The following is a 57671-nucleotide window of genomic DNA, read 5'->3' on the forward strand; positions in this document are numbered from 1 at the left end:
AGCCATTGGCACGGCCATTCATCATATCGAGTTTATGGACAAACTCATGAATGACAACGTTGTGTCCATCACGCTCACCTGAATGTTTGGCATCTTTCCATGAGAGAATGACAGGTCCTCGCAGCCATGCTTCCCCGCTACGGTGCTGAGTGCCTTCGTGGACGATACCAAACTCATCTACCGTGGTGCTATCGCTCTTGTACGAGCCAGGATAAATGATGATGGATGACCAGCCAGCATACCAATCGAGACTTAGGTTTAATATTGGCAGGCACGCTTGCAACGCAATAGACTGTCTGACAGCATTGGTAATCTCGAATCCTTGCGCACCAGTAAATGATTTATCAGCCAAAAACAATGTCGCGAGCTCAAATAAATGTGTCATCTCGTCAACACTTAATCTGTCGAGTATCACAATACGTTTAGCAGCCTGCATCCAATCAGCATGGCTAAACTCGCTATTATCTAGTATGCGCTGCTCGCGCCAGTCTCTTATGATGCCAAACATACATGCCACCCCTATTCTTTTAATATTTCGCACACATTGGTATTACTGAATCTGAGTATTATATCGGTAATCAGCAATATGCCTTTATAAGTAATATATTGACATGTATGAGTAAAAAACGCTGCTCATAAATGAATTATTGAGCAGCGCAGACTTACATTCACACATCAAGATTTAAAATTGATATTGCAAGCCTAGTTGTACTGAGCTGTCTTTATCGTCACGTGCAAAGGTGGTATCACCATTCAGATACGCATAAACGTTTTTATGAACCTTGTTACTCACACTCAACTCAAAACGTCCATAATCGTCATCTTTATCTGTTTGGGTGATGCTAACCTCTCTTGTTTGACCATCAGCTAAAGACGTTGTCGATAAACCATCTATTAAACCATCTTCGAAAACATGCACGTAAACGATTTTTCCTTGAAGTTTGGCAGGCGTACCCATCAAGTCAAAACCATACTGCAACTGATAACCAAGCTCTGAATCCCATGCCTCGCTAGAAGTGCTATCAACCTTTAGCGCAGTGCGAGAATCAGCATTGCCACTGGTATAACCATCTATGTCTGTATCACTGTAGTTCAGACCCAAAAATGCACCATGCGCGACGTTTTTCTTGATAAGAAAATTATAGCCAAGCTCATTGTATGCGCTCAACACATCAGCATCCGCATCACTGCGTTCGCTATTGTTGATGATGTTTATGCCGTCATTACCATCCAGTTTTACAGTTCTGTTAACGTCTAAGTCATGTTTAGATAAGCTCAGGGATGTGGTGTTCCACCAAGCCGTGTCTTTTCCGCCCAATAAAGAATATGCCTGAACACCGTAACTCGTATCTTTTTTAATACCGTTTTCGACGGTGTTATTGTTTTGATTGGCCGCTTGCACACCTGCGCCAACACGCCAGCTTGGCTGTACCATATATTCGCCATATAGACCAATATTGGCGCGAGTGCCCTCTTGTACCTCATCAGCATCCACGTAGCTTTGGGAGCCATCTGCCCAAACCTGAGTACGCGACTCAGAATCCAAAGGCTCCGCATCATCGAGAGTATGCAATGCCAAAGAATTGGCGCGTTCTAGCACCGCTGAGTGTGAGTCGGTAGCATTAATTTTTAACGCAGCGCCCACCCGGTTTTGCAGATTGATGGCGCTCTTGGTTGAGGCGATGATATCAGCATTGGTTTGCTCCACAATCAATCTACTGATAATACGAGAGTAGTCTCGCATTCTTTGCAATATGCGTTCTGCGCCAAATGCAGCAGTAAGCACTTCCTCGTTGTCTAATGCAGGGTTATGCCACGTATAGCCGCCTGGAATATCTGGGTTTTCAGTTTGTGTGTAACCATCATAATCAGGCCCAAGGCTCCAGTTAGTAGCCTCAAATCCGACGACCTGCATGACACTATCAAAAGATTCCTGATCGCTGCAGCACCCAACACCATAAGGCTCGTAGGGTTCGGTCTCACCTGGTGCAATAATGGCTGTATTGACCTCTAGTGTAATACCAAGCTCTTTAGCAATACGCAGTGCGTTTTCACGCAAACTTACATTGGCAGCTACTTCGTTGCCATCATTGTCATAAGCATTTCGCCCTGCGTTGGCGTACATTTTGTCGCCTGTAATCAGACTGTCTAGGTTAATCATGCCCAGTGCTGTTGATTTTTCCGCGTCCGTTAGCTGATCAACAAATGCCTTTGAACCATTGAGACCGCCCTCCTCTGCACCAAATGCCACAAACTGAATGTCGTGCTCTGTCTCAATGCCAGTCAGGTTTTTTGTCAACTCGGTTAATACACCAGACCCAGAAGCATTATCGTCCAGTGCCTCTAGGTTTTCGTAATTTGGATAGGCGACGGCAGAATCATAATGTGCACCGACAAATAGCGTTCTGTTGCTGTCAGCACTGCCTTTTTGAGTCACGACAACGTTATTACTCATTAACGTTTGACCTCTGAATAAACCACGAGGCGCTACGAAATCAAAAGTTTGACGATTGACTTGGTTGTTACTGCCATCGATTGTCATACGCTGCTGCATATAATCAGCAGCTTGGACTTCTTTATCTGAACCTGTATAACGACCAGCATAGTCACGGGCAAGTGTCAGCGCCGTTTCTGTACCATAGTCACCGTACTTGGCCTCTGCAAATACTTGCGAGCCTGTAAGCAGTGTCAGCGCCGCAACCACTGAAATCTTAAGCGGTGATAAGTTAGTATCCAAACTGCTTCTCCTTGGTTAAAGAACTGCAATCAATACTAAAAAATAACCTAAAGCAATGCAGTTTACAAGATAAAAGACATATGTTTGTTAATTAACTTTTTAAGCAAAATGGTGGCCCATCAAAAAGCTATCTGCATAGCTATAATCAATACTTACGGATCGCTGTTTAATATTAATTTCACCCTCCATACTGCTGATTTATCGGTTCATTTCGGAATGCTTTACTGATGCTTAGCTTTAGTTATGTCAATGGCATCTAATTGTACTTCTACCACTCGTAGCGCCATTGATTTCCAGTCCAAATTTATATCATCAGTAAACACCATGTGATGACTGATACTCACGTACCCATGTACGATGGCCCAAATATCTAGCGCTATTTGTCTGCGCTCCTCAATAGTAGCACCATCTGGTAGATACGAACCCGCCACCCGTACCAGTTTCGAAAATGCACTGTCTCTGGCTGCAATGGCTTCTTCAGAGGGCTGATATCCTGCATCAGACTCCCCAAAAATCAGCCGATAGTGTGCTTCGTGTTGCTCGCCCACATTGAGATACCCTAGGCACGCCTCTAGCACTTGCTCTTTGTTTGCTCTACCCTCTGGAATCACATCCATGGCTTCACGGACTAAGTTAAATCCTTCTATGTACAGCGCGTCTAGTATGCCCTGCTTGCCTTGAAAGTGGCTATATATACCGATAGTGGATAGACCTGCGCGTTTAGAGATACCACGCACGCTTAAGGCATCCCCGCCTCCTTCTAAGAAAAGCTCTGATGCTGCGTTTAGTATTTTGGTTCTGGCATCCATTAGATTCTCACTAGGTCTTGACAATTATAACAGTGTTATTTTAGTATATAACACTGTTATGCACAAACAGTTATATAAGATTTATATGGATAAATTCAACTTGAGAGTAAGGACGCTATGAGTATTCAACAGCTAGAAACAGATTATCTAATCATTGGTAGTGGCGCGGTGGGCATGGCTTTTGCCGACGTACTACTTACAGAAACAGATGCTAATATTATTATCGTCGATAAACATCATAAGCCAGGTGGTCATTGGAATGATGCCTATTCGTTTGTCACACTGCATCAGCCATCGTCTTTTTATGGTGTTAGCTCACGTGAGCTTTGCGGCGGTATGGTAGACGAGATTGGCTTAAACAAAGGCTTGTCTGAGCTGGCATCAGGGGCAGAAATCATGGCCTACTTTGATAGAGTCATGAAGCACACGTTTTTACCAAGCGGCCGTGTGAAGTACTTCCCGATGTGTGAGTATAAAGGCGACGGTAAGTTTTCATCGTTACTGTCTGATACCAGCTATGAGGTCAAGGTCAATAAAAAAATCATTGACGGTACTTATTTCAAAACCTCAGTGCCAGCTACCCATACTCCAAATTTTGAGATTGCTGAAGGCGTTAAGTTTGAACCATTAAATAACCTACCAAGTCTAACCAAACCTCGTGATGGTTACGTCATCATTGGTGGCGGTAAAACAAGTATCGATGCGATATTATGGCTACTAGAGAACCATATTGATCCAGACGATATAACTTGGATTATGCCCAGAGATGCTTGGTTTATCGATCGTAAAAATACCCAGCCTTCTCGTGATTTTTTCGTTCATACCATGGGTGCACAAGCCACTCAGGCAGAAGCGATTGCTGATGCTGAAAACATCGAAGACCTGTTTGATCGTTTAGAAAAAGGTGGCGTATTAATGCGTCTTGATCCAAATGTGCGCCCTCAAATGTTCCATGGCGCCACCATTAGTAGTGATGAGCTGACACAGTTACGCCGTGTTAAAAACATTGTACGTAAAGGCCGTGTAACCCGTCTAGATACTGATAGAATCTATTTTGGTGATGACAGTGTTGCTACTACCACCAATACCATGCATATCGATTGCTCTGCACGGGCAGTACCAGTGACCGAGACGTACGATGTGTTCAAAGGCAATACGGTGGTCATTCAAACGGTGCGTACCTATCAGCCCATATTTAGTGCCGCGTTTACCGCTCATGTCGAGGCCAACTATGATGACGAAACGATAAAAAACGAGTTATGCCGCGTGGTACCTATACCAAACCATGATACAGACTGGCTGGTGGGTGTGGTGGCACAAATGCAAAACCAAATGCGCTGGTCAAAAGAGCCTGAGCTACGTGAATGGATGATTGGCAATCGCTTAGATGGTTTTACTAAACTGGTACAAGCCAGCGAAGACACAACACCTGAAGAAATGGCCATCCTTAAGCGTCTAAAAGCAGCAGGACCAAAAGCTGCTGCTAATATGCCTAAACTGATGGGTGAAGTTATGCAAATAACGGCAGCACGTCAAGCCACCACCGCTAATACCTAAAAAGTAACTATTTAATAATAACTATCAAGAACAACTGTCAAGGAAGCGACTATGCAAGAATTTCAGACCAACAAAACAAACCTAACCCAAGCTCGCCTGCAAGAAACGCCTGTACATACCCTCGGTGATGGCGAAGTACGCGTCAAAGTTGATCGCTTTGCCTTTACCGCCAACAATATTACTTACGCGGTCATGGGTGACCAATTACGATACTGGCAGTTTTTCCCGCCAAATGGCGATGAACCCGAAAAATGGGGCATTATTCCAGTCTGGGGCTTTGCCGATGTTGTGGAGTCCAATAGTGAAGCGCTGCCCGTCGGGGAACGACTATTTGGTTACTTTCCGCCTGCCAGCGAATTGGTGATTACCCCCAAGCGAGTCACACAAACCAGCTTGCTCGATGGTAGTGACCATCGTGCCGAGCTGCCGCCTGGCTACAATATATATCAGCGCGTCAATCATGAACCTGGTTATGACCGTGCCAATGACAATCAGCGCATGCTACTGTTCGTATTGCACTTAACCTCATTTTGCTTACATGATTTATTAAAGCGCAATGACTGGTTTGGCGCAGAGCAAGTGGTGATTATCAGTGCCTCTAGTAAAACCAGTATTGGCCTAGCCTATGGCCTCACTGATGATAAGGACGCACCGCACGTTATCGGCCTCACCTCAAACCGTCATATAGATTTTGTTAATTCCATCGATGCTTATGACAGTGTGCTTAGCTATGACACGCTTGAGCAGATTGATGCAACCAAACCGACAGTCATCGTAGATATGTCAGCCAATACCGATGTGCTTAGCCGTCTACATAGACACTTAGGCGATAATATGCGTTATACCAGTAATGTCGGTATCACACATTGGGACGAACCTCGTCATGTAGACGGTATCATTCAAGAACGTAGCCAGCAGTTTTTTGCGCCCAGCCATGTACAGCAATGCATGAAAGAATGGGGCCCTGAAGAATTTAATAAACGCTCTATACGCTACGTCATGAAAAGCACCGCAAAAACCAATGCATGGCTAAAAATTCAGGAGCTCGACGGGGTTCATGGCTTGCTGGAGGTTTATAAAGATATCTGCGAAGGTAAAATAGCCGCTGATGAAGGTTTAGTAGTCGTCATGGGCGACAATGAATAAAATGACTGGACTATAAAGGCCTGACTATAAAAATTGTTTATTCGTCATTAATAAAAAGTAGAGCGCCTATTAACTAGGCACTCTGCTTTTTCCGTATTGTATTCTAGATTCTAGATGCATACGCCCTACTTACAGTTTTCAAGGTTAATATTCGCGGCTTAATGTACCCAACCTTCCTCTTTTAAATAACTATGTAATCCTTCGGCGAACTGTCTATAACCTGCAGCATTGGCATGAATTCTATCAGATTTTAATGCGTCATCTGACAGAATAGTCGACCAGCCATCAGAGTATAGCGGTATGTCTTCAGCTTCCGCAATATCTTCATACAGTGGGTTATCACTGGCTTTTCCAAACAAGGCGCTGGTACTGAGATGCGGTTCAGCAATCAGGACAACATTAATATTTTTAGATTGCAAAGTATCAGGTGCAATGCGCTGCAATACGTCATTGCCGCCCACACCCAATAATACCAAATCAGGACTTTGCTCAGTGATCTCATTCACTCGAGTCAGTACATCTGCAGAAGTGTCACCATTGACACCCGCATTGATAACCCTCCATTTGCTTAGCTCTGCCAGTACCGTAGGGTATGCTGTTTCAATATTTGCTCCATAGCCATAGGTCAGCGAATCACCAAGTGCAATCACCGTACTGCCTGCAGGTAAAGCCGTTTGCATTGGTTCACTATCACAGCCTGTCATGCCAATAGCTGCAGCAAGTCCTATGCTTGCCAGCGCTAAAAATCTACCACCTAGACTCATATCTGTTCCACTCCTATATTGTCAATAATTGAGCTAAATTTGTTTGAATAAATATGTCAAACTTGCTTAAAATCTATTATTTAACTTTTGTTGTATATCAATCAGTATACGTTGTATAGTTAATAAAGGAGATAGATTACCTGTTCAGCGCAATACCATTGCTACGCGGCTTAGCATAGACAGTGTATTCATCATAAAGTATAACTTTACCAAGAATACGTGAGGTTTTTATGAATAAAACAGCATCTCAAAGTCAGTCTACCGATAACACCCAAAACAAAGAAAGCTCTGAAAATCAAACCCAGAGTCAATCCATAAAAGCATCCGACTCCAATACCAATACCAATACCAATACCAATACCAAAAACTCTACTTCAAAAACAGTAAAAGACACTTTAGAAAAATCTGAGAAAAAAGCACAAAATAAAGCACAAAGTTTCGATGAACTACAGATAAGTAAGGGTCAATATCGCCCAGTGGCAAAGGCCGTTGGCAATTGGCTTGATAATATCAACATGGATGCCCTCAACTACCTCAACGAACAAGCCGAAAATATCTTTTATCGTAAAGGCGTCACCTTTACCGTCTATAGCGATGCCAAAAATATCGAGCGAATGATACCGTTTGACATTATCCCCCGCATTATCGCTGCCAGTGAGTGGCGACAGATAGAAGCTGGTTGTAAGCAGCGCATCACCGCTCTCAATGCATTTTTGCACGATATTTATCATGACCAAGCGATTATGAAGGCCGACATTGTGCCTGCCAGTTATGTCTATGCTAGCGGCTGCTATGAGCCTTGGATGATGGGTATTGAACTGGACAAACCCATCTACTCACACATCAGTGGTATCGATCTGATCCGTGATGAGTCTGGTAAGTTCTGTGTATTAGAGGATAATTTGCGTACCCCGTCTGGTGTCTCATATATGCTTGAGAGCCGTAAAATATCAGAGACGCTCTTGTCTGATATGTTTTCTGACACCCCTATTATGGGCATCAGCGATTACCCGAATCGTCTCAAAGCCTGTCTTGCCAGCTCGACGTCCAAATACGATCCACAAATCGTCATCTTGACGCCTGGTCGCTTCAATAGCGCCTACTATGAACATGCATTTCTAGCACACGAGATGAATGTACCCTTAGTACATGGTTATGATTTGGTGGTTGAGGATAGTAAGGTCTATATGCAAGGTATTCGTGGCAAGGTGCAAGTCGATGTTATCTACCGACGCATTGACGATCCCTATATCGATCCGCTAGCCTTTCAATCTGACTCGATATTGGGTGTCTCAGGGCTGATGAGCGCCTATCGTGCTGGTAATGTCGTTATCGTGAATGCGCCAGGCACAGGTGTGGCTGATGATAAGAGCTTATATCCCTTTGTACCAGATATGATCAAATTCTATTTAAATGAAGAGCCTATTTTACCCAATATAGAAACCTATCAATGCCGTAAGCCTGATGAGCTCAAATACGTGCTTGATAATTTAGACAAGCTGGTCGTAAAAGAAACCCAAGGTTCAGGTGGTTACGGCATGCTCATCGGTCCAACCTCTACCAAAAAGGAGATTGAAGAGTATCGCCTGCGCCTACTTGAAAACCCAGCTGGGTTCATTGCCCAGCCGACTATCTCACTATCTACCAATCCTACTGCTGTCAGCGATGGCATCGCACCGCGCCACATTGATTTGCGTCCTTTTATCCTCAGTCACGGCGATGGCTCGGTAGATATTGTGCCAGGTGGTTTGACTCGTGTGGCCATGGTTGAGGGCTCCTTAGTCGTCAATTCATCTCAAGGGGGCGGTATCAAGGACACGTGGGTCGTTGATGACAGTCACTTGCAGTCTTCGACCAAAAAACCAAACTGCAATGGTCAAGCTGGCAAATGCTCGCCTTTATCATCAGAGACCAATACCTCAGATCATGCCAACTATTATGATCGTCTACAGCCTCTAGAAGCGGGCTATGAGATGCTAGATGACGCACCCATGATTCTGCTACTCTCCACTGCCAGTTATCTAATATGGCTAGGCCGATACAGCGAGCGCCTGTATTACTATGATGATGTCATGAAAAAACTGGTCAAAGACGATCTCAAAAAATCACAGCTGAAGCACTTAATCGGCCATTTAGGTTTTGACGCGGATGCGGATGAATCGTTTAAGACCATGAAAGCGCAGATGCTGTCTGATTTGGAACGAAATATCATACCGAACATCGTTCAATCGATAGATGACAATGTGCAGGAGGCCAAAGGCGTCATTGGTAAAGATACTGCTGAGTTATATAACTTGATTAAGCGGCTCTCAAGTGCTGGTACTTATCGTGCTGCGACCTTGCAGCTACATGCATGTAACGCCGCTATGAAACAAGAGCACCCGACAGTGACTTGTTTCTGGCAATTAGGGCGTCATTTTGAGCAGCTTGAGCGGGCTGTGCTACTGGAAGAGGACTCAATAGAAGTCAGTCTTGAATTTAAGTACTGGATCAATGAGCTGCCAGAGAACACGCGCTGGCGTGAGCTGACACGTCTGGCCAATCAGATGATTAGATCGAAGAAATTTAGTGATTTTGAGCTGATTAGCAAAGAGTTTAATATCATTTTGCGTCAAGGTGTCTAGCCGAAAAATGATGACAAGCGCTAATGATACAGTCAATTCGATAGGGTTTGAAAGCAAGGAAGGCACGTAAAGGCACGAACAATAGCAAACTAAGCGAGCCTGACACTGTATTCGATTTATATGGGATTGACTATACATATGGAATAAACAGAAACATAGGAAGCTATCATGAAACTTCAAATCAGCCATCAAACCAATTACTACTACGGCGAGCTTGCACAGCGCAGTGTACAGTATATACGTATGACCCCAATGCAGATGCCGCATCAAATTATTCATGAATGGGAGGTAATGCTCCCTAAAGTGGCGACCAATCAAAAGGATGGCTTTGGTAATGACTGGCTCACGCTAAGCCGTAATGAGGCGCATAATAATTTGCAAATGCAAGCGTCAGGTATCGTGGAGATTGATACAGAGACCCAACGTTTAGAGGATATGGCTCATGTCCCCTATCTGCTGTTTACCGTACAAACGCCATTGACCAAATGTTCACAAGAGATGCGTGAGTTTGCAGCGCCTTATCTAAAGAAACCCACCCATGACAGCCTAAAGGCGATGGCTAATGCCCTCATCATGAAAATGCCTTTCGTAAAGGATGTGACCCATGTAGGTACGACAGCTGCTGAGTCTTTTGCGACGAGCGCTGGCGTGTGCCAAGATCATACTCATGTATTTTTAGGCTGCTTACGTGATCAGCATATTCCAGCCCGCTATGTATCAGGCTATCTGTATGACGATACCGAAAACCACATGGCAAGCCATGCGTGGGCAGAAGTGTGGTTAGATGGCTACTGGTATACCTTTGATATATCAAATCAGCTGTTTCAACCAAGCTCTCACGTCTACGTCGCTATTGGTAGAGACTACTTAGATACAGCCCCTGTACGCGGTGTACGTATGGGCGGCGGCTATGAGAATCTTTACAGTCAAGTATTGGTCACGCGACTATCATAGCCTGATACCTTTTATGTTCACTATCAAGGATGTTTTATGACTTATTGTGCTGCCATTCGCCTAAAAGATGGTATGGTTTTCGCTAGTGATACTCGCACCAATGCAGGTGTCGATCATATCTCAACGTTTAGAAAGCTGTATCAGTATGGTATTGAAGGTGAACGCGTGATGGTGCTACAAACTGCTGGTAGTCTGGCCACATCACAAGCGGTATTTACCAAGTTGCAGCATGATATTGACCAACGCTATGAAAGCAATCTCAATACTGTACTCACGCTGTTTGATGCCGCGCAAATGGTAGGCGAATGCATGCGTAACGTCATGAACCATGCTAAAACGGTGGCTAACGATGATAACGGCAGTCAATTTACCAGCTCATTTATGTTGGGTGGACAAATAAAAGGTCAGCCGCCCGAGTTATATATGATTTATCCCGAGGGCAATTGTATTAGGGCCACCAAAGACACGCCTTTTTTTCAACTGGGTGAAAGTAAATATGGCAAGCCAATTCTGGATCGGTCTGTCACATACGACACCGATATTCAGCATGCTGCGCGTGCATTAATGCTGTCATTTGATTCCACCATTCACTCCAACCTATCAGTAGGCATGCCGATAGATTTTGTCATTTATAAAAGTGACAGTTTAGAAACACCTGAAGGTCGTCGTATTGATGAGAATGATGAGTATTTCAATACCATTCGTCGGCAGTGGTCAAAGGCGCTACGCAATATATTGGTTGAGCTGCCTGAGTATCCTGATAATTATTGGAATAAATAGCTCAGTATAAGAACACGCCATTTATATATCTTTTGCACTAAAAAAGCCCTTTGTCTAATGCAAAGGGCTTTTTTATTATCAACTAATAATCAGGCAATAAAAAACCGGAGTAACGCTGAATAAACAGCCCTACTCCGGTTTTGCTTTAAAGGCCTTGAATGCCATCATAATGATGTCGCACTCAATTGTTGTGTAATCTACCTCATGACCTGGTACATGGAAGACTCACTGGACTGCACCTAGATAAAGGCCCTAGTGCATTAGCTCAATCACGATTGCGTGATTGAGCCAGCGAGCTAATGACACTAGGGCCTTTATCTAGGTATTAGCAGGACTGAAACAGTCTTCCTTGGGTAAAATGTAATGGCTTGACTCGTGGACGACGCAACGTCGCCCCTCACCGTAAACGGTGAAACGCTAAATATCACAACCCGTTAAGTGTGCCTCATAACAGTTAGTACTGTCAATACATAATTGACCCCTCTTTTTGCTTGCGACATCTGTTGTCGCCACCTATTTATTTTGTGACAAAAGTCCTTGATGTTTTTTGTAAAACGCGGTTACATAGTAATCAAAACTTTACCGAAACATTCATTGTAAGCTGACAAAATAAAAATTAAGGCAAATTTCTATGAGTCTGTCCTTCGCACAAATCCAGCAAGCTTGGCACGCTCAAGACCCTAGCTTGGTTGATAAGTTATGTTTATTAGCAACACAAGTTGATGATGTTCCTGAGTCGCCCATCCCCGAGCACGAACTGACATTTGAGCGATTTTTGGACAAAATTCTAAGTCATCAGTTTCGGGAGCAAAACCCCGAAGTACAGTTTGCAGAGCGTGTGGCAATGATTGCCAAGCTTGAGGCAGACGAAGGCATTTACCCTCTTCCTGATCGTTACAAAATCCATTTAATATTGACCGCACTGTGGGAAGATGGCAGCGCGTATTCTAGAACCATATTAAAACAAGCCATTACAGCTTTACCAGTCAGCTATGGTGTGTGGAAAGGTTTAAAGCGCATTTACAAGCAAGCAGAATTTTCTCAAGATTATGAGATATTTGGACAAATTGCCGCCAAGATTGATTTACAACGCTTCAATCAAACCGCTGATTCTACGGTCAGCCTCGCCACCAAAACCTATATGAGCCTCAGAGCATGGCGTTATCTGCGGCAGTTGGGTCAGCAAATGCCAATTGGCTATATTGATGCTGCTGTCTCTGTACTCGCCAGCTATGACGAAACCATGACAGCTGGCAGCCCTGAACAAACAAACAGCTGGGTGCTCAATCACATCTGCTTCCACAACAGCCTTGATTATGGCGTCAATCGATTCATCAGTCGCTCACCTCGCAAGCTCTTTGATGCAAAAGGTCGCGCGTTTGCTGAGGCATGGCAACGAGACCCTGAACCACTTATTGAGTTGCTAGCCATCGCCAAAAATGAGGCTGTCAGACAGTTCGCAACCGATAGCCTAAAGTATGATTTTAAGACCCAATTACGTGATGTGAGTGGTGCGACGCTACAATATTTATCTGCCGGACAAGCGCACAGCAAAGCGCGTGATGAGATGATTGTTTGGCTATTAGAAAATTCACCGCATTTTGAAAAGTCTAAATTTCAAACATTAGGCTTGCATCAAGTCGTACTGCAACTACTTCATTCACACTATCCTGCCGCCTATCAATATGCGATTGGCTATGCCAAAAGCTATGCCCAAGACTTATCGCTTACTGAGCTGATGCTACTGGCCATGTCAGATTATGAGCCTGTTAGAGAATTTGCCATCAACAATATCTTAAGTCGTAATCCTGTTGCTGATATCGGTGTCAACGGTTGGGGTCAGCTGTTAGACACAGAGCATCACTATCAAACCGCGAGCAAACAACTTAGCAAACACTTTACGCGACGTGACTTGAACCCTGAGTGGTTTTTCGAACGACTGACTAGCGGTAGAACACACAGCGTAAAGTTTGCGATAAAAAAACTGCCTGAGCTTTATAGCGCCAAAGAGCTAGGGACTGAATACTTTATTCGCGTTGCCCAGCAGCTAGACATACCAGAGCAACACGACTTCTCTGCTCATAATGGCAGTTACTGTAATGACAGCGACTGCATGGACTTTGCGTTGGATCAGCTCAGACGTTTGGATTTGAGCCAAGTAAACGCTGCCGTGTGGCAAATGCTGTTATTAAATCCACTATCGCAATCCACTATTACCGATTGGTTTGATGAAGATGTACTGTCAGCAGCAACGCTTGATATGAGCTATTGGCATGCACTTGCCTATGAGCCTGATTGGCAAGTGAGTGAATATATTGAACAATTAAAATCTGCTGACACTTCTATTAAAAACTGGCAAAAGCACTTGGCCTTTGATGAGTACTTAGCAGAAAACGTGCGGGACTGGCTATCTGATGTGCGTCGGTTTGCGCCGATAGATTTAGGTTTCGACTGGCTTATGAATCTTGCGCATAGCGATCAGGCACTCTATCGTGAATTTGCGATTGAACGCATTAACAAAGGGTTCTTGCCTGCCGACTTTGTCGCTTATCTTGACAGCAATGCAGGCGACTCTACTGACAATGCTTCCAGTAATAGCACTGACAATAAAGACTCAAATAGCGATGCTGCTACTGAAGTAGATTTAACCGGCCAACGCTATCTATTCACAGGCAAGATGCAAAGCATGACTCGTGGCGAGGCCGAAAAAGTTGTGAAAGCGGCTAATGGTGCCATCAGTGGTGCTGTCAACGGCAAGTTAGATTACTTAGTCATCGGTGATGATGGTTCACCGTTATACGGTAATGGCCGTAAAGGTAGCAAGCAAGTTAAAGCCGAAAGCTTAATCGCTGATGGTGCGCCGCTAAAGATTATTTCCGAAACCGCTTTTTTACAGATGCTGAGTGGTCAATCGAGAGAGGTATCTGAAGACGATACTTTTGCAGGTGCCAATGCACTTTGGCATATGGCAACAGATGATGCTACTGCACCTATCAGTGAGCTTGCGATCAGCTACCTCAGTCATCATCATGAACAGATTTGCATGGCATTGACAGACAGACCAGTCGATCCCGATGCGATTATCCCTTCTTCATTCTTTGATGCGGAACGTGTCATTCCTTTATTGCAACACCGTAATAGCCAGCTGCGAGAATTTGGCTTATTACTGAGTGAGTATGAAATGGCGACGTGGCAACCAACGCCAGCCCTATGGCTGATGATGGCAGAATCCCCCTATACACATATTACTCAACTGTTAAAGCGTGCGCTATTGGATAAGCCATCCGTTGCCAATCGACGTTATCACATCCAGTCATCACAATTGAACGCTGGCATGCTGAACGCTTTGATTGAAAGCAAAGCGCGAGTCGCTCGCCAAATCGGCATCACCTTGCTGCAGCGTCATGCCAATTTCCAAGATGTGCAGTCTTTATATCGATTGACCCAAAGCACAGACCGTGAAGTACGTTATGCCGCCGTGACCATGCTATGGAAACACTACAAGGCGCGTCACGTATCCCCAAACTGGCAGCCAACCAGTAGCGATAGTAAAGATAAAGATGCTGTACGAGACAAAGACAGCCGCGCACAACCAGTCATAACAGAGCAGTCAGATAAACGTTTGGCAAGCTTGCCTGCAGAGGTCGATCAGCTACTAATGCTACTACGTCGTGGTCTATTCGAGTTACCACCTGGTCGTCTAGGCGGTTCGCAAGAGCCCAATGTTAGTGACAGCAGTAAGCATAAACAACAACGCTACTCAGATAAAAACTCAGCATCACCACAGTCATCAGAGACAGCTGAGTCAGATAGCAACATCACGCTAAAACCTATATCTGCGAGTCGTGCCAAACTGGCATTGATTGAGACCTTTCGTGATGTGGCATTGGCTGACAGCACCTTTGCGGCGCTCATTATGCCCACACTGTTCACCTTTACGCACTCGGCAGGCAAGATGGAGCGTCATGCGTGTTTGGTTGCTGTCACACGGTTATTGCATCGCTATCCTGAGCTATCTAAAAATCTGCAGCCAGTGGCATCTGCTTGATGGCTTTTGCAAACAGATATAGATAAAAGATACTTAAAAAATATGACGTCACCTCAACTGAGATAACACCATGAAAACAATAACACTCCCCTATTGGGGTCAAATTATTGGCTTAGTCAGTAAGGCCAACAGTACTCAAGCGGCAACTCAAAAGACAACCAAGCAAGATGGGCGCAGTCTTTTTATTACTCGCCAGCAGCAAGCAGCTGCCACGGTCTTATACGTCCTCGATCAACAAGGTGAGCAATTTAGCTTATCGACAACTGCGCTGCCTTGTGCGATGCAAGCCATCACCGAGATAGATGACAGTACTATTGTTATGATTGGTGATGATGGTCATCTTTACCAAACGGATTGGCAAGCAAAGAAAGTTAAGAAGACCAGTGCCAAATCCTTGCTCGATGCACCTGAAAATAATAACAATGATATAGGCCGTGCCGTAGCAATGGCACCACTACAAGATGCATTGGCTATCTTATATCCAAAACACATCGTGGTATGGCCTTATCAGGACAGTCAAGCCAGCAGTACTGTCATCATTGAGTCTTATTCGTCTTCTATAGCAGCATCAAGTAAGGAGTCTGCATTAACAGCGCTAGCAACCTCAAATGATGGCTCGTGGTTAGTCGTGGCAGATAAAACAGGAGCTGTTAGTAGCTATCAATGGACCTCAGAGGAAGCCCAGCTCAATCTAAGCTGTCGCAAACAGCTCCACCAAGGTAAAGTAAACGCGCTTTGTTTTGAGCCAGTCGGTCAGTACTTCTTCTCAGCAGGCGCAGATAAGTGCTTATACCGTACACATGTCCAAGGCGATCTACACCCTGTTGATAGAGCCAAGTCTAGCCAACACAGCGAAATGATCACAGCGCTTTGTATCTCAGACACACGGTTATTCACTGCCGCCGATGACAAAAGCGTTAAGTCATGGGCATTTGATAAGGGTCAACCAAATAGCTGTAAGGAGGATCTAACCAAGGCTCGACAGATCGTCTTATCTTCTTATGCTGAACAACCAACGCTCATCGTAATCAGTGCCGATCAGAGCTTACGTTTCATACCTATTGACCATACTCAAAGTACGTCACAGAATAGCACCTCACAAAATAGCAAGCTATTACCAGTCACTTATATCATCAAAGACGGCTATCAAAGAATCGGCCAATTACTGACAGACACGTCAAATAATAATGATGTGTCGTTTAAAGAAGGCTTGGCGCTGCTACAGGTACAAGCAGATAACCAAACGTTAGAGCTGGTTAAAAAATTACTTGCTGATAGCGACACACTCACGGCCAACCAAGTATTACAATTGGTACAGTGGATTGCTACTACTAATCTTGATAAAACTGCACAGGTTTTAGAGCAGCAACTAAGCTCGGCGCACAGTGTAAACGTACGCCTTGCTGCTTTTCATGCCTTGGCCGACCGCGCAAGTACTTCGAAGCGCCCGCTGCATTATTTAGAAGAAGCCTTTAAAAACCGTTACTACGAAGAGGTGGTGGCTTCTGCGTTACAAGGTTACCTAAAGGTCGCGATGAAGGATGCCACAAGCCAGCGCCGCATCTTGCCTATTTTAAGAGAAGCGTTGTCACACAGTTTTGCGAATATTCGCAAGCAAGCATTGGCCTCACTCGAGACGCTGTTGCCAGAGAACAGTCCTCAAGCAGATTTGATGGCATTAGACTGCAATCAGTCAGACATTGTCCAATCAGGGCTGATTCGTCTGTATCAGCGCGGCATGCTAAATCACCTTGAAGTCTCGCGTCAATTGATGCTGCTACAGAATCATCGTAATACAGAGATTAGGCAAACAGCGTTTTACGTCTCATTGCTGTCTCAGCCTAAGTTGATAGAGGCGTTGAAACAGCAAGGTGACACACAAACATTGCGTACCCTGTCTGATTTTGATGACTTTCGCTTACTACGTGGCACGCTACTAGATAATGCTAGTAGCACAGCGGCGAATGATAATAATGTTAAACAATCCAATGAGGAGATCCGTTTAACCTTATCCACGCAAGACTTTATCTCGCAAGCAGATAATACCCAAGCATCTAAGTCTAAAAGTAAGGCTAAAACGACCAAATCCAAGAAACCTACTGATGAATCTATAAATCTAGGCAATGATACGTTAGAGCCCTTATTACAAAGCTTAAGCAATAGTCATGAAGATATCAGTTTCCGAGCGGCTTATGCGCTGGCTTGCCTACAAGACAAACGTGCGTTTGGCACCCTGATTAGTCTGATGAGCACGGATGACAGCGCCATCATCCGTGCTGGTGTGGCTACCGCGCTTGGTCATTTAAATATAGAAGACGCCAAAGCAGTCCTACCGACATTACTAGACGATAAGGACGCTGGCGTGCGCCAAGTCGCCATGCAAGCCTATGGCAAATTGGCAGACAATATATTGTCTTGGGCAGCGACGGGTTTTGCTTCTAAGCATCAAGATATTCACGAGCAGTCTTTAGCACTGTTTTTAAAGCATGTTGCACCAGATAGCTCAAATAGTGGTAATAGCAGTGACAAAAGCACTCAGATGTCGTCAGAGATGACAGACATACTGCTACAGGCATTGAACAACCCTTTTACCAGTATTCGGTTAGAAGTGGTTAAAGTTCTATTAAACCGCCAATTTAAACACTCATCTGACACTATTTCTAAAAATGTTTCTGACAGTGCTATCGTTGATATTATCAAGCTATTGCAGCAAAGCCTCTTTGAAGATGTGCATCAAGTTGCGATAGAAGAATGGCAACGACTGTTGCTAGCGATGAATTCGAAGCATAAAACAAATAAAGTTGAAGAAACTGATAGTCAAAAGACCAATCAAGCCGTCTTAACCCTGTTTTTTGCAGATACGTTTGCCGCTATCCGTAAGCAAGCCTTTGACATCGCACTTAAGCAAAGCAAGCATTTAGGGTTTGCTGACGTCATGTTAAACGCGATTGCCAGCCCTTATACTGATACCAAGCAACTGGCCCTTACGACAGTGCAAGCCAGAGCGAATACGACTCAGCTGACACAGTTGATGCCAGCTCTCGTGGCTATGTTCGCTGATGACAGTATTGAGCTACGTAAACAAGCTTTGACGGTCGCTTTGGCGCTGACAGACTTACAGCCTACTATTTTAGCCGATTACAATAACACCAATGATCAACCGAATCATCATGAAGCATTGATTACCGCAGCCTTAAACAGCCCTTATCCTGATATTCAGCTAACAGTCGCTAAACTACTGGCCAGTCAATCGCGCTTATATGCTGACGAAGAACAGGCACAGCGGAGTGATGAACAAGCGTATCAAGTCTTTAAACACTATCTAGAACTGCCTATGCCTTCTCAAGGCAAGAAAAGTGACATCTATACCCAGTGGCACAGTCATGTTAGCCAAGCACTGTCTGGCTTGTCTAAACTGGCATATCCATCAAAGCATGATGCACTAGGTTGGTATGCTAAATATCTACACCACCCTGATGCTGATTTTAAACCTCTTGCACCAAAGATTACGCAGATAGCTTCTTTTGCAGACATTGATCTACTGGTGAAATGGCAAAAAGATGAGCGCGCCATTATCAGTCAATCAGCCAGTTTGTGTTTGGCTATTTTGGGTGATGCTCGCGGGCAATACTTCCTTACTCATAACATAAGAGACGAAACAGACAATCTGAGTACGCTTGTTGCACCGATGACGCCTACGCATTGGCTACAAGCGCAGCACGGCTTGACCATCACTCATGCCCGTCAACTACAGCCTTTGTTTGAGTCAGAGTCCTATGCAGTAGCAGCCAGACTGTTATTGATATTTAATGACTTACAAGATGACTGGCAAGATAGCCTGCAAGCTACTAAAACAGACACTACTAGCACTGGTCGACCTAACCAGCTGATAGAAGCGTTAAGCTTTGCAGATAATGACACGGCAGTAGTCTACGCCAACATACTCGCTCGTTACCCAAATGACGTACAACACACTAATAATCAGCCAGCACTATCGTCAACGTGGCAGTACCTAAGTGATTACTTGTCACGTCAATTAGGCAGTGTTTTATCTTCTCACTCTGAAGTCATCACGATGATGATGGATGCCATGCCAAACACGGCAGATAAAGGTGGTGTTAAAGGACAGTCGAATAATACGGCCTCTATCCGAGCAAGTATCCTGACAACCGTCAGTACCGAAAACTTACAACAGCTCGCCAACCTCAGTCGACATCAGCAGCCATTGGTACGCGTCCAAACTATCGATGTTATCTGCCGCTTATCTGAATTACTGGCTCATGACTATTATGACGATGAGGACGATGTTTTTGAGACATTACAAAAATGGCAACGCAGTTTGCAGGCATTGTTAAGTGCTCACCCAGTTACGGCCACCGTTAATATGGCAGGCGATAGCTCTTCTACTGATAAACAAGACAGTTCTGAGGTGCATTATCCATACCAGTCTCTTGCCTTTGGTGCTTGGATTGGCGTCATACGCGCAGGCGATGATTATTATGCTAATAGCAGCACCACAGACCAAGCCATTCGAGGGCTAATGTGGCTTGCTACTCAATCATCGCAGCTTAACACCAATAACAACACTAATAACGATGAGGACTGGCGAGATAGTACCAGTCGCGTGTTGTTGCCACTACTCAACCACAGTAGTTTTGACACTCGTGAGTTGGCTTGGGCATGCTTGTATAAGCTGGATATGCCTGCCAAAAAGCTGGCTGACTATGCCATGAGCACGCCCTACCGTGACATGGTAAAACGCGGCTTGGATTTATTGTTAGATACCTCAAATAACAATGCCGTACAGCAGCAAAGCAAACCATCGGATACAGCTACTGTCAGTAGTAGCGCTGATCAACAACTCATTGATTTGTTAAAAACCAATAATCACACCTTAGCAGAAGAGACCTATCAGCTGCTAAAAGGCCGACTAGGCCATCTGCCAGCCAGCTTGCTTGGGCTACAGACTTATTGTCAGTCGTTACTGCCTCAGATCGTTGCTGAATGGAAACAAGTCATCGTCACGCCCTTTGCAGACAGTCAATCGCCGTCAGTGCAGCGTCAAGACAAACTGACGTTTTTGCTGCATGCCATCAAGAGTGATGATTGGAATGCAAAATATCAAGCACTGAGTCAACTGGTCGAGTTTTATGACGTACTCTTTGCGGACAGCACGCTATTTGATGACTTGTTTGATTTTGCTGAAGATGCTCAGTCCAGTAATGAGAGATATCGTAGCTGGAAATTACTTACTGAGGCACTCACCTCGTACCAATTCATCAATAAAAACACTTTAGAGGGTCGTTTAAATAGCAGCTTTGATAGTGGTTTAGAGAGTAGCTTTGATACTGCGACTGCTGAACAGGTCACCAATGAAGCGCACTTACGATTATTAGCCTTACTGGACGATACCCATATCAACAAACCTAAGCAGTTTATTTATTGGGATATCGCAGACCTACGTAACACGAATCTCGTGGCGCCATTACTACAGCGTTTAGAAAGTCTGTTTGAGCACACGCCGCAAAAAAATAAAGAAGAGCGTAAATACTTATTTGATACCTTAGTAAAAATCAGTGGTTACGATCAAAAAATTGAGGATTATTTGGACGAGCGTGAAGACACCCGCTGGTTACAACGTCAGCACCCTAGAGACTCGCAAGTCTTGCTGTCACTGTTTACTACGCTTATGAATCATAGTGATTATGCGCTTGCCGCACAGCTATTACCGTCACTGGCATGGGTACAATCGGGCGATAGCGATTTATCCTCGCGCATTGATACTGCTTTGGCGCTCGCCTACGAGCAGATGCCAGCTAACCATACCTTTAAATTGGTCGAGGCACTGGCATATCGGGCCAAAAGACGACATGGTAGTATTGCCTCATTACAAAACGCTCTGCGTAATAAAGACGCCGATGTACAATTTGCCGCGGCTGAAGGACTGGCTAAATGTGGTCATGCTGATGGGGTCAATATCTTGATGGCCACGATCGATTATAACCCTGATGCTGAATTCCGCAGCTGCAGTGTGTTAGCCATTGGCGAGCTACTAGGCAGCAATAACAATCAAAATGCTGACTCGCCTGCGGACAACGCTGATAAAAACTTACAGGTTCATACCTTATACAAAGCCTATGATAAGTTAATCAAACTGGCCGAGGACGACGAGCACTACTTACAAGACGTGGCCAGTGAAGCCTTAGGTCGCCTTGCACAAGGTGGTGACTTTGAGCATAGTCCGCATATTTTTGAGCTATTAAAATTGCACTTGTCAGACCCCGCAATCCATTTCACCAATCCCGGCATTGTCCATTGGCTAAATGGACTGCGCTGGCTCAACACAACGCCTGCTTGGGAAGAAATACGCCACTATATACGCATTCATCTTGATAAAGCCATATTTTTCCGTCCACAAAGGCATGCGGTATGGCTACTACAGATGAATAATAACGATGCCAATAAAGCATTAATATTAGATATTTTAAAGAAAAATAATTTAGACTGTGCTGTGCTTATGGCGGCTTACACTGCGGCACAGAAAACTTGGGGCAGTCTCGCATCGCAGGTTTACCCTTATGATTGGGCAGCCATTCAAAGCCATAATAATGACTTTATAAAAGAGACTGAGCATTTGAGTCTAAAGCGTATCATTGATAATAGCAGCATCGATGAGCTGGCAGCATTTATCACCCAGCATGGCGCGCACTTACCAACCGACACCTTGGTGGCACTGCAAAATGCCATTATGGCCAAGCAAGACATGCCAACATCGCAGCTTACCGCGTTGATTACCAGTAGTAACACACTGACACAGCATATTGGACTGTGCTATCTGACCCAATATCCAACTAACTATTTAGACAAAGAAATGGTTGCGACGTTGCAGCAGCGTTTTGACACTGCAAGCGAGCAATGGCACACGCTTATCGACACCATCAACCGCAGTCCAACGACCATCAATAATAGTCAGTGGATAGATATGGTTGAGCAAGTGGGTGGCACCATCAGACAACTGGTTTGGCTAATCATGCGTCATATAGCCATTACAACTGCTAAAGGTGCTATCGACAAAGCGGCTACTAAGCAGATCGTGGCAATGCTTGATTGGCTCAATGATTCTCGTCAACCATTGACCATCACCTCCATTCCACTGCTCTCTACGACTGTTAGCGGTTGGTGGCAGCAAGCGCTGTTAGGACTACTGGCCAGACCAGTCGCTGACGATAAGGTGTTATCAAATATAGTGCCAACATTGAGCAGCGTATCAACTACGGTTCGATCGCTGCTCACTTATGACAACCAAGCCTTACTATCAACGCTACTAACTCGTATTGAACAAAGCGGTACATCTACCCAAAAATCTATAATAACTGTAGTAAAGAATGCGCTGAAACATAAGGGCTCGTCTACCGAGATACCAATCCATCAACAGCTGCTACAGTGGATCAGAGCCAAAGACGCTGATGCACTCTATCATTGTGCGAGTAATGACAACATGGAGATGACGGTTCGCATCCGTGCTATCGAAGCGCTTGGGCAGCTACATGATCCAAATATTGAACAATGGCTGACGACGCTCATGGCACATGAAAACTCAGACATTCAGAAGCTTGCTTATAAAGTACTACGCCGCTGGCAACGTGCCATGATACGAGCACAGCAAAAACGTCCGTCGTCATCCATCGCAGCACAAAGTAGTCAGGACAGCAGTCAAAAAAGCAATCAGGGTGAAGGAGACAGTCAATGACTATAGACAATCAATTAGACCAAGCATCAGAAACAGAGTCAGAAGTAGTAGCAAACACTGATGGCCTGATGATGCAGTTGGACTACGCCGCACCCAGCCAAATCAGTCAAGTTAGCGAATCGTCAGATTCATTGTCGGAGGCGCAAACAAGCGAACACACTCAGCATGTGGCACTATTTGCTCAGCTGAATCGATCAGAGGTTAACTTCCACGGTAAGGTCAAGTCTCCCCTTGTCTTTCGTGACAGTTTGCTAGCGCTGTTTGATGTGGTGAGTAGTGATTATCGCTATGTACCAAAAGACCGCTCAGCGTATACGGTATTTATGCAGATGCGCCGTGCTAGCAGCAATAAAAACCTATTTACTGCGCAGCGTGATTATTTCACGTGGTTGTTCGACAATGACCCACTTGCCTTTTGTATTTTGGATCCGATTATTCAGGTGCATGAGCAAGGTGTTAGCTTTGAGGTGTTTAGCCGTGATGAAGGCTGCTATGCTCAACTGACATTGACCAATGAGATTTTTGATCAAAGTACCAAACCCACCCTTGGCACAACAAGCATTGATTACAGTACGGCCTTATTTAACGGTATTGAGAAAATTCGCAATCATCAACAAACGATATTAGACATTGGTCATGAAGCGGTCGGCTTACAGTTACTCGAAACCATGCCAGAGACCGCTGAAGCAGATACTGATAGTACAGTAACCACGCCCACCGTAAAAAAACAGATCATAGAAAAGCGCATCAATGTGCCCAAAAGCTGGATCAGAGCACTGCTGCAAGTACAGTCTGCAGGTCAATTACCACAAGACACCATCCATCTTGATCCAATCGCATTGTATAACGTACTGTTTGAGCTGCGTATGCATGCTGATATCAAAGGCAAGCGCCGCGGACTGCTAATTGAGCTTAGACCGCAGCAGCTGCCAGTGATTATATTAGAGCCTTTTGACATCACTGTCACAAGCCAAGTCAGCCAACAGCAAAAGCCTTATCAAGGTCAACAAGCAAAGCTCATTCGCTTATGGGGTCGCCGTCGTCTCAGCCTATTAAAACGTCTTTTGCCGCATACTGATAGCGTTTCGGTGTCGTTACTGGGTCAAGGCATGCCAAGCTATTGGACACTAACAGGCAAAGGCTTTCATTTCACCTTTGCCATGACAGGCTTTAGCCAAGCCAATTGGTCACAGTCATTAAACTTTGACTTGTTACTACCCAAGCGCCCACAGCAAAACACACTCAGCGCGGACAGTAAGCAAGCACGTGAACAAGTAGCAGAAAGTACTGATAGTGGTCTAGTAAAGGTAGTTGATATCCTTACTCGCTGCCCAAGTACGGTAGACGCATTAACCCAGCAGCTATCAACGCAAGAGTCAGAATCAAAATCAGCGCCTGTTACGCAAGCACAAGTGCGACAGTGGCTGCTAGCGGGAACGCAGCAAGGCTTTATTCGTTATGATATTGCGCAAAAGAGCTACTACTATCGTCCATTGACGCAGACACCGCTTGATATGGCGCAGTTTGCTTACCACAATGAGGCAGAAAAACAAGCCTTTGATTTTATTGGCCGTGCGGATGCCGTGCAGAAATTCTCTGTTGAGACTGTCGCTACCAAAGGCGTGAGCATCAGTGCTGACATCTATGTTGAAGAGGATCGACGTACTTACCATAGTCAACTACAACTGGGCGATGAAGCACTGGTCAGCCGAGCAGAATGTAGCTGTCCTCAGTATTTACAGCATCGACTCACACAAGGTGTGTGTGCGCATCTTATCGCATTACGTCTGAGTTATAACAATTACGACAGTACCACTGCCAAAAATGACAGCTGGCATGACACCCGTATATTGAGTCAGCGTGTGCCTGTTCGTCACTCTATTCGCCATTCCACTAAAGCTGCCACTCAGTATAAAAACGAGGCAATCATAGCACCTTCAGATTTGGTGATGGACTTATCTGCATTGGCGCAGCCCTCAGAACCATCATTAGATAATAAGACAGACAATATCAAAGACAAAGCGATTGCCGCAACAGATGAGACCTGCATTACTTATATCTATCTGACCATTGCACATAAAAAAATAACGATTGAGCAGACCACGGGTGATGACAGTACGCATCAGCACTTCGTTTTTAACCAACCTGCTCAAGCCAAAGCGGCTTATTTACAACATATTGCCAGATTTGAAGCCAAAGGCTTTATCGAAAACCAAGGGGTGTAAGGTATGACGACGCAGACAGAGCAGCAGAATGATTATATAACCCCTGTGCCTAATGCCACGCCCTTTGAGCGACAGTGGCAGCAACTATGGCAAGATATTGAGCTAGCAGGCGGACGCTATCAATACGTTCAGCAGCAGCTCGTCAGCCAAGGCTTTATGGTAGACCGCCAACCTGTCGATAACATGAGCCCAAAAGAACGGGATCGCTATAAAAAAGCCTTGAAAAAAGAGGCGGCAGAAGAAAGAATCCTCAAAAAATCAGCATGGCAAGCATACAAAGCCCACCATATTGTCCATCTTGGTTACCAAGTCTACTGGTCAGATGACACCAGTGCGGATAAATGGGATATCAAAGATGCGTCCAATCGCCTTATTGAAAATAAGCTACCACTACTCACCAAACATACTGAGCTGGCAGAAGCGGTTAACCTAAGCGTACCCCAGTTGAAAGGACTCTGCTATCAAAGGGACGTCGCAACCAATCTAGCCTACTCGCATTTTACTATTACCAAACGTAATGGGTCGCCGCGTCAAATTTGGTCGCCCATTCCGCGCTTAAAATTCGTGCAACGTTGGATTTTGAATCAAGTCTTAAACAACTTAACGACGCATGATGCAGCACATGGTTTTGTTCGTGGCAAATCTATCGTGACCAATGCAGCCGTACACAGCAACAGTGAGCTGCTTATTAAGCTTGATGTCAAAGACTTCTTCCCTAGTGTGAGCTGGCGCCGCGTCAAAGGCGTGTTCCGTCATGCAGGTTATCAAGAACAAATATCCACGCTACTGGCGCTATTGTGCACCGAAGCACCCAGACAAATCATCAAACAAGATGGCGTTACCTACTATGTGGCATTGGGTGATAGAGCTTTGCCACAAGGTGCACCTACTAGCCCTGCACTATCCAATATCGTCTGCTTAAATTTAGATCGACGCTTAACGGGACTGGCTGACAAAATTGGCTTGCGCTATAGCCGCTATGCCGATGATTTAACGTTTAGTTTGCCAGTATCCAATCAGAAATCCAACACTGCAAAGAGCAATTCAGACACTAAGCACAACCAATTGATTGGTCAGCTCTTAGGATCAGTGAATAAAATATTGCGAGAAGAAGGCTTTGCACTAAATAATGACAAGACACGTGTGATTCGTACAGGTAATCAGCATAATGTTACTGGCATGGTCGTTAACGGTAGCGGTGTGCCAAGGGTATCACGCCAAATCAAGCGCATGTTACGAGCAGCCGTTCATAACTTAGAGTCAGGCGGCACATTACGCGCCGATGAGACTTTAAATACGCTGTCAGGATATGCTGCTTGGATAGCCTCGGCAGAGCCAGAGTTGGGACATAGTTATCTAGATAGAATTGAGCGTTTGCACGTGCAGCAAGAGACATCTGCATAGATATTTATTTATATTTATAAAAAATGAGTATTAGAAAAATTCTATTTCTAATACTCATTTTTACATCAGTAACATGTAATGATGTAAAGACACTGATATAAATATAGCGCCATTACACCAATAAAAATGGTGCAGTACGGCTGTCTTTTGACTGAGAAACGTCATATGGCGTACCTTGAGCAACAATCATTCCGCCCGCATCTCCTGCCCCTGGCCCGATATCAATGATCCAGTCGCTATTGCTAGCCACTTGCATATCATGCTCAACCATGATGACGGTATTGCCCGCATCGACGAGACCATTTAACTGCGTCATGAGCATAGACACGTCAGCAGGATGTAGACCTGTGGTTGGCTCATCCAATATGTATAGCGTGTCGCCTCGTTGCACACGCTGCAGCTCAGTGGCAAGCTTAATCCGTTGCGCTTCCCCGCCCGATAGTTCGGTGGCAGGCTGACCCAGACGTAAGTAGCCAAGTCCAACTTGTAGCAATGCCTCTAATGCATGCAAAATAGGTGCCTCATCAACGAAAAACTCATGAGCCGCTTCAACCGTTAAGTTTAATACTTCAGCGATGTTTTTGTCTCGATAAGTGATTGCCAGCGTTTCATCATCATAGCGTTGACCATGACATACCTGACAAGGCGCATAGACACTTGGTAGAAACAACAGCTCAACACTGACAAACCCTAAGCCTTCGCAATTTGGGCAGCGACCTTTTGTGGTGTTAAATGAAAACCTGCCAGCATCATAGCCATGAGATTTTGCTTGCTTGGTCGCCGCAAAAATCTTACGCACATCGTCAAACAAACCCGTATAGGTTGCCAAATTAGAGCGCGGTGTACGCCCAATCGCTTTTTGATTGATATTAATAAGACGGCGGACGTACTCCATGCCAGCGACGATTTCACCACCAGTTACTGACTCAAGCTCTTGCTCAAGTAAGTCTGCCTCACCGACAGGCGCTTCTGTGACTGTCTTTTGACCCAATGCTTCATTGATAAGCTCTACCAATGCTTGACTGACGAGACTTGATTTGCCTGAGCCTGATACCCCTGTGACACTTGTCATCACCCCAAGCGGAAACTCAACGTCTAATCCTGTGATGTTATTTCGCTCAATGTTTGCAAGCTTGAGCCATCCTGTCGGCTGCCTTGTGCTAGATTTAGACTGCGCGTTAGACGTAGCATTGGCAAAGAGATATTGACCAGTATGCGACTGCGCAACCTCACGAAGACCATCTACAGTCCCACTATAGACAATCTCGCCGCCATGCGTACCTGCCTTTGGCCCGACATCGACTATCCAATCAGCATGTCTAATGACACTAACGTCGTGCTCAACGACAAACACAGAATTACCAGCTGCAATCAGCTCATCCAACGCACTTAGTAATGCTTGAGTATCAGCGGGATGCAGACCTGCCGATGGCTCATCAAGGACATATACCACGCCAAACAACTGCGAGCGAATTTGAGTGGCTAATCTTAACCGCTGTAGCTCACCAGGAGAGAGTGTCGGTGTGGTACGCTCAAGCGAGAGATAGCCCAACCCTAGCCTTGTCAGCGCTTCAACACGAGAGAGAATGTCACTGGCGATACGCTGAGCAACGATAGCTTTTTCGCGGTTTGATGTGTTATCGGCTACCTTGGTACGAGCAGTTTTTTCCAGTTTTTGTGCCATTTCAGTCAGTGTTAGCTGTGATAACTCACCGATATCGAGTCCTGCAAACTTAACCGAAAGCGATTCTTTCTTTAGTTTTTTGCCGTGACATTCTGGACATTCAGATATTTGCATAAACTGCGAGACGCGTTTTTTAGTTCGCGGGCTTTGAGTAGTGGCAAAAGAATGCAAAATGAAGTTTTTGGCACTGGTAAACGTACCCATATAGTTTGGCTTTTCGCCTTTTTCAATTGCAGCGCGTGTTTGTTCGATGTTGTATTCAGGATAGACAGGTACTGTCGGCGTATCATCCGTAAACAAAATCCAGTCACGTGTTTTTTTCGGCAATGTGTGCCATGGTTTATCAATATCATAGCCCAATGTGGTCAATATACGACTGAGGTTTTGACCTTGCCAAGCTGGTGGCCATGCTGCAATCGCACGCTCACGGATGGTCTTAGTGTTGTCTGGGACCAGTAACTCTTCAGTGACCTCAAATACACGTCCGATACCCGAACAAGTCGGACAAGCACCATCTGGCGTATTCGGAGAGAACGCATCGGCATATAGTATTCCTTGATCTGCCGGATACTCTCCTGCGCGTGAGTACAACATGCGTAGACCATTGGATATCGTCGTCACGCTACCCACAGACGAGCGCACTGAAGGCGTACCTCTTTTTTGCTGTAAGGCTACTGCTGGCGGCAGACCCTCTATGGAATCAACGTCTGGCTCTTCAACCTGATCGATCAGCCGTCTCGCATAAGGCGATACAGAGTCAAGATAGCGGCGTTGTGACTCGGCAAACAACGTACCAAATGCCAATGACGACTTCCCTGAGCCTGATATACCGGTAAAGACCACCAGCGCATTACGAGGTAAATCAACATCGACGTTCTTCAAGTTGTGTACGCGTGCGCCTCTGACCTGAATGTTTTCTTGGTCAGGGTTATAGAGAGCGTTCTTTACTGTGCTTGTTATACTTGTTTTTTCTTCTAATTTTTTTGGGTTTGCCATAGTGCTACTGTTCCTATTAACTTTTTGTTTATTCCTAACATGCCTATTTGTCTTTATTCAATTAGCAGAAAGGTTAACACGTACTCATGCAAGGCTATGGTTAGGCTTACGTATCAATAGCATAGATAGACAAAACGATAACTCAAGTCACCCAATCATTAATAATAAAAAACCCGCATCAATGCGGGTTTTGTTTAGCAAAAAACACTATTAGTAAAATGACAAATTAGAGATTAAGACACCACCAAACGCATCAATTGGGTGCTGATATAGCCACCAAATGTCCCTACTGCATACCCTAAAATACCTAAGAATACGCCAACTGGAGCCAGTGACGGATGAAAAGCCGTTGCCACAATTGGTGCAGAGGATGCACCGCCAGTATTAGCATTGGAGCCAACCGCCAAAAAGAAAAACGGTGCTCGAATGAGTCGAGCGACAGCAAAGATAATCACGACATGAATACTCATCCATAACAGACCGATTAGTAATAGTCGCCATTGCGAGACGATACCGGCCAGATTAATTTGCATACCGATCGCGGCGATTAATACAAAGATAAATACCGTGCCTATTTTTGATGCACCAACATGATCAAGCCTGCGAATCTTAGTAAACGAAAAGATGACGCCTATTAAGGTGATAATCACCACCATCCAAAAGAACGAGCTGGCAAAGCTATACTGGACTGCCCATTTGTATGGGGCAAAAAACCCTGCAATCTGTCCTCCGACGAAATGCGCCACCCCTACCATCGCAAAACATAAACCAAACATCACCATCAAATCATTGATGGTTGCTGGGCGCGCATGATCACGCTCATAGCTCTCGACGGCTTTAATAACCTTATCGATACTACTGGTATCCGCGCGTAGAAAACGGTCTATCTTGTCACTGTGTTTTGCCATCACCAAGATAGCCAATAACCATAATGAGGCATTGGTAGCATCGACCAAAATCATCATGCCAAATAAATCATCACTAACCCCAAACAGCTCTTTCATCGCAGCTTGATTGGCCGCCCCGCCGATCCAACTACCCGCCACCGCTGAAAATCCGCGCCATAGCGTGTCATCTGTGAACATACCAGGCGATATCCACTTAGCCACTCCTAAACTGATTGGACCGCTGATGACGATGGCGATACTCGCAGCGAAGAACATGGCGATCGCTTTCCAACCTAAGCCCAATATCTTGGGCACATCCATCGATAAGGTCATCAACAGCAAACTTGCTGGCAGTAAATAAGTCGCAGTAAAACCGTAAATCTGTGAGCCAATACCATCAGCGAAGACGCCTAAGCTATTCAGAGTGGCTGGTATAAAGCAGCACAACACAATACCTGGTAGTACCGCATAAAACCGTCGCCAAAACTTACCCGGTAAGCCTTGGGTATAAAAAACCAGACCAATAATGGCCATGATGATGCCAAAAGCTAATGGCAAATTATCAATTGCTAAATTTGAGGTGGCAGACATCAAGGTGCTCCAAGTGTTACAACGGGCAAAAGTAAATCAGTATAGACAAGGCAAAAAACTCATACAAGGACAAATACAGAATTATCAAACGCAAAAAAGCCAGATAACAAGTATCTGGCTTTTTTAGTGTTATTTTTAGACGATCAATGAATCAATCATTTTAATCGTCAAATATAACCGTATTACGAGTTGTTACCACGGTTGCCGCCGTTTGGACGACCTTGGCCACGGCTGTCAGAACGACCAGCTGGACGACCTTGGCTGCCGCTTGGACGACCGCGACCCGTTGCAGCGCGCTCACCACGTGGAACGCCAGTGCTATCACCGCGGCTAGGGCCACCAGTACGCTTGCCTTGATAAGGCTTGCCACCTGAACGCTCATTTGGCTTACCAGATGAATCACGTGGCTTACCTTGATAACCGCTGTCATTGCTAGCACGTTGACCAGTTGATGAGCTGTCGCTTGAACGACCACGAGCATTAGCAGGATTACCTTGATAACCACCGCTTGAACGACCACGGCCTTGACCATTACCACCACCGTTAGAGCGACCACGACCACGGCCACGACCATTACCTTTGTTTTCGCTAGGTACATAAGTTTTCTTAGGCTCCATGCCTTCAATGATACATACTTCCATTTTGCGATCTAAATAACGGTTGATGGCGTTAAGCTGTGGACGATCATCCATGCTACATAAGCTGATAGCGATACCAGTACGACCAGCACGACCACAACGACCGATACGATGGACGTAATCTTCAGTTTGGCGTGGAAGATCATAGTTGATAACGTGCGAGATTGCTGGGATGTCTAGACCACGAGCAGCAACGTCAGTCGCTACTAGGATTTTAACTTTACCATTACGCAAGTCTTGAACGATACGGTTACGCTTGCTTTGTGGCAAGTCACCATGTAGGAAGCTTGCTTTATGACCAGCTTCTTGTAACTGTTTTGCTAGTTTTTCAGTGCTACGTTTGGTAGCAGCAAAGATAATGATTTGTTCCATATCTTGCTGGCAAACGATTTTGTCAAGTAAACGGTTTTTGTGATCGAAATCATCACAGTAGTACACTTTTTCTTCGATGTGTGCAGATTCTACTTTGATTGATACGCGCTCAGGGTTCTTAGTGAAGCTGGCAGCGATTTTACCTACTGGGCCATCCCAAGTTGCAGAACACATGATGGTTTGACGATCAGTAGGAGCAGCGCGCAAGATGTCACTGATGTCATCAGCAAAACCCATGTCTAGCATGCGGTCAGCTTCATCAAGTACCAATACTTCTAGGCTTGATAGATCAACACGACCAGCATTGATATGGTCAAGTAGACGACCAGGAGTCGCAACGATTACTTGAACGCCTTTTTTCAAAGCAGTGATCTGACCATTGTACGGTGCGCCGCCAACTAGTGGTACACAGAACAGACCGCGCATATCTTTAGAATATGTACGAACGCTGTCATGTACTTGCTGAGCAAGTTCACGCGTTGGCGTTAAGATAAGTGCTTTGGTTAATTTGTCAAAGCTAGTAGCGCGGCTCAAACGGTCAAGTACTGGGATAACGAATGCGGCAGTTTTACCACTACCAGTTTGCGCTGACAATAAAAGATCACGACCTGCTAGAGCAAAAGGAATAGCTTGTGCTTGGATAGGCGTTGGGTTGGTGTAACCACTGCGATCAAGTGCAGTTAGAATAGGCTTAGCGATGCCAAGATCAGTAAAAGTAACTTGGTTTTCGTCAACAGCGTCAGTAGTAGCCGCTTGAGTGTCAGTGTTTGGGGTGTCAGTGCTTTCGATGATACCGTTTTCAGCGGCGATTGCAGATAAGATGTCAGTCATAGTAATCCTTGGTAAGTATAAGCTGCTGTAAATTCAGCAAACTTGATGCATACCACTGATAACCGTTCACCACGCTGCCTTTATTAAAGAATCACCGGACCACTGTAGGAGTGTCGATAATCAGAAACCCAGCCAATAGAGCTGTTGTTTCTACAATAAATGCGTTCGTGCTGTCTGACGTATTTTGGTGGTAGTGCCGAGTGTCTTATCCTTGCTTGATATACGCGTATTATCGATGCTTTGTCTAAAGCAGATAAAGGCAAACAGCAACCAATCTAATCCATACTTATGGAACAGTAGATAAGATATGAGTCAAAAATAACGGATATTTTAAAAGGTTATTTAAGTACACAAAATCATCGGCAACAATTACTTATGGTCATCCTAGACCCAAAATCGCAGGCGATGTTATCAATCTCATAATTCACGAAAGCTATAAGCTAACGTGGCGACGTAGTATATCATAATAAAAGTACAACTGTACCTATTTTTTCACATAATTATTAAATAAGACTTAACCAATAACAGCTCGATGTTTAAATGTCGATATGATTCAGCAGGTTATCGTTTATATTCAATACTATTTACTTGTTTTAACTTCTGTCACGTAGGTCGGTAGCTGCCACGCCCCACCTGCTTCAATCATGCGGCACAGCCCAGTACTGCTCTGATGGCTTTTTTCAAACGATTTTCCCGTCCATATCCAGTCAGTCTTAGTTAAGCAGTCACCGATACCACGACCTTTTTGTACTGAAGTGACTATACCTTTATCGTAGTCAGTAGCGTTGGTCGTTACCAGTGTTGGATTGTAAGGTTTGGTGTCATTGATGACCCAGGCACCCGCCCCTGTATTATAAGCACTCGTCCAACAGTCATGCTGTGCTATTAGTTTTGAGCTGTTCAAGCGACTAACTCGCCATGGTGATTTATCTGACAAATTTGGGCAGTCATCATCGACATCTTTGATAGTGCCTTTCATCAGTGCGGCCAATTGCGACGACTTCATGACAAACTGTTTCTTATCATTCACGGCGGCATTTGGTTTAGGCGCGACAAAACGTAATGTGGGTGCAGCTTTAGGTGCTAACACACCACTATTAGGTTTAACCGCACTAGCATGATCAATAAAAGCGCTCGATGTCCCTACTCGCCCCTGTGCTTCGTCCGCTTTGAGCATAACGGCACTCGCGCCTTTATCAGATAGCTGCCAACGTGAGTTGCGCAGTACCAGTTCGATATTGCTTGATTTGGTCAGCGCCTCTAACAGTGCGGTCACTTGTGTTTTAGTCAATTCGGCACTGCCTGCTGTGGCCGAAAACGGCTGAGTTTCACCGTAGTCTTTGTCATTAATAAACAATGATATACGGTGACGGTTACCCAGTTTCATCAAGGCTTTAGATGAGCTTTCTTTGGCACCGCCAATTTTTACTTTGCCATCCACGCTTGCATTCGCACCTGCGCGGCGTGTGAGTAATACAGATATAGGGAATTCGCTATTGTTTTCTGCTTGATAGCCTGCAAGCCGGCACGTACGGGTGTTATCACAGGCAACTTGCCAATCTTGGCTGGTCAGCTCAACGCCTGAATGTGCCATACTTGCTGTGCTAAATAAGGTGGTGCTGATAGCAGCAAATAAAGATAATCGTATTTTATTTTTTATCATTAATAAGAGTGTCTTTTTTGTTTTTTTAGAATTAAGTCTTAGACGAGTGGTATCGTTCGGTTGTAAGTATGGAGAGACGTCTATATGTCGATGGTCCTGCGCGGCCTTGACCTGAGAATAGCAAACAGCAAAGCGATCAGTGCTTGTCTGTAGTGATATACCCATCAGCTTATGGTTGTCATCATTCATAGTCATTACTCATCAATAGAAGCAGTACAAATATCTACCCATTAGGGCAGTGTCCACTATCTTAACGTATCAATGTTTCTATCTGTTATACTAATGTACTATTATGTAAACGGGCAAGTATATGATTATTTTAATATAACCATATATAGATACAGAATAACTGTGAATTTGATGTCTATAAACGTCTATAAAATAAGGCTAATAAGCAATCCGCTTATCAGCCTTATTATTACGCTGTGTACTGCTCAGCTATGGTCTAAGAACGCTAAAATGGTACAAGGCAGCCGACTTTAGATTGTACATATAGGAAGGCTAACACCGTAGCAGTTTAGTCGTTCTCTAATTATAGCTAACCCATTGATTGCAGTGGCAACTCTACAGCACGCTTAATCGCTGGTCGCTCAGCAATAGCCTTTGCCCAACGTTTTACGTGAGTATAGTCATCTACTTGTAAAAACTCTGCTGCATCATAAAGCTTACCAAGCACTAGCTGACCATACCATGACCAAATGAGCATATCCGCGATATTGTAATCCGCCTCATCGTTACCACACATGTACTTATTGCCTTTTAGATGGATATTAAGTACATCAAGCTGACGTTTGGCTTCCATCGTATAGCGGTTTATTGGGTACTCTAATGGTTCGGGTGCATAAGCATAGAAATGTCCAAAGCCGCCGCCGAGAAACGGCGCACTACCCATCTGCCACATCACCCAAGACAGACAGTCAGCCCGCGCTTTGCCAGCTGACAAAGGGATAAATTTGCCAAACTTTTCTGCTAAGTACATTAAGATGGCGCCAGACTCGAAGATAGCAATAGGCTCACCGTCGTTTCTGTTAGAATGATCGACCAAAGCTGGGATTTTTGAGTTGGGGTTTATTGCCACAAAGCCAGAGCCAAATTGCTCGCCCTCAGAAATGTCAACTTTATACGCATCGTACTCAGCGCCTTTGACACCAATTTCGGCCAGCTCTTCTAATAACATGTTTACCTTGACGCCATTCGGTGTATTCAGCGAATACAACTGTAGTGGCGCATTGCCTACTGGTAGCTCTTTATTAAAACGTGCGCCAGCTGTCGGGCTATTGATGTTGGCGAACTTACCACCGCTTTCTTTATCTTGCGTCCAAATTTTTGGTGGTACATATTTATTATTATCCTGACTCATAATTTATCCTCAGTTTATTTTTATAAATGTAGAGAGTGCTTACTATAACGAGAACCACTCCCTACATTAAAGTCCTCTCTTGTAATCAATGTAATTGCGGTTAGGTTTTTTATTTTGCCGCTTTGATAGCGCACCGTTACCTTGAGTCACTTTTATTATAACGCTCTAGTCGTTAATATACTTTTTGCTTGTTTTATAATCAGATATCCAATGAGATTTACATGGTAACGCTAACCCCAACGCAAGATAAATATTTACCCTATGTGCTAGCGGTAGCACTGTTCATGCAGATTTTGGACGCCACTATTTTAAATACGTCCTTACCGCAAATGGCACAGGCGTTGGGTGAGTCGCCACTGAAGATGCAATGGGCAGTGATCAGTTATGCCTTGACCTTGGCTATATTCATTCCTATCAGTGGTTTTTTGGCGGATAAATATGGCACACGTCGGGTATTTCTATCGGCCATCATCATTTTTTGTATTGGCTCTTTACTCTGCGCTGCCTCACCTACGCTAGATTTTTTGATTGGCTCACGCATCGTTCAGGGTATTGGCGGCGCGATGATGACGCCAGTGGCTCGTTTGATACTGGTTAAGTCTTATCCTCGCAACAAACTCTTGACTGTGATGAACTTTGCGGTGATACCGGCATTGGTCGCGCCGTTAGTTGGCCCAGTATTGGGTGGTTATATCGTACAATATGCCAGTTGGCATTGGATATTTTTAATTAATATTCCGATGGGTATCGTCGGTTTTATTATGGGCAAAAAACTCGTCCCTGCATTGTTTGAGGATACCAAGCGTCTTGATTGGACAGGGTTTTTATTGTTTGCGGCAGCCGCTTGTGGGTTTACGTTGGCGGTAGAGTTCGGCTCACAGGCAGGACGAGAGCTTTATGGATTGTTCTGTGGTTTGGGTGCGGGCCTGCTGATAGGTGCTTATATCTGGCATGCCAAAAAGCGGGATGCGCCGCTGTTTCCTTTGAGCCTATTTGATATCCGTACCTTCCGCATTGGTATTACGGGTAACTTATTCACGCGACTCGGTATCAGTGCGGTTCCGTTCCTACTACCGCTACTATTACAGGTGGTGTTTGAGTACTCACCTTCACAGGCGGGTTGGTTACTGGCCCCTATTGCTGTAGGTGCCATTGGTATCAAGCCATGGGTGAGTAAAATTATTCAGCGTTACAGTTATCGCACCGTTTTGGTTTATAACACCTTTTTTATGGGTTCGCTTATCATCGTATTGGCACAGTTCAATGACGCATCACAATGGCTGTGGTTCATACCCATCTTGACTGTCATGGGTGCTTGTAATTCTATGCAGTTCAGCGCGATGAATACCATTACTATTGGCGACCTTCATGGCACGCAGACCAGTAGTGGCAACAGCCTAATGGCGGTCAATCAGCAGCTGGCAATTAGCTTCGGTATTGCTTTTGGTGCAGCAGTACTTAATTTGCTGCGTGACAGGTTCGAGCTAGATACCTTGGCTGCATTCCAAACCACCTATTGGATACTTGGTATTTTAACCATTCTCTCAGGATTGTACTTTTTACGCCTAAAGCCTGAAGATGGTCGCGGTCTATATTAAAGTGTACCGGATAGAGTCTGTCAAATTTCAGACATAAAAATGCCAGCTCATGTTTTGGTTTATGACCAATCATAGGCTGGCAAGTTTAGAAAATATGATCTATTTATCTATCACATCATCTTATGGTGCGTCGTCATCACTCATTTGTGACTGGATGTATCGTTCCACCCCGACACTCTTAATCAAATCTTCTTGAGTGTCTAACCAGTCTTCGTACTCTTCGTTGCCATCTTTTAAGATAACCAATAGCTGGCGAGATACATAGTCAGATTTTGTCTCACATAGCGTGATGGCGTCCGTGATAATTGCAAATTTTTGTTTTTCCAAACGCAAATTACAGTCAATCATTTCAGGCACATCTTCAGCGATGAACATCTTGCCATAATCTTGCAAATTCGGTAAACCGCCTAGCAATAAAATCCGTGCAATCAGATCATCAGACCATTTCATTTCAGCAATAGACTGCTTATAAAAGCTTTCATTAAGGGCTTCTAATCCCCAATGACGCGCAATACGAGCATGCAAAAAGTACTGATTAATCGCAATCAGCGACTGTCCAAGTACTTTGTTTAAGGCGCGAATGACCTCTTTATCCCCTTTCATTATCTCTCTCCCTATTCATTCATTATTTAAGCTAAACATTATTCATCTAATTATCTAGGACACGCCCTAGCATAATATTAGATGAGATTAGGAGTGACTTCAGCCATTTGGCTTTGTAGATAATTGGGCAGGCCAATCATATCAATTAGGCGCAGTTGTTGCTCAAGCCAATGAGCATGGTCTTCTTCAGTGTCTTTTAGTTGTTCGACCAGCATCTCACGTGTGACATAGTCATGCTCTGCTTCACAGAGTGCAATGCCATCCTTTAAGTGCTGCTGTACTTGATACTCTAGGTTAAGGTCAAGCTGAAGCATTTCGGGAACAGTCGCGCCTATGTTAATAGCATCAACCGTCATTTTAGGCGTGCCACTTAACATTAAGATACGGCGAATGATGGCTTGGGCATGCAGTGTTTCATCGGCCATCTCATGATGGATACGATCATACAACTTGCCATAATGCCACTCAGCATACATTTCTGAATGAATAAAATACTGATCACGAGCGGCAAGCTCACCACCTAATAAGAAATTCAAATAATCAATGACTTTTGGGCTACCTATCATAACTTATACTCCCCTGTTTATACTTTACGACTCACAGTGCATTCATAATTACCCATATAAGGATAGTGTTATTAGCAAACTGAGTAGTAGATATCAAAACCAACAAAATGCCTTACAGCGTCAGACATATATAGTAGCATACTGGCTCTGATATCGCTTGTAACGTTAGGAACTAAGAATAAGATGCTAATTGAGAACAATAATTAGCTAGCGTTAATTCTGATTATTAGAGGTGTATTAGCGAAGTTATACGGACGCTTGCAACTTACCCTTTATATATAATAGTTAAAGCGTAAGTGAAGTCTGTTAGATACTTTGTGTGATGCTAAAGCGTATTCTTGATTTTAATATTAAAAGTCGATGCTGCTTAAACGGCGTAAGCTAAGACATCAAGTTTCGCATGGTGCTCTTCTAAGTAATCATTGACCATAGGTTCACAGCAGCCACAGCAAGTCGCTACATCAAGCGTGTCTTTTAAACCATCAAGCGTATCAATGCCTGAGGCAATAGCTGCTTTAATTTGCTTTTCTTTTACGTCATTGCAGATGCATACGTACATGAACTAACTCCTACGAATATCGCTATTCAATAACTACTGACTAATCATTTTTACTACTTGACCTATAATAACGATAACTATTATCATTTTCAATAGTATTTGATATATTTTAATGACAGCGAAGTTTTTTTAAAGGAAAGGTATAACTTGGCAAGAATATTGCAGTAATTAATCTATGTAAGCGAATATAAATATTTATGTTATGATATAGATGAATGGTAGTAAATTTACGATAAACTGTAATTTAGCTTATTTTTTAATCGATTTTGTAGATAACTACTGCTATATTGACCATCTATCAACAATAACCCCATAGGGATTATTTTATGTCTGATAATAATTTTACGATACGACCAATTGAATTATTTAAAGTTCTATCCGATCCAACGCGTTTAAAAATATTTCAAATTCTTTTTAATAAACAGTCACGTTGCGTGGGAGAGCTAGTAGAAATATTAGATCAACCTCAACCAACGATATCGCGTCATTTAAATCATTTGAAAAAATTAGGTATTTTGAACTGTGTACGTGATGGTACATGGATGTGGTATGAAGTTGCCGATGATTTACCAGAATGGTGCCAAGAGGTTTTAGAGATTACTTATAAGCAAATATCTGCCAATGATGTTGCACTACCAAAAGCAGGCTAAATGTGATTGGTATTAAGAAAATCCGAGGCATCGTTTAACGCAAAAAAGACCTATTTATCATAGGTCTTTTTTATGTCTGCTAACAATGTGACCATGAGAATATGGCTGTAATAATATAACTCTAGCAATGTGACTTTAGTAACGTGGCTTTAGCAATATGGCTATGCCATATTCAATTATGTCAGATCTAAAAACTCACTGATAAAGGCACTGGCTGGCTGGTGTATCAGCTCTTCTGATGTTCCTACCTGCTCCACTCGCCCTTGGTTCATGACAACGATTTCATCCGATACCGCACGGGCTTCTTCTTGATCATGTGTGACCATGATACTGGTGATACCTAGCTCATGATGAATATTTTTCAACCAAGTACGTAGCTCTTTTCGAACCTTGGCATCCAGTGCACCGAACGGCTCATCAAGCAATAATAGTTTTGGCTTGACCGCGAGTGCTCGTGCCAGTGCAATACGCTGACGCTGACCACCTGATAGTTGATGTGGATAGGCATTGGCAATTTGTGGCAGCTGTACGAGCTCTAACAGCTCGGCCACACGCTTATTGATGTCAGCTTTGCTCGGTCGCTCATGCTTTGGTAGCAATGTCAGACCAAACGCGACATTATCAGCGATGTTTTTGTGACGAAATAAGGCATAGTGCTGAAACATGAAGCCAATATGACGTTTTTGCACAGGCGTATTGGTCACATCTAGCTCATCAAACAATATTTGCCCTGAGTCAGCATATTCAAGACCAGCGATGATACGCAATAGCGTCGTTTTACCACAGCCTGAAGGCCCTAGTAGTGTGGTCAGCTTGCCAGTAGGCACGGTGATATTGATATTGTCTAAGGCGGTAAAATTACCGAATTTTTTATTAACGCTGCGAATCTCGATGCTCATAATCGTATCTCTTATTATATTTTTTGTCGCGTGGTCCATATTCTATAAATTGGATACGATGTCAGTTTCGCTTAGTCTACTATTTGTAGTACTGTCACTCGGCTTCTTCATACCTAAATTACATTGAACCAACTATATCGTGGCAGAGGGTCTAGACGACATTACTGCTTATTATTGCCTGCGCCATTCTCATCAGTGCTTATCTCATCAGTACTCAATGATAGCTCAGGTATGTTGGCCAGTCGCTCAGATTTAGCAAATTTACGCTCTTGTAGCTTCGTCATGACTTGCTGAATAAGTAGCGTTACGAGAGCCAATGCAGCAAGTAAGCTAGATAAGGCAAAAGCGGCGGTAAAGTTATAATCGTTATAAGCAATCTCAACCAATAGCGGCATGGTATTGGTCTCACCGCGAATGTGACCTGATACCACACTGACAGCACCAAACTCACCCATCGCCCGCGCATTGGTCAAAATCAAGCCATATAACAGTGCCCATTTGATATTTGGCAAGGTCACATGCCAGAAAGTCTGCCAACCAGTCGCGCCCAACGTCAATGCCGCCTGCTCTTCACTGTCGCCTTGAGTCTGCATCAACGGTATCAGCTCACGTGCCACAAAAGGGAACGTGACAAATAACGTCGCCAAGACAATACCAGGAACGGCGTAAATCACTTGGAAACCCATGCTCTCAAGCCAGCCACCAACCGTAGAATTGAGTCCGAATAGCAATATGAACATCAAGCCTGCGACCACTGGTGACACTGAAAATGGCAAATCAAGCAACGTGGTGACCAACTGCTTACCTTTAAACTGATAGCGGGTGACCAACCATGCAATCGCGATGCCCATCACCATATTAATCGGCAAGACGATGGCAGCAGTAATTAGTGTCAGCTTAATGGCTTGCAACGCTTCTGGATCGACTAGCGATGCGATATATAGCTGCCAGCCACCTTTAAAGGCTTCATAGAACACCGCTAGCAACGGTATCACTAGCATTACAACCATGAATAGCACAGCGATACCGATAAAGGTACGGCGTATCCATGGCGTGTCTTTGGTTGCCGCGTTACTTTGGTAGTCGTAGCTGTTAGATATTTGCATGTTAGCGGGCTCCTACACGGCGCGACAGCTTCCACTGCACAATATTAATGGTTAATAAAATCACAAATGAGATGAGTAACATAAATAGCGCGACCGCAGAGGCGCCTTGAATGTCAAACTGCTCAAGCTTACTGATAATAATCAGCGGTAAAATCTCAGACTGCATTGGAATATTGCCCGCGATAAAAATAACTGAGCCATACTCACCCGTTGCACGGGCAAACATCATACCCGCACCCATTAATAGTGCGGGTAACAGCTCTGGCAAGATTACTTTACGGAAGGTGGTGAAACGATTGGCACCCAATACAGCTGCCGCTTCTTCAAACTCGACCGATAGCTCAGCGAGTACTGGCTGCACAGCACGGACGATAAAGGGGAAGCTGACCACGACCAAGGCCAACCAAATACCTATTGGTGTAAAGGCTACCTGAATATCGAATTTGGCAAACCACTGCCCCATCAGACCATTAGGCGCATAAAGCGTGGCAAGTGAGATACCAGTGACGGCCGTTGGTAAGGCAAATGGTAAATCAACCAAGGCATTGATCAAGGACTTGCCCCAAAACTCATAACGTACCAACACCCAGGCCACTAATGTACCGAACACCATATTGGTGAGCATCGCCAAGAAAGACATCCATAAGCTCAGCTTGATAGCAGCAGTCACTTGCGGTTGGCTAATGGTTTCCCAAAACCCCGTCCATCCCATCTGCGTGGTCGTATATGCCATCATGGCAAACGGCAGCACCACCAATAGCGATAAGCTAAAAACAGTAATGCCCATGCTTAGACCAAACCCTGGCAGCACATTGCGTTGACGCAAGCGTGTCAGCCAACCTTTCTTAGGAAGGGGTTTGCTGGTAGAAGATGTGGGTGCACTCATAGTGATATCCTGTTGCCCAACTGATGGTACTTATCGTAAGACCATGTTATATCGAACTTATTATTAGTATGCTTACGGTATAAAGGACATAGTGCGTACGACCATGTCCTTTATGGAATTTCTTATGAATGACTACATCACCTGATTTATAGCAAAGCAATCACCTTTACTAAATGGCTACTCAGTGATCATTCTTGTCTTAGTCATTTGCTACTGTGGTGCATTAATGGCCAGTTGGTCAAAGACGCCACCATCGCTGAAGTACGTACCCATGATGTCATCCCATGAGCCAAAGGCATCATTCGGACGGAACGTTTCAACTGGTGGTAATTTATCACCATTTTTATCAAGCACGCTTTGCACGCTAGGACGTAGATAGAGATCGGCTGCCAACTGTTGAGCCGGCTCGCTCCATAAATAGTCCAAATAAGCTTTTGCTGCGTCTGTTGTGCCTTTCTTATCCGTTACTGATTTGACAATAGCCACTGGGCTTTCTGATTTAATCGAGTATTTTGGATAAACGATATCGACTTGACCCGCGCCGAAATCAGTTGCTGCAAGGTTGGCTTCGTTTTCAAAAGTAACCAAAACGTCACCGATACCACGCTGAACGAATGTCATCGTTGCAGCACGTCCACCATTCTCATAAACTTTGACATTTTTTAGCATGTCTTTGACGTAGCCTTTAGCCTTGGTTTCATCTTGATTAAAAGCATGCAGACCATAACCATAAGCACCTAAGAATGCATAACGACCATTACCCGTCACTTTCGGGTTTGCCATCACAATCTCAAGACCGTCTTTGGTTAAATCTTCCCAATCATTAATGCCTTTTGGATTGCCTTTACGTACCAAAAATACGATGGTGCTGGTAAAAGGTACGGCATTGTCAGGGAACTTGCTTTCCCAATCTGATTCAACCAAGCCTTTTTTCTCAAGCAGCTCAATATCAGACCCTTGGTTCATGGTGGCAACATCCGCTTGTAAACCGTTAGCGACAGACAGTGCCTGTTTGCTTGAGCCACCATGTGACTGTTTGATTAGGATATTACTGTTTGGGTTTTCAGCTTTGTAATGCTCAACGAATAATGGGTTGTAGTCTTTATAAAAGTCACGGGCCACATCATAAGAGACATTTAACAACTCGATATCTTGAGTGTCTGTTGCTGCTGTGCCATCTGCATCTGTCTGCTCGCTGTTGCTACAGCCGACCAGACCTAAAGTTAATGCAACACCGGCAATACTTAAGACGTTCAGTGTTTTACTTTTTTGTTGATAGCGCACAGCGTATGTCATAAATCCCTCAAAGATATCTGTTAAGTAATGCAAGTATGCTAACAGCGCCATCTTATTATGTTTAATGATGAATATGCGTATGTTATTGCCAAAACGGAATAACAAGAGCATAACGTTAAACTTATCAATCAGTTGGCAAAATCCTACTAGAAGAGCCTCATTTATAGAGACTCAAAAGCGGATACGATTGACGGTATTTTTTATCTGACAGCTGGCAAGTTAAGCATGATTTTATAGATTGCTTTACAGGTTATTTTTTTACACTTGCCAGCTGATCGAATCGTCCGCCATCGACAAAGAACGTATCCATAATCTGCGTCCAAGCACCAAAGACAGCCACTGGCTCGAAAGTCGTAATCTCAGGCAATGTGTCTCTATGAGCAGCCAGCACTTCTGCATTACTAGGGCGCATATACATCTCTGCCATGAGCTGCTGAGCAGGCACGTCCCACAGACCTTGTAAGTAAGCACTTGCGGCATCTGTTTTACCGCTCTTATCCGTAACGGCTGTGACGACCGCCACTGGATTAGCAATCACAATAGAGTAGCTTGGATAAACGATATCGACTTTTCCTTTGGCAAACTCCTTGGCAGCCAAATGTGCTTCATTTTCAGTCGTAATGAGCACATCCCCTAACCCGCGCTGGGTAAAGCTGGTCGTCGCCGCACGCGCACCATTGTCATAAGTGACCACGTTTGCCAATAGTTTTTTGATAAAGTCATCGGTTTTGGTAGGCGTTTCCACGTTTTCTTTGAATTGATGCAGACCGTAGCCATAAGCACCCAAAAAGGCATAACGCGCTGTACCACTTGTTTTTGGGTTTGGTATGACCACATCGATATCATTGCGTGCCAAGTCTGACCAATCCTTGATATTTTTTGGGTTACCGCTACGTACCAATAGCACCATTGTGCTGGTATAAGGCACCGCATTATTCGGAAACGCCTGCTTCCAATCAGTGGCTACTAGCCCTTTTTCTACCAACAAGTTCATATCGCTTTCTTGATTTAAGGTTGCCACATCTGCTTGCAAACCATTGGCAATAGAAAGTGCTTGCTTGCTCGATCCACCATGTGACTGATTTACCTTGATTTTGCTACCTGGATGCTCTTTTTGATAACTTGCACTGAATAGAGTGTTGTAGTCTTTATAAAAATCGCGTGATACATCATAAGAGACATTCAATAAGCTAATATCCTGCGAGGCTCCCGCTGTCGAAGTGTCTTGCGATGTAGATTCATTAGAGTTACAACCTGCTATGAGCACCGTAACGGCCAGTACGCTACCAACTTTTAAGGTGATATTAGACAGTTTTGATTGTATGGCTGATTGCATGATTTTCTTCTTAATAGATGGTTGGGCGTTGGCAAAATAGTGGGCACTTTATTATTAATATTGCAGCCCGACGTATTTCGAAAATCACCCTATGGATAATAAAAGATATGCTAGCAGTTTGTGTGCAGGACTCTTAGTGACGAATTCGCTTATCGAGTGGTTAACTTGGCATAAGCAATTTTCTCGATTACCTTTAACTGTCTGTTTTTACTTAATTTTATAAAAAACTATAAGGATATAAGTTTTCTGACTAAGACTTCATAAAAAAGGGACCAAACGATAATCGTATGATCCCTTTTTTTAAATACAGCTTTTTGGATATCGTTAAATATCGTAGTCAGTCAGATGCTGTTATATAGTCTGTTCAATATAATTTGGATACAAGGAAGGCGAGTGAAAGTACTACAAGTCGTAGACTAAGCGAGCCTGACACCGTATCCAAATTATAGAGGATTGACTATACCGCAGAAGCACCCGTTAACTTAACTTCAGCACGTTCTTCTTTTGCGATACCTGCATAGTAATCACGCAATATTTGCAGCACTTCTGGGCGACTAAAGTTTTCTGGCACCACTTCGTCTTCTGATAATGCTTTGCGTAGTTTTGTTCCAGATACTTTGACATGCTCAGAGGCGTCATGCGGACAAGTTTTGTCTGAAGCCATCGCATTACAAGCGTTACACCAGAACGTCCAGCCAATTTTCAATGGTTGAGTAATGAGGTCATCTTTACCCACGTGATCAAAGATGGTCTGCGCATCAAAAGCACCATAATAATCACCAACACCCGCATGGTCACGGCCCACAATCAGATGGCTACAGCCATAGTTTTGACGGAATAGCGCATGTAACAACGCTTCACGTGGGCCTGCATAGCGCATGTCTAGCGGATAGCCAGCTTGGATCACAGTGTCTTGTCTAAAGTAATTATCAATCAAAGTTTTGATCGCTTCTTGACGGACGTCTGCTGGGATATCACCGGGCTTCAATGCGCCCAATAATGAGTGAATCAATACGCCATCACAAATCTCGATGGCAATCTTGGCAAGATATTCGTGTGAGCGGTGCATTGGGTTGCGCGTTTGGAATGCCGCAACTGTTTTCCAGCCTTTGGCGTCCAATATTTCACGCGTTTCAGCTGGCGTTTTATAAATCTCAGGATATAGCGCTGGGAACTCGCCTTCGCTTAATACTTCTACACTACCTGCGATATTGACGTCATCTTGACTCAAGACTTGTTGTACGCCTGGATGCTCGCTATCAGTCGTCGTAAAGACTTGCTGGCACTCATGCGCTTTATCGATGGTATAGGTTTCTTCTACCGTTAAGATGCCCATGACTTCACCATCTTGGGCGACCAATGCGACTTTGTCACCTTGACTCAATCTATCTGCAGTGGCTTTAGGTGCTGACAACGTAATAGGAATCGGCCAAAACAGGCCTGCGTTGTCACCGCTTTGCAAGCGCATGTTGTCAACCACACCTTGCCAATCCGCTTGATTCATAAAGCCGTTCAGTGGTGTAAAGCCACCAATACCGAACATAATCAAATCACCGCGCTCACGAGAGCTTAAGGTAATGGTCGGTAATGTGCTGGCAAGTGTCAGCGCTTCGCTGCGAGCGTCACCATTTAGTAATAGTGGTTTGAGTACATCGCTACCATGTGGAGGAACGAGTTGTGATGGCTTTTGATTAGAGATAGTAGATGTCATAGTAATTTTAAAACCTCAATGTATAGAAAAAAGAGTTGAATAACAGCAAGTGAATGGCTTAAAAGGTAACTTTATGAATAAGACGCTAACGATCGTCAGTAAAAATCATGCATTACCAGATATTAAATTTTAGGGGTTAAATTTGATAAGCATAGGCTACCTAACTTTCGTTATGAAAATTTATGCTGTGTTTGGATATGTATATGTCTTAAAGGAATTTATGTTTTGAAGCACAAGCTTATATGATGTAAAGCTGAACGGTACACATTGCGATCGACAACAAAATATATTACACACGCAAATCATTTTCGTCGCTGCTTTTAAGTCTAAAAACAAATTTGAGATTACGTCATGTATCAATATAACTACGCTGACCAAAACTTAGTAGAGGAACGAGTCGCCCAGTTTCGCGACCAAACCGAACGGTTTTTGGCGGGTGAGCTGCCAGAAGAACAGTTTTTGCCACTGCGTTTGCAGAATGGTCTTTATATTCAGCGTTATGCGCCGATGTTACGTATTGCTATTCCTTACGGCCTACTAGCCAGCTATCAACTGCGTAAATTGGCAGAGATTACCCGTAAGTACGATAAGGGTTACGGACATTTCACGACCCGTACCAATATCCAGTTGAATTGGCCAAAACTTGAAGAAGTGCCAGATATATTGGCGGAGCTTGCATCAGTACAGATGCATGCCATTCAAACCTCGGGCAACTGTATTCGTAACACGACTACCGATCCTTATGCGGGTATTCATCAAGAAGAGATTGCGGATCCACGCCCTTATTGCGAAATTATCCGTCAGTGGTCTACCTTTCATCCTGAATTTGCTTTTTTACCGCGTAAATTTAAGATTGCTGTCGTTGGTACTGCCAATGACCGCGCGGCGACGCAAGTACATGATGTTGGATTACATGTAAAAACCAATGACGCAGGTGAGATTGGTTTTGAAGTCTTGGTAGGTGGCGGTCTTGGCCGTACACCAGTGATTGGTAAAGTAATTAACGAGTTCTTGCCACGTCAGCATCTGCTTAGCTATTTAGACGCTATTTTGCGCGTTTATAACCTGCATGGTCGCCGTGACAATAAGTACAAAGCGCGTATCAAGATCTTGGTCGAGAGCATGGGCGGTCCTGCCTTTGCTAAATTGGTCGACGCTGAGTGGGAAGCCCATACCAAAGATGGTCCACTGACCTTGAGCGATGCAAACTTTGACACGGCTATTGGCTTCTTTAGTGAGCCTGATTATGTTGGTTTTGATGCCCTACAAGTACAATCTGACTTGCAACAGCAACTCAATGCGAATAAAGATTTTGCAGATTGGTATAACCAAAACACAGTCGCGCATAAAATAGCAGGCTATCGCGCCGTCGTAATTTCTCTAAAAGCAGGCTTGGTCGACGGAACCTACGTACCATCTGGTGATGTTAGCGAATCACAAATGGATGCTCTCGCTGATCTATCAGACAAATATAGCTTTGGTGAATTGCGCGGTACCTATCAGCAAAATCTCGTATTCTCTGATGTGCAAACCAATCAGCTATATGAGCTATGGCAACAGCTATCTGAACTGCATTTAGCACGCGCCAACATAAACACGTTAACCGATATGATTGTTTGCCCAGGTTGGGATTATTGCTCACTCGCCAATGCCACGACTCACAACATCGCTGAGCAAATCGAGAAGCAGTTTGATGATCTCGATTACCTTTATGACTTAGGTGAAATTCGCCTAAACATGTCTGGCTGCATGAATGCCTGTGCTCATCACCATACCGGTGATATCGGTATCCTTGGTGTTGATAAAAAGGGTGAGCATTGGTATCAAATCAGCCTTGGCGGTAACTCTAGCAACGATGCCAAGGTCGGTAAAATATTGGGTAAAGCAGTACCAGCCGAAGATGTGGCTATCACCCTACAAAAAATACTGGACGTCTATTTAGAGCAGCGCGTGAGCAATGAGAACGACGTAGAAGCCTTTAGTGACTTGGTCAATCGCGTTGGCGTGGCACCTTTTAAGGAGAAGGTCTATGGGTAATCATCACGTATTAAATAGCGATGGTATCGATATCAGTCAGACCGATACGTGGTTAGCGCTCACCACTAATGAACTGCCAGAAGGCGTTGCCCTAACCCACACATCACTACTTGAGCTATTGCATAAATCAGAAAAAATAGATGTGCTATTGCCACTTGATGATTTGCTAGACGCTACAGGCAAGATTGCTGGCGGACTATTACAGCAAGTGCGTGAGCTGTTGTCCCAACATACCAGCCGTACAGGCGTTTGGGTGACATCGGACAGTGATACGGATGTATTGGTTGGCTTGTCAGAGTTTTTATTACAGCAAGACTTGATCGTCATTCATGTGCCGTTGTTTGTCGATGGTCGCGGCTTCAGTTTTGCACAGACATTACGTCAAATGGGTTACGAAGGCGAGATTCGCATGGCTGGCAAGTTTGGCCGTGACCAAATCGCTTACCTGCTACGTTCTGGTGCAGATAGCTTTGTGCTCAGTGAGCATGACATGCAATCGATTTCTGATATTGGTCAAGCATTTAACGCGCTTGCCAGTAGCTACGATGGTCGAAACGCTGCTGCATTACCGATGTTTGCTAACGCTTAATTTACCACCCATTATTTATTTAACTTTTACCAAATTTATTGTTAAACCAATCCCATTGTAAGGAATGTATCATGAGTCAATTACACCCAAACCTAGATATCGATCAAGCCAACCAAGAGCTAAACGGTAAGTCGCCAGAAGAGATCGTTTCATGGGTATTAAGCCAAGCTAAAAACCCAATTATTACTACTAACTTTCGTCCTTACGAATCAGCGATTTTACATTTAGTGGCCAAGCAGCGTCCAGATATCACTGTACTATGGGTAGATTCAGGCTATAACACGGATGCGACGTATCAATTCGCTAATAAAGTCATTCGTGACCTCAATCTAAATGTCGTTACTTATATCCCTAAGCAAACCGCTGCGCATCGTGATGCGACCATGAACGGTATTCCTGGTATTGATAATCCGCAGCATGATGAGTTTACTGACCAAGTAAAACTTGAACCATTCCGCCGTGCGTTAGATGAATTGAAGCCTGATGTGTGGTTCAATGCTATCCGTAAAGATCAAACAGAATTCCGTCAAGGTCTTGATGTGCTTAGCCTATCAAAAGATGGCGTATTAAAAGTAGCGCCATTATTTGAAAAAACAGATGCTGATCTAGACGTGTATCTTGAAGAGCATAACCTACCAAATGAGTTTGACTACTTTGATCCAACGAAAGTAGAAGAAAGCCGTGAGTGTGGCTTGCATACTCAGCTGTAATTGTAGCGTTTTCTGAATGTTAAAAGCCCTCTCTTAAATTTAAGAGAGGGCTTTTCAATTTTTATAGCCGATTCAATTATTATCTAGCCACTTTTTGCTCGTTTAGTCGTTCTTGTTCAAACTGAGGATACACCCTAGTATTAAATTAACTGCCAACTCCCTTTAACATCTCTTTTTCCCATTACTGCCAAAACCAACACCAGACTCAATATCAGCAACAGATACCAAGAGCCCAGCTTCCCCCAACCTACCATATGCCATAAAGTCTCTTGTGACGGATAGCGCCAAATATTTGCAAAAGTAGCAATGTTTTCTGCTAACCAAATCAAAAAAGCTAGAAACAATAGTAGTGGTAAAAAAGGTAATTGATATTGTTTGGCATCACGTAATTGCAAATTGGTTTCGTGATTAATTTGAAAGAATACTCTGGTTTTCCAGAACAAAATTATTGAAGCTATGAACAGCACATTGCGAATATCGGGTACAAAAAATTTGGTAAAGAAGTTAACATAAGAAGAAACAACCAATAAACTCACCCATATTAAATTTGGCAAATGAGCAAAGGATGCATTAAATAGCCTTAGGCCACGTGCTAAAAAACTACCCACTGCCGAATACATAAAACCAGCGAAAAGTGGGACATTGGCAATTCTAAAAATTGCTTGTTCGGGATAATACCAAGAGCCAATTTTGGGATGGGTTAAAAAAAGCTCTAGGGCCATGGCCATAATATGGAAAATAGCAATAACCCATACTTCACGTGGCGTTTCTAATTTAAAATAAACTAAGAAAACCTGAATAACCAAAGCATATGCCAACAACACATCGTAGCGATAGATACCAGAAATTGACCAGCTCATTTGATGAGTCAGCACAAAAGCCAATAATAAAAGAATGCCAAATACCGCAGACGCCAAACTCAGCGCACCGCTACGTAAAATAATATTCAACACCTTAAATTAGCACTACAATCATGTCGACTACCAATTCGCGTGAAAAATTCATTGCTATATTACGAATTACTTAAGTTTTAAACAAACGCTAGAAAATTAATTTTCTGTTGTTTTATATTTATCTAGGAGTATTACTCTTCTTGGATTTTTTAGTATCATAGCTTCTTCTGTTTCTAGTATGCAAGCTAATAAGAAAATGCAACTCTACAATGCATTCAATTGAATAAATAACGTTTTTTTAACGTCTTATGGTATAACATTACGTTATTCTATGGCTTACCTTTGAGGGCTGTGCGCCATCACTTCACTAAGCCAACCCTTTTAAACCCAATTACGAACGAAATTGCCATCTTTGTAGATAATCACGCGCATCGCGTTACTCAAGACTGGTAATAGTTTTACCGCACTCATCAATATGGATATTTGTTATGCCCTCTATACAAAAAAATGACTCACTCTACGAAAAGCTCCATGATAAATTGCCTCCTGTCGGTAAAGCTGCGTCTTTTCTGACTGGTGCCAGCGTTCTTACTGCCAACAGCATCTTCGTTGGTTTACCTATTTGGACTTTGGGTGCTGCGAAAGTATTAACCAAGTCAAAATATGCCGATGATGCACTCATTGCGATTACTAAGTACTGGATTAATAGTAATAACGCTGTGATCAATCATGCGTTGCCTCATAAAGACTGGCGTATTAATATGCCTGATGATCTGAGCGAGGATAAACAATACCTACTCGTGAGCAACCATCAGTCTTGGGTTGACACCAGTATCGTGCAATACATCAGCCAAGATAGATTACCTTTGACGCGGTTCTTTACCAAGTTTAATTTGATCTATATTCCTGTTATCGGTCAAGCTTTTTACTTCTTAGACTTTCCAATGATGAAGCGCTTTTCTTCTAAAGCGATGGCAAAAAACCCAGAACTTAAAAAACAAAATTTAATCGAAGCCAAGCGTGCGTGTCGCCAATTAAAAGACAAGCCTTTTGCGTTACTTAATTATCTAGAAGGTACGCGCTTCACCAAAGAAAAACATGACAAACAAGGTTCACCTTACCAGCATTTATTAAAACCGCGGGCTGGTGGTCTGTCATTGGCAATCAATGCGTTAGGCGATCAGTTAGATTCGATTTTAGATGTCACCATCGTGTACCCAGATGGTACTCCTGACTATGATGACTTATGGAAAGGTAATATCCGTCGTTTGGGCGTCGATGTGACTCGCCTAAAGATACCTGATGAGCTGTTTGCCGCGATTATGGATGGTGGTTACGACCGTGATGAAGCCACGAAAAAGATGATGTTTGATTGGTTAGAAGATATCTGGCAACAAAAAGATGCACGTATGACTAAAATGCTCAGTGAGTTTGAGTAGGTTTTAGCATAAGACTGCATATACTATTGCGAACACTTCATGATTATTATAGCCAGAGCACTTAAGCATATTGCTTCGGCTATAATATTTTGTCCTTCAGCTATCCTTGCTATATATGGATGTTTTTGGTTTGTCTATTCCTTTTCCTATCAAAAAACACTCCTCTCATATCAAAAACGAATATACTAATGCCAATTCACTGCGTGAGACGGCGCGCACGATACCTCATAATAGTGGTATATTTTACATTGAATGAATTGCTGGTGATGCTATGAACACTTTCCCATTATTTTTTAAATTAGAAGACCGCAAAGTGCTTATCGTTGGCGGCGGTGATGTGGCTCTACGTAAAGCAGATTTACTGAGTCGTGCTGGCGCGGCAATTACCATTCTTGCACCCGTCATTAGTGATGAAATACAAGCCTTGCTAAGCGATAGTAAGCATCAGCTCATCTATGCTGATTATAATAACGCTTACATGTCAGGCGCACGTGTCATTATCGCGGCTACTGATGACGAAACGCTGAATCATCAAATCCATGCTGACGCCACTGCCCTAAATATTCCAGTCAATGTGGTTGATACGCCGCATTTGTGCGACTTTATATTCCCAGCCATTGTTGATCGAAATCCTATTGTGATTGGTATCTCATCTAACGGCAAAGCACCAGTGCTAGCACGTTTACTACGTGCCCGCCTTGAGACGTTAATTCCACAAGGCTATGGCAAATTGGCCAAATTGGCAGGCGAGTTCCGTACTGAAGTAAAATCCAAGATTCCTACTTTAACGGGGCGTCGCCAGTTTTGGGAGCGAGCTTTTGAAGGCAAAGTCAGTGAGCTCATGTTTGCTGGTAATGAAGTTGAAGCTACTGCGCAGCTGCAAGCTGATTTAGATAATACTGCTGCGAATATTGCCAGTGCCAATGAATCACCAACCCATACAACGGTGGTAGCCGAGCCTATAGTCGACAATGAAAATTCTGTTGAAGCGAACACGCCAGTTGGCGAGGTATATATAGTCGGTGCAGGCCCTGGTGATCCAGAATTGTTAACATTCAAAGCGCTACGCCTAATGCAGCAAGCAGACATTGTCTATTATGATGCCTTGGTCTCGCCGCAAGTTTTAGATTTGTGCCGCCGTGATGCGGACAAAGTGTTTGTCGGTAAAAAACGCAGTAATCATGCAGTCGCGCAGCTTGGTATCAATGAGCTGTTGGTAAATAGCGCTAAAGAAGGTCGCCGTGTGGTTCGTCTAAAAGGTGGCGATCCATTTATCTTTGGGCGCGGCGGTGAAGAGATTGAGAGCTTACGAGCACATGGCGTCCCTTATCAAGTCGTGCCAGGTATCACTGCTGCCAATGCAGCGGCCAGCTACGCAGGTATTCCGCTTACCCATCGTGATCACTCGCAATCCGTACGCTTTGTCACTGGGTTTTTAAAGGCTGGCGCACCAAACAGTAACTTTAAGAGCTTTTTAAATACGGATGAGACGGTTGTGTTTTATATGGGTCTGCACTCTTTGCCTCGTTTGACAGAGGGCTTGATTGATGCCGGACGAGCTGATAGCACTCCTATTGCCATCGTATCCAATGCCAGTATGCCCAATCAGCAAGTATTAACCGGCACACTTGCCAATATTGTTGAGTTACAGGAGCAAAATCAACTACCAACGCCTGCACTACTTATCATGGGAGATGTCGTCGCCCTGCATGATAATTTGGCTTGGTACAACTTACAAAATCAGCAGCACAATCAAAACAGTGACGATCTAGCAAAGAACTGGTTGCGCGAAGGGTCAAGAGGTAAAGTAGAAAAACAACCGATAGACCAACAAGCACATGCGCTCTCTATGATATCCAGTTTGGCTACGCAGCAAGAGGAAGGTTTAGAACAACTGATTATTGATTAATTTTTAGTATTAACTTTCAACAATAAAGAGCTCTATCGATAATAATATATTGGTAGGGCTCTTTTTTCATGCATTCCAACAGCGCAAACCACAAAAAATCTTGCTAGAATGACAGCTTCCCATTAACTGTCTTTAAGTGCAATTATGTCTACACCTGCCACTTCCAATTCAATGCCCGCTCGACCATTAACCATCCTACATACCTCAGATTGGCATTTGGGTCGTAGGCTCTATGGTCGCATGCGCTATGAGGAATTTGAGGCGTTTTTGAGCTGGCTTGAAGAGGCAATTAGCGCACAAAAAGTCGATGTATTAATCGTTGCTGGTGATATTTTCGATACCATGACGCCAAGTAACAGAGCCCAAGCGTTGTATTTTGAGTTTTTAGGTAGAGTGTCCAAGTCATGCTGTCAGCACGTGGTGATAGTCGCGGGCAATCACGACTCCCCTACTTTTTTAGATGCACCCAGTCAGGTGCTTAAGTTCTTAAACGTTCATGTGATTGGAACGGCTTGTGACGACTTAACCGATGAAGTATTGGTTTTGGATGATGCAGAGGAAACGCCGCATTGTATTATCGCGGCCGTCCCTTACTTGCGTGACCGTGATGTGCGTAGTAGTAGCGTTGGCGAATCTGCGGATAGCAAAGATGCCAATGTCATAAAAGGTATTCGTGCACACTATGATGAAGTGGCTGCCATTGCAAAATCCAAGCAATTTGAACTTATCGAAGCGCATAAGCGGCATATTCCTATCATTGCGACAGGGCATCTATTTGCAGCTGGCGGTACCACTACAGATGATGACGGCGTACGCGAACTTTATGTCGGCTCACTGGGTAAAATCTCTGCTGATATGTTCGATGAAAGCTTTGATTATGTGGCGCTTGGGCATTTGCACGTACCGCAGCGGGTCGGTGGTCGTGAGCATATTCGCTATTCAGGATCTCCTATTGCCATGGGCTTTGGAGAAGCCAAGCAACAAAAACAAGTATTGCTAGTAAAGTTTGGTGCCGTAGATCATTTTGAGAACGAAGTCTCAGGGCTAAACATCGCACCTGATAGTGATACCTCTCAGCTTATCAATACAACCTCTCATGTTAAAACGGCCAAGATTGAAAAGTCAGTAGAAAAAACCGCTAAAAAAGTAACAGATCAGGCAACGCCTTTTATGGATGACTTGTTTGGTTTTGATGAGCCATCGGCCAATGATGAGGTCGCACAAACTACTGTCACAGAAAATACTCCTGCTCAGCAAGATCTAGATAATCAATCACTGCCTCATCATGATGACACTACCGATAAAATACTGCATCGCGATAATGTGAATCAGATGCAAGTAGCCTCCTTACCTATTCCAAAATTTCAGAAATTGGCACAAGTCTCAGGTGATCTAGCTACTATTTCAGAAACCATTAGATCTATTGATCCAACTGAGTCCATTTGGTTAGAAGTTGTTTATACTGGAAATGAGATTATAAGTGGACTAAAAGAACAAGTTAATGAGATGGTAGAAAACTTGTCGCTTGAAGTGCTGATAACAAAAAATGCTAGCTCCTATAATAAAGTCCTTAACCAACAGCAAACCTCTGAGACGTTACAAGACCTAAATGAAGAAGAGGTATTTGAGCGTTGCTTGACCGCGCATAGTATTCCTGATGAGCAAAAATCAACCTTGCGTGATGCGTACGATCAAATCGTTTATAACCTACGTCATGCAGATAGCCATGCCGAATAATATAAGTTATTCAATATCATTTCTAATAACTGATGCTTTTACCTTTATCAGCTTTCAACACTGATCTATATAAAAATAAGACCCAACCATGCGCCTAATTGAACTACGACTAAAAAATCTAAACTCGCTAAAAGGCGAATGGCACATTGATTTTAGCGATCCTGCTTTTCTCAATGAAGGCATCTTTGCTATTACTGGGCAAACAGGTGCTGGCAAGACCACCATATTAGATGCCGTTTGCTTAGCGCTATACAGTCAAACGCCAAGATTGGGTGATATTACGGGTTCAACGAATGAGATAATGACCCAAGGTACGGGCGAGTGCTCAGCAGAGGTTATCATCGAGATAAATTCCAAACGCTATCTATGCTATTGGTATCAACATCGTGCCCACAAAAAAGCTAAGGGTAACTTATTACCGATTAAGCACGAGATTAGTGATGTTGAAACGGGCGCTATTTTAGAAGAGAAAAAATCTAAAACATCCGCCTATATCCAAGATCTAATCGGTATGGATTTTAATCAATTTACCCGTTCCATCATGTTGGCACAAGGCAGTTTTGCGGCGTTTTTGAAGTCTGATATTGGTGATAGAGCTGCCATCTTAGAAAAAATAACGGGTACGGCTATTTATGCCAAAATATCGTTAAACGTGCATGAGAAAAAACGCTCCGAGGAAGAAGTGCTTGGTAAGTTACTAGCAGGCGTTAATAGCTTATCCCTATTAAATATTGAAGATGAAAGACGACTGGCTACAGAGTTAGACACTCTGAATCAACAGCAAATCAAACAACGACAAACATTCAAAACCCTGAGTGAACAACTACAGTGGTTAGATAGCATCTATCAACTACAACAAAACCTCTCTGTTTATCAGACTGAGTTCGCAACAGCGCAACAGGCACAGAAAGACTTTATCCCAGAAGCACAGCGCTTAGATCTTGCGACCAAAGCCTTAGAAATTGATAGCCAGTTTCGCGCGCTGTGCTATAGCCGAGAGATGCTCAGTAAGTTGGGTACTGAGCAACAGGCATTGCTTAGTAAAATTCCGACACAGGAAGAAGCGCTTGGTCAAGCTTCAAGTCATCTAAATGACGCGAGTACTTTTGAAAAGAACGCCACGGATAACTTACAAACCGCTTTACCCATTATTAAGAAGGTGCGTGAATTAGATGCTGATATAAAACAGCAAGCTAATGCTTTATCACATGACAATCAACGTAAAGACGTACTGGTTAATAATACTCAACAATTACGTCAAGAAATAGCTAGCCATAAACAAAAAAAGCAGGATACTAAGACTCAGTTTGACAGTATCGAAAAATAC

36 protein-coding genes and 1 pseudogene (2 of these 37 running past the window's edge) are annotated in these 57671 nt (G+C 43.9%); 18 read left to right on the forward strand and 19 right to left on the reverse strand.

The window, feature by feature from the left end; genetic code table 11:
• The 3 genes from I6E83_RS08490 to I6E83_RS08500 form a co-directional block, all read right to left on the reverse strand.
• On the reverse strand, positions 1-508 hold the 5' portion of the coding sequence (locus tag I6E83_RS08490; RefSeq protein ID WP_197101133.1) for a zinc-dependent peptidase. 236 nt of this gene lie to the left of the window's left edge; the window shows 508 of its 744 coding nt (coding positions 1-508); it begins with the start codon at positions 506-508; its stop codon lies beyond the left edge, outside the window.
• Between the two features lie 174 nt (positions 509-682).
• Positions 683-2737, reverse strand: coding sequence for an autotransporter domain-containing protein (locus I6E83_RS08495; RefSeq protein ID WP_197101143.1), 2055 nt, complete (start codon positions 2735-2737; stop codon positions 683-685).
• 221 nt (positions 2738-2958) lie between these two features.
• Positions 2959-3546, reverse strand: coding sequence for a TetR/AcrR family transcriptional regulator (locus I6E83_RS08500; protein ID WP_197101145.1), 588 nt, complete (start codon positions 3544-3546; stop codon positions 2959-2961).
• A 117-nt stretch (positions 3547-3663) separates the two neighbouring features.
• Between I6E83_RS08500 and I6E83_RS08505 the strand changes: the two genes are divergently transcribed.
• Complete coding sequence (locus tag I6E83_RS08505; protein WP_197101147.1) at positions 3664-5103, forward strand: NAD(P)-binding protein; 1440 nt, start codon at positions 3664-3666, stop codon at positions 5101-5103.
• Positions 5104-5154: 51 nt separating this feature from the next.
• A complete protein-coding gene (locus I6E83_RS08510; RefSeq protein ID WP_197101149.1) occupies positions 5155-6249 on the forward strand; it encodes a DUF2855 family protein in 1095 nt (364 codons plus the stop codon).
• Positions 6250-6407: 158 nt separating this feature from the next.
• Here the strand turns inward: I6E83_RS08510 and I6E83_RS08515 are convergent, their stop codons facing one another.
• The gene (locus I6E83_RS08515) at positions 6408-7013 is read right to left on the reverse strand and encodes a GDSL-type esterase/lipase family protein (RefSeq protein ID WP_197101151.1); all 606 of its coding nucleotides are present in this window, start codon (positions 7011-7013) and stop codon (positions 6408-6410) included.
• Between the two features lie 230 nt (positions 7014-7243).
• Here I6E83_RS08515 and I6E83_RS14925 point away from each other — a divergent pair.
• The 7 genes and pseudogenes from I6E83_RS14925 to I6E83_RS08550 all read left to right on the forward strand — a co-directional run.
• Positions 7244-8848 (forward strand): annotated as a pseudogene (locus tag I6E83_RS14925) (circularly permuted type 2 ATP-grasp protein); the annotation flags it as partial.
• A gap of 957 nt (positions 8849-9805) precedes the next feature.
• Positions 9806-10591, forward strand: a complete 786-nt coding sequence (locus I6E83_RS08525) for a transglutaminase family protein (RefSeq protein WP_110923479.1) — start codon at positions 9806-9808, stop codon at positions 10589-10591.
• A gap of 36 nt (positions 10592-10627) precedes the next feature.
• On the forward strand, positions 10628-11371 hold the full coding sequence (locus I6E83_RS08530; protein ID WP_110923480.1) for a peptidase: 744 nt from the start codon (positions 10628-10630) through the stop codon (positions 11369-11371).
• A 631-nt stretch (positions 11372-12002) separates the two neighbouring features.
• Positions 12003-15419, forward strand: coding sequence for a BRCT domain-containing protein (locus tag I6E83_RS08535; RefSeq protein ID WP_197101154.1), 3417 nt, complete (start codon positions 12003-12005; stop codon positions 15417-15419).
• 70 nt (positions 15420-15489) lie between these two features.
• Positions 15490-23169, forward strand: a complete 7680-nt coding sequence (locus I6E83_RS08540; protein ID WP_197101155.1) for a HEAT repeat domain-containing protein — start codon at positions 15490-15492, stop codon at positions 23167-23169.
• Positions 23166-25394 (forward strand): hypothetical protein, encoded by a 2229-nt coding sequence (locus I6E83_RS08545; protein WP_197101156.1) that lies wholly within the window; start codon positions 23166-23168, stop codon positions 25392-25394. Before I6E83_RS08540 ends, I6E83_RS08545 begins: the two co-directional genes overlap by 4 nt.
• Before the next feature lie 3 nt (positions 25395-25397).
• On the forward strand, positions 25398-26798 hold the full coding sequence (locus I6E83_RS08550; protein ID WP_197101157.1) for a reverse transcriptase family protein: 1401 nt from the start codon (positions 25398-25400) through the stop codon (positions 26796-26798).
• Between the two features lie 112 nt (positions 26799-26910).
• Here the strand turns inward: I6E83_RS08550 and uvrA are convergent, their stop codons facing one another.
• From uvrA to yghU, 5 genes are all read right to left on the reverse strand, one after another.
• Positions 26911-29478 carry an excinuclease ABC subunit UvrA gene (gene uvrA / locus I6E83_RS08555; RefSeq protein WP_197101158.1) on the reverse strand — a complete coding sequence of 856 codons (2568 nt, stop codon included), beginning with the start codon at positions 29476-29478 and terminating at the stop codon, positions 26911-26913.
• A 233-nt stretch (positions 29479-29711) separates the two neighbouring features.
• A complete protein-coding gene (locus I6E83_RS08560) occupies positions 29712-30956 on the reverse strand; it encodes a DUF819 domain-containing protein (RefSeq protein WP_197101159.1) in 1245 nt (414 codons plus the stop codon).
• A 182-nt stretch (positions 30957-31138) separates the two neighbouring features.
• Positions 31139-32797 (reverse strand): DEAD/DEAH box helicase, encoded by a 1659-nt coding sequence (locus I6E83_RS08565; protein ID WP_197101160.1) that lies wholly within the window; start codon positions 32795-32797, stop codon positions 31139-31141.
• A gap of 580 nt (positions 32798-33377) precedes the next feature.
• A complete protein-coding gene (locus I6E83_RS08570; RefSeq protein ID WP_227680880.1) occupies positions 33378-34649 on the reverse strand; it encodes a DUF1176 domain-containing protein in 1272 nt (423 codons plus the stop codon).
• A gap of 349 nt (positions 34650-34998) precedes the next feature.
• The gene (gene yghU, locus I6E83_RS08575; RefSeq protein ID WP_197101162.1) at positions 34999-35820 is read right to left on the reverse strand and encodes a glutathione-dependent disulfide-bond oxidoreductase; all 822 of its coding nucleotides are present in this window, start codon (positions 35818-35820) and stop codon (positions 34999-35001) included.
• Positions 35821-36041: 221 nt separating this feature from the next.
• Here yghU and I6E83_RS08580 point away from each other — a divergent pair, with 221 nt between their 5' ends.
• On the forward strand, positions 36042-37418 hold the full coding sequence (locus I6E83_RS08580; protein WP_110923489.1) for a DHA2 family efflux MFS transporter permease subunit: 1377 nt from the start codon (positions 36042-36044) through the stop codon (positions 37416-37418).
• 120 nt (positions 37419-37538) lie between these two features.
• On the opposite strand, the gene bfr (I6E83_RS08585) is transcribed toward I6E83_RS08580, so the two are convergent.
• The 3 genes from bfr (I6E83_RS08585) to I6E83_RS08595 form a co-directional block, all read right to left on the reverse strand.
• Positions 37539-38021, reverse strand: a complete 483-nt coding sequence (bfr, locus tag I6E83_RS08585) for a bacterioferritin (protein WP_197101164.1) — start codon at positions 38019-38021, stop codon at positions 37539-37541.
• Between the two features lie 77 nt (positions 38022-38098).
• Positions 38099-38587: a bacterioferritin gene (gene bfr, locus I6E83_RS08590; protein WP_110923491.1), complete on the reverse strand. Its 489-nt coding sequence runs from the start codon at positions 38585-38587 to the stop codon at positions 38099-38101.
• Between the two features lie 367 nt (positions 38588-38954).
• Positions 38955-39146, reverse strand: coding sequence for a bacterioferritin-associated ferredoxin (locus I6E83_RS08595; protein ID WP_110923492.1), 192 nt, complete (start codon positions 39144-39146; stop codon positions 38955-38957).
• A gap of 326 nt (positions 39147-39472) precedes the next feature.
• On the opposite strand from I6E83_RS08595, the gene I6E83_RS08600 reads away from it, so the two are divergent.
• The gene (locus I6E83_RS08600) at positions 39473-39796 is read left to right on the forward strand and encodes an ArsR/SmtB family transcription factor (RefSeq protein WP_197101166.1); all 324 of its coding nucleotides are present in this window, start codon (positions 39473-39475) and stop codon (positions 39794-39796) included.
• Positions 39797-39972: 176 nt separating this feature from the next.
• On the opposite strand, the gene I6E83_RS08605 is transcribed toward I6E83_RS08600, so the two are convergent.
• From I6E83_RS08605 to sat, 6 genes are all read right to left on the reverse strand, one after another.
• A complete protein-coding gene (locus tag I6E83_RS08605; protein WP_194196572.1) occupies positions 39973-40695 on the reverse strand; it encodes a sulfate/molybdate ABC transporter ATP-binding protein in 723 nt (240 codons plus the stop codon).
• Positions 40696-40856: 161 nt separating this feature from the next.
• Positions 40857-41801, reverse strand: a complete 945-nt coding sequence (gene cysW, locus I6E83_RS08610) for a sulfate ABC transporter permease subunit CysW (protein ID WP_197101168.1) — start codon at positions 41799-41801, stop codon at positions 40857-40859.
• 1 nt (position 41802) lies between these two features.
• On the reverse strand, positions 41803-42687 hold the full coding sequence (cysT, locus tag I6E83_RS08615) for a sulfate ABC transporter permease subunit CysT (protein ID WP_110923496.1): 885 nt from the start codon (positions 42685-42687) through the stop codon (positions 41803-41805).
• A 210-nt stretch (positions 42688-42897) separates the two neighbouring features.
• A complete protein-coding gene (locus tag I6E83_RS08620; RefSeq protein ID WP_197101170.1) occupies positions 42898-43983 on the reverse strand; it encodes a sulfate ABC transporter substrate-binding protein in 1086 nt (361 codons plus the stop codon).
• Between the two features lie 250 nt (positions 43984-44233).
• Entirely contained in the window at positions 44234-45319 is a 1086-nt protein-coding gene (locus I6E83_RS08625; RefSeq protein WP_197101172.1) for a sulfate ABC transporter substrate-binding protein, read from the reverse strand.
• A gap of 457 nt (positions 45320-45776) precedes the next feature.
• Entirely contained in the window at positions 45777-47030 is a 1254-nt protein-coding gene (gene sat / locus I6E83_RS08630) for a sulfate adenylyltransferase (protein ID WP_197101174.1), read from the reverse strand.
• A 351-nt stretch (positions 47031-47381) separates the two neighbouring features.
• On the opposite strand from sat, the gene I6E83_RS08635 reads away from it, so the two are divergent.
• The 3 genes from I6E83_RS08635 (at position 47382) to I6E83_RS08645 (ending at position 50366) form a co-directional block, all read left to right on the forward strand.
• Complete coding sequence (locus tag I6E83_RS08635; protein WP_197101176.1) at positions 47382-49067, forward strand: nitrite/sulfite reductase; 1686 nt, start codon at positions 47382-47384, stop codon at positions 49065-49067.
• Positions 49060-49656, forward strand: a complete 597-nt coding sequence (locus I6E83_RS08640; RefSeq protein ID WP_197101178.1) for a DUF934 domain-containing protein — start codon at positions 49060-49062, stop codon at positions 49654-49656. Before I6E83_RS08635 ends, I6E83_RS08640 begins: the two co-directional genes overlap by 8 nt.
• 71 nt (positions 49657-49727) lie before the next feature.
• Positions 49728-50366: a phosphoadenosine phosphosulfate reductase family protein gene (locus tag I6E83_RS08645; RefSeq protein WP_197101179.1), complete on the forward strand. Its 639-nt coding sequence runs from the start codon at positions 49728-49730 to the stop codon at positions 50364-50366.
• 140 nt (positions 50367-50506) lie between these two features.
• On the opposite strand, the gene I6E83_RS08650 is transcribed toward I6E83_RS08645, so the two are convergent.
• Positions 50507-51319 carry a DUF817 family protein gene (locus I6E83_RS08650; RefSeq protein ID WP_197101180.1) on the reverse strand — a complete coding sequence of 271 codons (813 nt, stop codon included), beginning with the start codon at positions 51317-51319 and terminating at the stop codon, positions 50507-50509.
• Between the two features lie 428 nt (positions 51320-51747).
• Here I6E83_RS08650 and I6E83_RS08655 point away from each other — a divergent pair, with 428 nt between their 5' ends.
• The 4 genes from I6E83_RS08655 to I6E83_RS08670 all read left to right on the forward strand — a co-directional run.
• Entirely contained in the window at positions 51748-52698 is a 951-nt protein-coding gene (locus tag I6E83_RS08655; protein ID WP_197101182.1) for an acetyltransferase, read from the forward strand.
• A gap of 271 nt (positions 52699-52969) precedes the next feature.
• Positions 52970-54607: a siroheme synthase CysG gene (cysG, locus tag I6E83_RS08660; protein ID WP_197101183.1), complete on the forward strand. Its 1638-nt coding sequence runs from the start codon at positions 52970-52972 to the stop codon at positions 54605-54607.
• A 144-nt stretch (positions 54608-54751) separates the two neighbouring features.
• Entirely contained in the window at positions 54752-56344 is a 1593-nt protein-coding gene (locus I6E83_RS08665) for an exonuclease SbcCD subunit D C-terminal domain-containing protein (RefSeq protein ID WP_227680881.1), read from the forward strand.
• Between the two features lie 88 nt (positions 56345-56432).
• Positions 56433-57671, forward strand: partial view of an AAA family ATPase gene (locus I6E83_RS08670; protein ID WP_197101185.1) — the start only. 2682 nt of this gene lie beyond the right edge of the window; only the first 1239 of its 3921 coding nucleotides appear in the window; its start codon is at positions 56433-56435; its stop codon lies off the right edge, out of view.

This window comes from Psychrobacter sp. SZ93C1, from assembly GCF_015864635.1.
Classification (GTDB): domain Bacteria; phylum Pseudomonadota; class Gammaproteobacteria; order Pseudomonadales; family Moraxellaceae; genus Psychrobacter; species Psychrobacter fozii.

Coding starts and splice junctions, on each gene's coding strand:
- I6E83_RS08510 (WP_197101149.1), top strand. CDS start 5,155: ATGCAAGAATTTCAGACCAACAAAACAAACCTAACCCAAGCTCGCCTG.
- I6E83_RS08665 (WP_227680881.1), top strand. CDS start 54,752: ATGTCTACACCTGCCACTTCCAATTCAATGCCCGCTCGACCATTAACC.
- cysW (WP_197101168.1), bottom strand. CDS start 41,801: ATGCAAATATCTAACAGCTACGACTACCAAAGTAACGCGGCAACCAAA.
- I6E83_RS08580 (WP_110923489.1), top strand. CDS start 36,042: ATGGTAACGCTAACCCCAACGCAAGATAAATATTTACCCTATGTGCTA.
- I6E83_RS08625 (WP_197101172.1), bottom strand. CDS start 45,319: ATGCAATCAGCCATACAATCAAAACTGTCTAATATCACCTTAAAAGTT.
- yghU (WP_197101162.1), bottom strand. CDS start 35,820: ATGAGTCAGGATAATAATAAATATGTACCACCAAAAATTTGGACGCAA.
- uvrA (WP_197101158.1), bottom strand. CDS start 29,478: ATGGCAAACCCAAAAAAATTAGAAGAAAAAACAAGTATAACAAGCACA.
- I6E83_RS08600 (WP_197101166.1), top strand. CDS start 39,473: ATGTCTGATAATAATTTTACGATACGACCAATTGAATTATTTAAAGTT.
- I6E83_RS08525 (WP_110923479.1), top strand. CDS start 9,806: ATGAAACTTCAAATCAGCCATCAAACCAATTACTACTACGGCGAGCTT.
- I6E83_RS08505 (WP_197101147.1), top strand. CDS start 3,664: ATGAGTATTCAACAGCTAGAAACAGATTATCTAATCATTGGTAGTGGC.
- I6E83_RS08545 (WP_197101156.1), top strand. CDS start 23,166: ATGACTATAGACAATCAATTAGACCAAGCATCAGAAACAGAGTCAGAA.
- I6E83_RS08570 (WP_227680880.1), bottom strand. CDS start 34,649: ATGAATGATGACAACCATAAGCTGATGGGTATATCACTACAGACAAGC.
- bfr (WP_197101164.1), bottom strand. CDS start 38,021: ATGAAAGGGGATAAAGAGGTCATTCGCGCCTTAAACAAAGTACTTGGA.
- cysG (WP_197101183.1), top strand. CDS start 52,970: ATGAACACTTTCCCATTATTTTTTAAATTAGAAGACCGCAAAGTGCTT.
- I6E83_RS08645 (WP_197101179.1), top strand. CDS start 49,728: ATGAGTCAATTACACCCAAACCTAGATATCGATCAAGCCAACCAAGAG.
- I6E83_RS08595 (WP_110923492.1), bottom strand. CDS start 39,146: ATGTACGTATGCATCTGCAATGACGTAAAAGAAAAGCAAATTAAAGCA.
- I6E83_RS08535 (WP_197101154.1), top strand. CDS start 12,003: ATGAGTCTGTCCTTCGCACAAATCCAGCAAGCTTGGCACGCTCAAGAC.
- I6E83_RS08565 (WP_197101160.1), bottom strand. CDS start 32,797: ATGACTGACATCTTATCTGCAATCGCCGCTGAAAACGGTATCATCGAA.
- I6E83_RS08640 (WP_197101178.1), top strand. CDS start 49,060: ATGGGTAATCATCACGTATTAAATAGCGATGGTATCGATATCAGTCAG.
- I6E83_RS08605 (WP_194196572.1), bottom strand. CDS start 40,695: ATGAGCATCGAGATTCGCAGCGTTAATAAAAAATTCGGTAATTTTACC.
- I6E83_RS08620 (WP_197101170.1), bottom strand. CDS start 43,983: ATGACATACGCTGTGCGCTATCAACAAAAAAGTAAAACACTGAACGTC.
- I6E83_RS08530 (WP_110923480.1), top strand. CDS start 10,628: ATGACTTATTGTGCTGCCATTCGCCTAAAAGATGGTATGGTTTTCGCT.
- I6E83_RS08540 (WP_197101155.1), top strand. CDS start 15,490: ATGAAAACAATAACACTCCCCTATTGGGGTCAAATTATTGGCTTAGTC.
- I6E83_RS08550 (WP_197101157.1), top strand. CDS start 25,398: ATGACGACGCAGACAGAGCAGCAGAATGATTATATAACCCCTGTGCCT.
- I6E83_RS08515 (WP_197101151.1), bottom strand. CDS start 7,013: ATGAGTCTAGGTGGTAGATTTTTAGCGCTGGCAAGCATAGGACTTGCT.
- sat (WP_197101174.1), bottom strand. CDS start 47,030: ATGACATCTACTATCTCTAATCAAAAGCCATCACAACTCGTTCCTCCA.
- bfr (WP_110923491.1), bottom strand. CDS start 38,587: ATGATAGGTAGCCCAAAAGTCATTGATTATTTGAATTTCTTATTAGGT.
- I6E83_RS08500 (WP_197101145.1), bottom strand. CDS start 3,546: ATGGATGCCAGAACCAAAATACTAAACGCAGCATCAGAGCTTTTCTTA.
- cysT (WP_110923496.1), bottom strand. CDS start 42,687: ATGAGTGCACCCACATCTTCTACCAGCAAACCCCTTCCTAAGAAAGGT.
- I6E83_RS08560 (WP_197101159.1), bottom strand. CDS start 30,956: ATGTCTGCCACCTCAAATTTAGCAATTGATAATTTGCCATTAGCTTTT.
- I6E83_RS08655 (WP_197101182.1), top strand. CDS start 51,748: ATGCCCTCTATACAAAAAAATGACTCACTCTACGAAAAGCTCCATGAT.
- I6E83_RS08635 (WP_197101176.1), top strand. CDS start 47,382: ATGTATCAATATAACTACGCTGACCAAAACTTAGTAGAGGAACGAGTC.